This window comes from Brevibacterium aurantiacum, from assembly GCF_900169065.1.
In the GTDB taxonomy this organism is placed as follows: Bacteria; Actinomycetota; Actinomycetes; order Actinomycetales; family Brevibacteriaceae; genus Brevibacterium; species Brevibacterium aurantiacum.
Genome location: NZ_FXZB01000008.1, coordinates 1 through 57,671, shown reverse-complemented (window position 1 = coordinate 57,671; position 57,671 = coordinate 1). Strand labels below are relative to the sequence as shown.

Below are 57,671 nucleotides of genomic sequence, written 5' to 3'. Positions count from 1 at the left end.
ACGGTGATGGTGGGCGAGCTGATGGAGGAGCTGGGCCTGAGGGCATTCGTCAAGACCACCGGCTCCCGCGGATATCATGTGCAGGTTCCGCTGATCGTCGATCACGACTTCGACGAGGTGCGCGACTTCGCGCGGAACTGCGCAAGGGCGCTCGTCGATCGGGATCCGGAGCTGCTGACGATCGAGGCGAGGAAGAACAAGCGCGGGAACCGGGTGCTTATCGACATCGCACGCAATGCCTACGCCCAGACGGCCGTACCGCCCTATGCTGTGAGGTCGCGTCCCGGAGCTCCGGTCGCCGCACCGATCACCTGGGACGAACTGTCGTCGACAGATCCCCGGGACTACACGATGACCTCGGTGCGCAATCGACTGGCCCAACGCGACGATCCGTGGGCCGGCATCGCCCGCCACCGACAGGGCATCGATCAGGCGATGGAGACGCTGGCCAAGCTCTGAGCGCTCGCCGCTGGGCCGCTGTCAGCACCGAGGTCGGCATTCAGATGTCGTCGTTGCCTCTGCCGCTGAGCACGGATTCGTTCTGTGTCGACGTGGGTTTGCGGCGTCGGTCGGCACCGGAGTCATCGACCTTGACGAGCAGCCAGTTGGCCGGATCTCCATTCAACTTCGTCTGCGTCAGCGCGAACGCGCCGCTGAGCTTCTCACCATGCAGGTCGACAACGAGGTGGCCGTCGTCGAGGCCCTGTGATGCGCTCACGCTGTCACCGTCGATCTCAGTGGCGTTGGCAAAGGTTCCGGTGTCCCAGACGATCACCGTTCCGGCACCGTAGCCCTCGCCGATGCGACCTTCGAAGTCCGCGTAGTCGAGGGGATGATCTTCGGTCCGATGGGCCAGGCGCTTCGTCGAGGGATCGAGCGAGGGGCCTTTCGGGACGGCCCAGGAGACCAGGACTCCGTCGATCTCGAGTCGGAAGTCGAAGTGCAGATTCGTCGCCTCGTGGCGTTGGATGACGAAGACCGGCTCTTCGGCCTTGCCTCTCTTCCCGGTTGTCGACGCATCGCCCGACGGTTCGGAAGCAGACGCATCACCCATGGGCTCGGAGGTGTTCGAGCTCCGTCGCTTGTCCCGGTATTCCCTGAGGTCGTGTTTGGCCATCGTGGGCCTCCTGATGAAGGACGACATATCCGTGCGGTTGAATGCATTGTCGCACGGGACCGGGCGCAGGTACAGGTCCGGATGCGAACACGGCTCGCCGGGCGAATCACCCGTGTCCGTCAATGCCTCAGCTGCCGACAGACTTCCGGCGGATGCCCCGGGCGAGAGCGATATCACGGCGTCTGGAGCGCCTGACAGGCACCGCCCGGGTTTCTCAGGCCCTAGACTGGACCGCTGCGAATTCTGACACAACGATCGATGGCAGCATGCGGCCCCACCTCGGGCAAGGGATGCAGTGGAGCCCGAAAGGCAGCAGACACATGGACGAGACAACCGAGCAACCCCGATCAACGCGGCAGGACTCACCACCGACGACGGCAGATCAAGCCTCCGATATGAGCACCGAAACGAGTCCGCGCAGCCGCATCGATTTCCCCGTGGCAGGGGCCAGCGTCGGGATCCTCGCCGCGTTCGTCGTTGTGGCGCTCATCATTCCGGACACGGTGTCGTCGTGGGTCGGCACCGCCTTCTCCATATGCGCGAACATCTTCGGCATGTATTGGCAGATCCTCCTGCTGGCGACGTTCCTCATCGCTCTCGTCCTCATCTTCACCCCATGGGCCAAGGCACGATTGGGCAACCAGGAACGTCCGGATTTCGGCCGCTTCAGCTGGATCGCGATGATCATGACGACGCTGCTGGCGGCCGGGGGAGTGTTCTGGGCAGCGGCCGAACCGATGTATCACTACGCCACAGCGCCGCCGTACTTCACCAATGACGGCCACAGCGGGTTCGACGCTGTGGCCGCCGCTCTGGCCACTAGTTTCATCGACTGGGGCTTCCTCGCCTGGGCGATTCTGGGATCACTGGGTGCCATCGTCATGATGCGTGCCGCAGAGAAGGGCATGCCCCTGCGTCCGCGCAGTCTCCTCTACCCGGTGCTGGGCAAGCGCGCCGCAACCGGTCCGCTTGCCGCCGTCGTCGACGTGGTGTGCGTCATCTCGGTGGCCGCAGGCACGATCGGCCCTGTCGGATTCTTAGGAATGCAGGTCACCTACGGGCTGAATTCTCTGTTCGGCATCCCCGACACCTATCCGGTTCAGCTGCTCGTGATCGCCGTGCTCACCGCAGTCGCCGGCGTCAGTGTATTCTCCGGCGTCAGTCGCGGGGTCCGATTCCTCAGCAGCGCCAATGTCTGGATGGCACTTGCGCTCATGGCTGCGGTCCTCGTGCTCGGCTCAGCCTGGTTCGTCGCCAAGAGCTACTTCAGCGGCTTCGGTCTGTATATGACTGACTTCTTCAGCATGACGCTCTATCGCGGCGACACGGAATGGCTCTCGGGCTGGACGGTGTTCTTCTTCGGGTGGTTCCTCGGCTATGCACCGCTGATGGCGATCTTCATCGCCCGCATCTCGAAGGGGCGCACCGTGAGGGACCTGCTCATCAGCACCACGATCCTCCCTCCCATTGCCACGACCATGTGGTTCACCGTGCTCGGCGGCACAGGCATCTACCTCGAACGGCAGTCGGCCGGATCCATCTCCGGCCCGCTGATGGATGGGGGACTGCCGGCCGCGGTCATGGCCATCAGCGACAAACTGCCGTTGTCGACGGTCATCGGCATCGGTTTCCTCATCCTGACGATGACCTTCGTGGCCACGACCACAGACTCGATGTCGTTTGCGATGTCGCAGTCGTGCATGACAAGCGGAGTGCCCTCACCGAAGCTGCGGGCGATTTGGGCGGTGCTCATCGGTGTCACGGCTGCCGTGCTCATCAGCTTGGGCGATGGCGGTGTCGACGCACTGCAGTCGGCGATCGTCATCACCGCTGTGCCGGTGGCCTTCGTCATGCTTCCGTCGCTGTTCGCTGCTCCGATCTACGTGAGGCAGATGGCGAAGGAGCAGAAGGTGGCCTGAGGCGGTGGGCCTCAGCTCTGAGGCTGTGCTCCGTGCTCGTCGAGCCAGATCCAGCCTTCAGGCAGCGGGGCCCAGGCGGCGACCTCGCGGCCGGTCTTGGAGCTGTCGGCGAGGACGACCACTGTCCGAGCGCGTTCGGAGATGAGCTCCTTGGTGCGAGCCTCGTCCAAGGTGGGCTCGCCCAAGCCTCTCTCCGCATCCACCGCGTCGGCACCCAGCAGCGCCAGGTCGACGTGGATGCGGCTCAGGGCATGATCGCTCAAGGCCCCTGTCGTCCCGTGTGACTTGGCCGAGACCCGGCCCCCGATCATGACCACTTCGGGTCCTGCCGGGTGGGCGAGGGCCAGAGCGACCTCGAGCCCGCGTGTGTAGACGGTGAGGTCGCCGCGCTCACGGATGCGTTGGGCGACCCGGACCGCGGTGGAACCCGCGTCGAGGAAGACCGTGCGCACACTCTGATCGCCGAGGTAGTCCATCGCGGCCGCGGCGATCTCATCCTTGGCCTCGGCGTTGGCTTCCATCCGCTGTCCCAGCGGCGGTTCGACGTAGCCGCTCGCGGTGGCACCGCCGATGGTGCGGATGATCTCACCGGTCTCCGACATCTCACGCAGATCCCGTCGGATCGTCGACTCCGAGGTCTCCAGCTCCGAGGCCAGACGCGCGATGGTCCACGATCCGGTCGTCAGCAGGGCGTGGATGTCGGCACGGCGCTTCTGCGTGCCCGTGCGAATCGCCATGTGTCGCTCCGTTTCTCTGCTGAGCCCATGCTGGGACCGACAGGTCGATTGGCCGCCTGCTCGGGTTGTCGGTTGGTCGGCTGACAGAATCCTACTTCGGCAGGTACTCCGCGCGGATGCCGTCGACGAACGGAGCGTAGCCGATCGCCGCGGTATAGGCCGAGCGCATCGTGCCCGCATCGGCGATGCCCTGACCTGCGATGTCGAAGGCCGTGCCGTGGTCGACCGAGGTCCGCAGGATCGGCAGCCCGACGGTCACCGAGATCGTGCCGTCGAAGTCGAAGGTCTTCGAGGCGATGTGCCCCTGGTCGTGGTACTGGGAGAGGATCCCGTCGTATCGACCAGTCAGACCCTGGTGGAAGACCGAGTCCGCTGGGATCGGACCGGTCACCTCGAGCCCCGAGTCGACGACGCGATCGACAGCGGGGCGCAGGATCTCGATCTCCTCGTCTCCGAAGGCCCCGTTCTCGCCACCGTGCGGGTTGAGCGCGGCGACGGCCAACCTCGGTGAGGCGACACCGTAGAGCTGCAGGGCACGGTGGGCACGTTCGATCGAGTCGACCTGGGTGTCGACGGTGAGGGCGTCGATGGCCTTGCGCAGCGACATGTGGCGGGTGGCGAAGAAGACCTGAAGCTTGTGCTCAGGCACTTTCGTGTTCTCGACGACGAACATCGTGTCCTGCTTGGTCACGCCGGTGAGTTCGCCGAGCATCTCCGTGTGGCCCAGATGTTTGGAGCCGGATTTCCACACGGCCTCCTTGTTGATGGGGCCGGTGACGATGCCGGCGATCTCACGATTCATCGCTGCCTTCGTGGCCACCTCGATGGCGGTCACGGCAGCTTGACCTGCGCGAGCGTCGACAACGCCCCAATCAGGCAGGTCGTCTCCGAGTACGCCGATGTCGAAGACGTCGATGACGCCCTGGCCGGCCGAAGGGACCGACCAGTCGGTGATCGCTCGCAGTTCGACATCGAGGCCGAGGACCTTCACGGCCCGCCTCATCACGGCCAGATCGGCCACGGCGACACCGTGCTGGTCGTTCCGGCCGGAGAATTCGGCGAGCACCGAGGCGGTGATCTCGGGGCCGATGCCCACCGGGTCGCCCACGGTCATGGCAAGTACGGGTGCGGTCATGTCGTTCTCCTCAATGTTGGGTTCTCGGATCGAGTGATGCGCGTGTGCGCAGAGATTCGAGACCTCATGCGCTCTTCTTTCCGGCGGCCTGGATGAGATGGTCGAGGCAGAGGACTCCGGTGCCGGCGTCGCCGATGAGTCCGCCCTTCGTCACGATCGGCAGTCCGGAGGCGGTCCCGCCGACGATGCGTCCGCCCACGGCCAGGGGAACGATCTCACGGTCGATCTCCATGCCGAGTGCTCCCAGTTCTGCCAGCACCGCAGCGGTGACGTCCCCGCCGGTGGTGTAGAGGCCGGTGACAGCGATCGAGGCCATCACCTCGGCGGTGATCTGGGCGAGCCTGCGGGGGATGGACTCGGACTGTTCGTCGGTGAGCTCGAGCAGATCGGCGGCATCGACGACGGTGGCGACGATGACGGCTCTCACCGCATCGGCCTGTGACTCGCCAGCCCGCGCCGAGGCGGCGGTGCGGACCCGCTCGAGTGTGGCCCGCACATCGGGCAGATCGTCGGCATCGAGTGCCGCCCGCACCACGGTGATCGTGGGGTCCTCGTTGAGTTTCGCCAGCTGGGTGCGAGTGATCTCGGTCGCCGATCCGGAGACCCCGAAGATCGCTCCGGTCTTTCGAGGCGGCAGGAGCACCCGGGCCAGTGCGAGGCTGCCCGGCCCCGGGTCGATGCACACCCAGTCGATCGTCTCCTCCCGGCCGATGTCGACGACCGCCCGGGCGACGAGGTCGATGTGCTCGTTGTTGAGCGCATCGGCGACGATGACATCCGCGCCTGCAGCGACCGCAGCGATGACGTCGGAGCGGATCGCATCGTGGCCGGCAAGCACTGTCGAGAGTTCGACGGTGTGGCACTGCAGATCGGTGTTCTCCTGCACGATGTCGGCGACCACGGAGGTTCGCATGGGGGAGCGGACGTCATTGCGCAGCTCGGTGTCTTCGAGCAGCCGGCCGTTGAGCAGCTGTCGACCGCCGACGGTGACCCGTCCCGAGGCGGGGAAGGCGGGAATGCACAGTCCCATCACTCGACCCGGCCCCGTACTGGAGGTCAGGTTCCGGCGGGCACGCAGAGCAGCCTCGGCGGTGGGTCCGACATTGCCTCGCAGGGTCGTGTCGATGCGGCAGGCAACGAGATCGATGTCGCTGGTGATGCCGATGAGCGATTCGGTGAGCTCAGCGGCCTTCTCCGGTGGCAGGTGCCGGGAGTCGGCATTGAGTACGACGGCGTCGTAGTCGTCGAGGAGGTCATCGAGGTTGACCTTCGCGGACTGGCTCGTCCCGGTCACGGTGATGGTCCGTAGCCCCGCCTCGGCGAAGAGGGCTCCGCAGGCGTTGCCGCCGGTGAGGTCGTCGGCGACGATGAGGATCCGTGGGCTGTCCTGGCTCATACGATCAAGTCGAGCACGAACAGCAGCGGAATGGAACCTGCCCACACGGCAGTGGTGATGCCCGACCAGCCCTTGATGGCATTCATGCCGTCGAGGCCGGTGAAGCGGGTGACGACCCAGAAGTACGAGTCGTTGAAGTAGGAGAAGACCATCGATCCGGCGGTGCAGGCCATCACGGCGACCAGCGGGCTCAGACCCAGTGGTGCGATGAGTGGGGCGGTGACCGAAGCCGCGGTGATCATTGCGACCGTGCCCGATCCCTGCGCGATGCGCACGAGGGAAGCGATGACGAAGGGGACGAGGAACGCGGGCAGGCTGATCGAAGCGATCGCCTCGGCCAGGGCGTCGCCGACTCCCGATTCGGTCAGCACCATGCCGAAGGCGCCACCGGCACCGGTGATGAGGAGGATGAGTCCCGCGGAGGCTGCGCCGTCGGCCAGCCAGTTCTGCACCTTGTTGCGTGGGGTCATGCGGGGCAGCAGGGTGTAGACGGCGAGGATGAGGCCGATCATGAGTGCGATGACGGGGTTGCCGAGGAACGCCAGCGGTGCGACCCAGGCCGAGGGCTCGTAGGTATCGCCGGAGAGTTCGCCCTGAGCGCTCTTGTCGATCGCCGTCGACACGGTGTTCCCGACAATGAGCAGCAGCGGAACGATGAGCGGGAGGAACCCGAGGAAGGCTCCCGGATTCTTCGTCGCACCTGTTTCGTTGTTGCCGGCTTCGGTGCTGCCGCCTGCGGCGGAGGTGGCTGTGTTCGTCGAGTCGTCTGATTTGCTTGCAGTGGTTGCGGCATCCGCATCTTCACCGGTCATTGTGGCAACGTTGCCGTGTTCAGTTCGGTCGCCTCCGCCCTCGACGGCATGTCCTCCCGCCGAGGCGGCCGTGACCGAGCCGTACACGTCGTGCTTGACGGCAGCGTTGAGGACGGGTTCGAGCTTCGGGCCGATCCAACGGGCGTAGATGACGACGACCGGCAGGAGAAGGACCGTGAAGATGACACCGGTGAGGATGACCGAGCCGATGTCGGCGCCGAGGATGCCCGTGGCAGCCAGTGGCCCCGGTGTCGGCGGCACCATGTGGTGGGTCAGCGTCATGCCGCAGCCCAGCGCCAGTGCGAGGGTGACATAGCCACCGCGCTTGACGCGGGCGATCGAGCGGGCCAGCGGGTTCATGATCACGTAGCCGGAGTCGCAGAAGACCGGGATGGACACGAGAGAGCCGACGGTGCCCATGGCCCAGGCCTCGCGCCCGTCGCCGAAGGCACGCAGGAAGGCACGGGCCAGTGAGTCCGCTGCGCCGGAGACTTCGAGGATCTTGCCGATCCCCACACCCAGGCCGATGACGATGCCGATGCTGGCAAGCGTGTTGCCGAAGCCGGTGGTGATGGCGTCGACGATCGAGAGCAGGTCCTGGCCGGCGACGATGCCGGTGACGACCGATGCCGCCAGAAGTGCGATGAAGGCGTCGAGGCGGGTCGCCAGGACGATGACGACGATCGTCGCGATCCCGGCGATGAGCGCCAGAATGAGTTGCAGATCCATAAGATCCTCCGCAGTGAGGCCGACTCAGTCAACGAGCCGGGGTTGAACCGGTCCGACTCGCGGTGAGCCGGTTTGAAGACATGCGACTGTCTGTGCGCCGCATACGAAGTTGAACAGCATGAGCAAGTATTGCCCATAATTGCGTAACTATGCAATGTACAGCTCGCGAGGTGAGGCGGCTCGTTGGCCCGGCGTGGCTGATGGGCCCCGCCGGTGAATCGACATTCGCGGCTCATCGATCCGCCAACGGTCGGTAACCGGTGGTCGCCCCAGGCTCGTTCTTCGACCACCGTTGACCGACCGTTGGCCGTGACCGCCCGCAATTGCAGAGGTCGCTGTACATCCGACTGTCGCAAGGCCCTCCGGTTCTCCGTGACGGGGCCGGGTCGAAGCCCGTTGTTATATACCCTCAAGGGGTATACGGTGACGGTATGGGAGCACAGCACGAGCATGAGAATCACACCGGTTACTCCGACGTCGACGAGCATATGAACCACGATGCTCATCGCAGTCACGCTGACCGTGAACTGCGCAACGTGCACCCGGGGCATGATGACCACGCCGCACACTCGGGCCACGACGACCACGCGGGTCATTCGGGCCACGGCGACCACGTCGCTCAATTCCGCCGCCTCTTCTGGGTCATGCTCATCTTCGCGATCCCGGTCATCGCCTTCAGCCCGATGTTCGGCCACCTCGTCGGCTACGAAGTTCCCGAGATCGGCATCCTCGGCTGGCTGCGGTGGCTCTCGCCGATACTCGGCACCATCATGTACTTCTGGGGCGGCAAGCCGTTCCTGACCGGCGGTCTGAGCGAGTTGAAGGACCGCAATCCGGGCATGATGCTCCTCATCGCCCTGGCCATCACCGTCGCCTTCCTCTCCTCCTGGGGATCCTCACTCGGAGTCCTCGACGCCGAACTCGACTTCTGGTGGGAGCTGGCACTCCTCGTCGTCATCATGCTCGCCGGGCACTGGCTGGAGATGCGGTCCCTGGCACAGACCACCTCGGCACTGGACAGCCTGGCGGCGCTGCTGCCCGATCAGGCAGAGACGATCGTCGACGGTGAAGCTGTGATGGTCGACCCCGCCGACCTCAAGCTCGGCGACACTGTCATCGTCCGCCCCGGTGCGGCTGTCCCTGCTGATGGCCGCGTCATCGACGGTTCGGCCAGCATGGATGAGTCCATGGTCACGGGGGAATCGACGACCGTTCGTCGCGGGGTCGGCGATACCGTGGTGGCAGGCACCGTCGCCACCGACTCCGGGCTGCGCCTCGAAATCACTGCCACCGGCGATGACACTGCGCTGGCTGGCATCCAGAAGCTGGTCTCCGAGGCACAGAACTCGACATCGCGAGCACAGCGCATCGCCGATAGGGCCTCGGCCTGGCTGTTCTGGTTCGCACTCGGCGCCGCCGTCATCACCGCGATCGTCTGGACTCTGGTGGGAATGCCGGACTCGGCGGTCGTGCGCACGATCACCGTCCTCGTCATCGCCTGTCCCCACGCTTTGGGCCTGGCCATCCCGCTCGTCGTATCCATTGCCACCGAGCGTGCGGCCCGCGGCGGTGTCCTCATCAAGGACCGGCTGGCGCTGGAGACGATGCGCACAGTCGATTCCGTGCTCTTCGACAAGACCGGCACCCTGACCAAGGGCGAACCGAGCGTCACGGCGGTTGAGGTCACGACTGAGAACAGCACAGAGGATGAGATCCTCGCACTCGCCGCAGCCGCCGAGTCAGGCAGTGAGCATCCTCTGGCCCGAGCCATTGTCCGCGCCGCAGAAGACCGTGGACTCGAGATCCCGGCGGCAACGAACTTCTCCTCGTCACCAGCGGTCGGAGTCAATGCTGAGGTCAACGGCGCGGAGGTGGCCGTGGGTGGGCCCTATCTGCTCAGCAAGCACGGCGTGAAGGAAGCTCGGATCGCCGCGCAGTGGAGCAGCGAGGGTGCCATCATCCTCCACGTCCTTCGTGGTGGAAGCGTCATCGGTGCGCTGAGGCTGGCCGATGAGATCCGCCCCGAATCCCGCGAAGCCGTCGATGCGCTGCACAGGCGTGGTGCACAGGTGGTCATGATCACCGGTGACGCCGAGGCGGTTGCGCAGTCCGTGGCCGCCGAGCTCGGCATCGATCGAGTATTTGCCGGAGTCCACCCTGCCGACAAGGCTGCGAAGGTCGCCGAGCTGCAGGGAGAAGGTCGCAAGGTTGCGATGGTCGGCGACGGAGTCAACGATGCGCCGGCCTTGGCCGCCGCAGATGTCGGCATCGCCATCGGTGCCGGAACCGATGTGGCCATCGGCTCGGCTGGAGTCATCCTGGCCTCGGATGACCCGAGGTCCGTGCTCTCAGTCATCGAACTCTCCCGAGCGACGTTCAGGAAGATGAAGCAGAACCTGTGGTGGGCCGCCGGCTACAACATCATCTCGGTCCCACTCGCCGCCGGCGTCCTGGCACCCATCGGGTTCGTGCTGCCGATGAGCGTCGGGGCGATCCTCATGTCGATCTCCACGATCGTGGTCGCACTCAACGCTCAGCTGCTGCGGCGGTTGGACCTGCGACCGGAGGCATCGGCGTCAGCCGCACAGTGAGCGAACTGTTCGGCCGGCGCGACGGTTCGCGACTCGAATTCGGGGGCGACTCCAGCTTGGGGAAGACGCCATCTCGGGGGAGAGGCCCGTCGCGAAAAAGGCCTTGGCAGGAACCGTAGTTCCTGCCAAGGCCTCTGTCTGAGCGGTGGGATTACCGCGTTAGGGTCTGATCTGTCGTGCTGGTTCCGATTCCCAGGGTCACCTGCGTTCCCCATGGATCGGAGAGGCGGACCGAGCGACCGTCGTCGGCGAAGTCCATCTTCCGTGCTTTCAGGCGAGCGACGAGCGCGTCGAGGTCCTCGCGGCCCGGCACGGTGATGGCGACATCGCCGAGGCCGAGGCTTGCTGCGCGTGGTCCGGCACCGCGGCTGTTCCAGGTGTTCATCGCAACGTGGTGGTGGTATGCACCGGCCGAGGCGAAGAGGACGCCTGGCATCGAGGCCAGCGTCGGTTCGAAGCCGAGTGCGTCGACGTAGAACTTGCGTGCGGTGGGCACGTCGCCGACCTGCAGGTGGACGTGGCCGATGATGCCCGGCAGGGTGTTGGCCTGTGACAGTGTCTGCTCGTCGAGGTGCTCGGCGAGGAAGGCGTTCGGGTCGAGGTAGATCGTGTCCATGCGGACCTCACCATCGGCAGAGTGCTTCCACTCCGAGCGGTCGCGGTCGACGTAGAGTTCGATGCCGTTGCCTTCTGGGTCGGTGAAGTAGAAGGCCTCGCTGACGAGGTGGTCGCTCGAACCGACGAACTGGCTGTTTGTGTTCTGCGCAGCATGGGCGACAGTTGCGGCCAGGGACGCCTGGTTCTCGAACAGGAAGGCAGTGTGGAAGAGACCCGCCTGGGTGCGGTCGACGCCGGGCAGGTTGGGTGTGGCGACGAGCTTGACCAGGGGGGTGGTGCCGCGGCCGAGTACACGGTGGATCTCGTTGCCGCGCTCCACCTCTTCGAGAGGTTCCATCGCGAGGGCGTTGGAGTAGTAGGTCGACATCTTCTCGAGATCGCCTACGCGCAGGGTGACGGCGTCCATTCCGGTGGCTGCGCTGAGCAGGGTGTCGTTGACGACAGGCGACGCGGTAGCGGATGCTGTGGTGTTCTCGGTGACGGTCATGTCGCCCTCCTGGGTGAGCAATGCTTGCGATCTAAGTAGTTTAACGTTCAACTACCACTGTACAGAGGTATAACCGAGAGCACAAGGCGAATATTCCCGGCCATCAGTTCAGACGCTCGAGCGTTACAGCGGCACTGCGTGATATGACAGAACGAACGGCTGACTGCGGATGCCGAAGACCTCCGTGGCCGACTTCAAGGGAGATGATGGCATGAATGGCGCCGAGAGCCTGCTGGAGACACTGGGTCACAACGGAATCGAGGTCTGCTTCGCCAACCCTGGCACCTCGGAGATGCACTTCGTCGCAGCCTTGGATCGACAGCCCCACGTCCGTGGCGTGCTCGGTCTTTTCGAGGGCGTCGTCACCGGGGCTGCGGACGGCTACTCGAGGATGCTCGACAAACCCGCGGCCACCCTGCTGCATCTGGGGCCAGGGGCCGCCAACGGTCTCTCCAGTCTTCACAACGCTCTGCGTGCCCGGGCTTCGATGGTCAACATCATCGGCGACCATGCCGGCTACCACCGCAGCCTCGACGCACCGCTGACCTCTGACATCGAAGGTGCCGTGCGGCCCTTCAGCAACTGGGTGCGCACCTCGCCCTCGGCGAACTCGATCGCCAAGGACGCCGCCGACGCCATCGGGTACAGCCTCTCCGGGCAGATCAGCTCGCTCATCCTCCCCGCCGACACCGCATGGAACACCGCCGATGAGTACACCCAACCCGTGAACGCGGTCGCGTCTACTCCGATAGCCATCGATCCCGCCGAGGTTGCCGCCAGTGCCGCACGACTGCGGGCCTCCGGTCGGAGAACGGCCATCCTCCTCGGCGGGCGTGCCCTGCGTTCGGCTCAGCTGGAGACGGCGGCTCAGATCGCCGAGGCCACCGGTGCCACACTGCTGGCTGAAACCTTTGCCGCCCGGACTGAACGTGGGGCCGGGCGCCCCGCGGTGACGAAGATTCCCTACCCTGTCGAGCCGTCGGTGGAGCTGCTGAAGGACTTCGATGCTCTCATCCTCATTGATGCGAAGCCGCCTGTGGCTTTCTTCGCCTACCCCGACAAGCCAAGCGTGCTCACTGCCCCTGGCACCACTTTCTTCACCCTCAGCCCCATCGGCGCCGATTCCTCAGAGGCTCTCGAAGCCCTGCGCGAATGCGTGGGTGTGGGTCCAAGCAGCCGTGGGTCGGGCTCGTCCGATATTGCGCATTCGGCCGACCTCGAACTCGTCCGATCCACTCACCGGGCCGAATTCGCCCCGGCGCAGATGCCCAGCGGAACCATCACCGTGGGCAAACTCGCCGCCTGGCTCTCGGGCGCGATCCCAGAGAATGCGATCGTCCTCGACGAATCCATCACCACGGGACGAGACTTCTACGATCAGACCGCTGGATCGCATCCGCATGACTACCTCGGCGGCACCGGTGGGTCCATCGGCTGGGCACTTCCCGTCGGCGTCGGCGCTGCGATCTCCAGTCCTGACAGGAAGGTCATCGTCTTGGAGTCCGACGGTTCGGGCATGTACAACCCGCAGGCGCTGTGGACCTATGCACGGGAGCAGCTCGACGTCGTCGTTCTCATCTTTGCCAATCGGAAGTATCAGATTCTGCGCAATGAGATGTCCAACGTCGGCGTCCCCGACTTCGGGCCAAAGGCCGAATCACTGCTCGACATCGGCAACCCCGCCATCGACTGGGTCTCCCTCTCCCACGGCATGGGGGTGCCGGCAAGTCGGGTCGAGACCATCGAGGAGCTCGACCGCGACTTCCGTGCAGGCCTGGCCGATTCGGGACCACGGCTCATCGAGGTCCTCGTCTGATTCTGCACGCGGCAGGCTGAGCCGGTCAGCTGAAAGTGTCTCCTGATCGAGACTCATCAATGGCTTCGTGTGAGCCATCCGGGTGCCGATAGAGCTTGACGCCTTCGTGCAGTGCAGTTGACTGCATGCGGGCTTCCGAGCTGTCTTCGGTGTATCCGACCTTCTCTCCCTGACCGATATTCACGCTGGTGAATCGTTTGGCCAGGCGGCTGATCGGGTTGGTGGAATTGTGTGATCTCTTCACTTCTGCGGTCATGATGATTCGCCCCACTTCATCGCAGATCCAATGGACTGATTATAGCTCTGGCGGGTGAGAAAGCGCCGAGGAATCTAATCAGAACGAGCTGGCCGATGCCGGTGAATGAAGCGATAGCCGATGAGATCCGCGAGGGGCACCCGAATGCAGGGAACCGGCCGTATATCGATAGGGTGGAGCCATGAAGTCCGCTCCTCAGCTCGCATCGGCGTTGACCGTGGCGCTTGCCCTCTCACTCAGCGGGTGCAGCACCGATGATTCCGATACTGGTGACATCGAAGCGGGCCAGAGTGCCGAGGTGCCCGGCAGTGATTTCGACACCACCGATGCGCTCGGTGACTTCTTGAGCGAGACCATCGACGAGGTTCATGTGCACCGAGAGTCCGAGAGCAATCCGGACTTCGACCACGATAGAGACGCCGACCGTCTGCACGTCGAATTCCCCTCTGCAGGGATGTTGCACACCGACCAGAAGGCCACTGCCGATGCGGTTCAAGGTGCGGGCAGCGCCGAGTTCGACTATGACGTGCTCATGGTCACCGGCACCACCGACACTGGCACTTGGTCATACATGTTCAGCACCGACACCGTGGATGAGCTGACAGCAGGGGACTCGGTCGTCGAAGCCGACACCGTGTGGGACTCAGCAGATCAGGACTTCGATTCGGTACATCGCTGAGGCAGGCCACGCAGGTCTGACGCTGCTTGGGCTCCACCTCAGTTGAGGTGAAGCCCAAGCAGTACATCGTTAGGCGGATCAGGCTCGCGGGTCGACGATGATCTTCACATGATGCTCATTATTGTTGATGAGTTCGTCGAAGCCTCCGGAGACCAGTTCATCAAGCCCGATGCGTTTGGTGATGAACGGAGCAAGGTCGATCTTTCCGCTGCGCACGAGTTCGATCGTGGACGGGTGGTCACCGGAGTAGCCGATAGTCCCTCTCAGATCGATCTCTTTGAGCACAAGCTTCGGCATATCGACTTCTGGCTTGTGGCCCCAGATGGAGACGTTGACGATCACCGCTCCCGGGCGAACTGCGTCGAGCAGCATGTCGAGGACGACTGGTACCGATGAGCACTCGAAGCCGAGGTCTGCGCCTTGACCGTTTGTGCGTTCACGGACCTTCTCGGCTACGTCGCCTTCTCGTGGATCCAGGACTTCGTCGGCAACTCCGGTCGACAGCGCCATCTTCTTCCGCGCCTCGGAGAGCTCGGAGATGTAGACGGTGAGACCTTCCGCCTTGAGCACGGCAGCGGTGAGCAGTCCGATGGGGCCCGCTCCGCCGACGATGGCGACCTGACCAGGCTTCGCGCCGGATCGGACGACCGCATGGTGGGCCACGGAGAGCGGTTCGATGAGGGCAGCCTGATCGAGTGGGATGTCACCGATCGGATGGACCCACCGCCGCTGAACGACGATCTTTTCGGACAGACCACCGCCGCCACCACCGAGCCCGATGAAGTTCATGTCCTTCGACAGCTGATAGTCCTGCCCGATGCTCGTATCGACATCGTCGCCGATGATGAGGGGCTCGACGACGATATTCTGGCCCACTTCAAGATCAGTCACACCCTCGCCGAGGCTGGTGATCGTTCCTGAGAATTCGTGTCCCATGGTCACCGGTGCGGATTCGCCGGAGATCGGATGTGGGTGTCCTTCGGGCGGGACGAAGATCGGACCCTCGAGGAATTCGTGCAGGTCGGTTCCGCAGATTCCGCACCAGGCTACGTCAATTGCGACAGTTCCGGGCTTCAGCTCAGGCTCGGGAATGTCTTCGATGCGGATGTCATTGCGATCATGGAATCGTGCTGCCTTCATATGAGTCGGCCCTTTCGTCATTGAGAGCGAAGCCGGTCTGACCATCAGCAGAGATCATCGGTGACTTGCGAGGGCCGTGGCTCCTAGCCGAGACTCTACTTCGCGACATCCGAACTGTATTGCCGCCTTATCGTCTCGTGAGAATCTTTGCGCTCGGGCGGCAGTCGGAGTCTCTCCTGCCACCAGAACCGAACCGAGGGCACGTTCGGCAAGGCTCCACTGCGATGCACAAGTGGCCCTAGTAGCGCCGCTCATCGCTAACGACAGCTATGTCTGCGACCTCAGAGCGCAGCTGCTCAAGGAGCCGATCGCCTTCTTCCCAATAGTGCTGCTCGTTCTCAGCTGAGTCCCACTCGAAACTTGTACCGTGTGAATCCCTGAAGTGTGCGTTCCAGAACCTCATCAACTCCCTCAGCCCGGATGAAAGTCCATCGGACAGGTCGTAGTCACTGGGGTCCATTGCATATTGGTCGGTGCCGCTTTCCCATAGCGGATGCTTCCGCCCATGATCGGGAAAGTACCTGATCTCGCGCAGTTTCCTGCCCACCGCTACTTCTCCACCACTACACCATCGGGGTCGGCGAAGACCATGGCGCCGGGGCGAATCGTGGCGCCGCCGATCTCGAGGGTGACGTCGAGTTCTCCCTCGCCGGTTTTGGCACTCTTGCGCGGGTTGCTGGCCAGGGCCTTGATGCCCAAGCCCATGGACGACAGCGCCACTCGGTCGCGGACGGCTCCATTGATGACGACTCCGGCCCAACCGTTGCTCACAGCGAGCTCGGCGATCATGTCACCCATCAGGGCAGTGGCGATCGAGCCGCCGCCGTCGATGATGAGTACGGCACCATCGCTGGGCTGGGACAGCGTCGACTTCGCCAGTGCGTTGTCCTGGTAGCAGCGAACGGTTCGGGCCGGACCGGAGAATGAGTCCTTGGCGCCGAAGTCACCGAAGTTCAGGGCAATAGATTCCAGCTCTGGTCCGCGTTCGTCCCAGAGATCGGCGGTCGAGACTGTCATGGTGGTGTCCTCCAGGTAGGTGAGTCACGCAAGCGGATTGTTTGAGAAGACGTTCGTCGTTGGCTCCAGACTATGCGAATGCTCCGGCCCGAGCATAGAGTCCAGGCACTCCACCCGAATGGATGAAGACCACGTGATCGTCGGTCCCGAACCGTCCCTGCCGGACCAGGTCGATGAGACCTGCCGCGGCCTTCCCTGTGTAGACCGGGTCAAGGAGAATTCCCTCGGTCTGGGCAAAGAGCCGCACGGCTTCGACCATCTCTGGGGACGGCAGGGCGTACCCGGTACCGAAGTAGTCGCCGAGGCCGAGACTGCGTTCGCGGGGGACTGATGGAAGTTCAAGGAATGAGGCCACCTCGTCGACGAGGCCCACGATCTTCGGCTCCTGCTCCTCCTGCGAGCGGCTGACGTTGATGCCGACCACCGGAATCTGACTGCCGGCACTGTGCAGGCCGACGATGAGTCCGGCCTGCATCCCAGCAGACCCACTCGGGGTCACGATCGACGAAACGTCCAGGCCCACCTCGGCGAACTGGGTGAGCAGCTCCTGCGCACAATCGACATAGCCCAGGGCACCGGTGACGTTCGAGCCACCGACTGAGATGACATACGGATTGCGCCCCTGAGCCTTGAGCTCGCCAGCCAACTCGTGGGCGCGAGCAATGAGGTCACTGCCGTTGGGATGGACTTCAACCGAGTCCGCGCCGAGGAGGTCGAAGAGCAGGAAATTGCCCGTGTGCTCCGGAGGATTCCCGCCAGCGTCTGCTGGGATCGGCGCACCATCGGAACCGAGGTCTTCTTCGAGGACCAGGTGGCACTCGAGCCCTTCACGCCTGGCGGCAGAGAGGGTGAGTCGACAGTGGTTGGACTGCACTCCGCCTGCGGTGACGAGGGTGTCGGCACCCTGGGCCAGGGCATCAGCGATGAGGAACTCGAGTTTGCGGGTCTTGTTCCCGCCTTGGGTCAGTCCCAGCTGGTCATCACGCTTGATCCAGATCTGCGGCCCGCCCAACTGCCTGCTCAGACGCTCGAGATGGTCAAGCGCGGTGGGTCCGTTGGTGTACCGGCGGCGGGGCAGTGTGTTGAGGTCAGCCATGGTTCCCGAGTCTACTTGCCACCGGCCTTGTGAAGGCTCAGAGAGACGGGTGGGTGGCGTCCTTGAACTGGACATGGTGAACAGCCGGATGCAGGCCATGTGTGGCGCCCTCATTGTTGACGCTGAAGGTCAGCAATTCTTTGGTGACCTTGTTCTGGTAGACCACGGAGGATGATTCCCCGGCCCCGTCGGCGGCGATGCGATCCCACTGCGTCGCAAACACGTCACCATGCTCAGACAGTGCTTTGACCACGCCGGGCGTGGCATACTCGTTGACTTCCTCCTCGGAGCCGACACCCCACGCCTTCACAAGCGCATCCGCGTAGCCGGAGGCATTCGTCGGATGACCATCACTGTGCGCGCCGACGGCAACACTGACCTCAGAGCTCGACCCGGAATCTGCTGGGGAGTGCGTTGCAGCCAGCGCGGATGCGCCGGTCATCCCGACTCCGGCGATTCCGGCGAATCCTGCGATGGCCAATGCTGCTGCGTGCTTGCGAATGGTGGTGGTCATGGCGTCCTTGCCTCCTGCTGGTGACCGACAGTGCTGGTGCCTGTCAGAGATAGTCATCGATCACGATGATTATCGTCATCGCAGGTGAGCGACGAACAACGGTCCCTGAGAAAACGCTCAGTGACTGTTGCAGTTCTGCGAACTTCACGTTGCGATGAGATCGCAGCTTTGAGATATTCACATGGATCTTTGTGGAAAAGGCGATTCAGGACTTCGACAAGGAGGCTTTCAAGGACGATGTCGAAATCGGATCGTGATCAAGATTTTTCGGTCGAAGCCACCTCGGCGGGGGAGACCTCCGATTCATCGGTCGTATCGTCATCGGATTTGTCCATCCAGTCCTTCCCGTCCAGGACGCGGGCAACCATCATGGAACTGGCCTGGTCGCCGACCGCGTTGACGGTGGTGGCCGGGGGATCGATGACGGTGCCGATGATCTGGATGATGGGCAGGGCTGCGGCGGGGAACCCGTAGAGGGTGATGATCATCAGCTCGCCGATGAACCCACCCGAGGGGATTCCGGCCATGACCATCCCGGCCAGCAGTGCCACGGCGATGCCGATGAGAATGTTGCCCGGGGTGAAGAAGTCGCGGCCGAAGACGGCGAAGAGGAAGGCGATCTTGAGGATCGCGGACAGGCTCGAGCCCTCCATGTGGATCGTCGCCCCGATCGGAATGATCGTCTCCCGTATATCGCGGGGCACGCCGATGCGCTTGCCGGCTCGGAGATTGGCCGGGATCGCCGCCACCGAGGAGGACGTGCCCAAGGAGATCGCAGTCGGTTCGATGATGTTCGACCAGAACGCAAAGATCCCGCGCCGGCCGCCGGCGAGGAAGGCATAGAGGGTGAAGGCGACGACGAAGTAGACGATGGCCACGGGGTAGTAGACGAGAAAGGCGCGGACGTAGTCACCGACCAGCTGTGCTCCGAGCTCACCGATCAGAGCTGCGAAGTAGGCGCCCAGGCCGATCGGGGCGTAGTACATGATGATCGAGGTGAACTTGAGGAAGACCTCGGAACCGGAGCGGAGGAACTGGGCGAAGGGTTTGCCGACTGCGCCGATCTTGGAGGTGGCGATGCCGACGATGACGGCGAAGACGATGAGGGCGAGCATGTGCTCGGCGGAGAGGATCTTCGAGAAGTCGTCAACGACGAAGGTCGACACGAGCTGATCGCCGAGCGACCCGACCTCTTCGACGTCCTCCGGCTGTGTCATCTCGACCTTGACGCCCTCGGTGGCGTTGGTGATCCACAGGGCCGCGATCATGACGATGGAGGAGACGATGCCGGTGATGGCGAAGATGCCGAGCATGCAGCCCAGGATCTTGCCCAGTCGCGTGGCCGAGGACATGCCCGCCACCGCCGAGGAGATGGAGAAGAAGACGAGTGGGACGACGAGGGTGAACATCATGTTGATGAACAGGGTGCCGAAGGGTTTGATGACCGCGGCCCTCTCGCCGAAGATCAGCCCGATGATTGCGCCGATGACGACGCCGGTGAGGATGAATAGCGGGAAGCGGTAGCTGGCCAGGATGCTGCGAAGTCTCGACGAGGATCTGGGCGAGGCGGGCGGCTGAAGCTCGGAGTCGGCGGGGGTCGACATCTGTCCTGCCTTTCAACACGAGGGACATGGGAAGTGCCACGACATGAGGGTGGCTACGCAGATCCTAGTCCGCCCGAGAACAGGAAGTGCGCTTGTCTCAGCGGCGGTTCGACCACCAGGACGGATGAGCCAGAACGGGGGTTTCACCGAATCGATCCCCCTGTTAGCGTGGCGGCACAAGCGGAATGCTTCTGTCGTTCCCGCAGATCCTGTCCCGGGGCGACGAGGCATTCGCACAATCCGAGGAAGGAGAATGATGACTGTAATCTCACCATCGACAACCAAGGATCTCTACCCCACTCGATCCGGCGAGAAAACCGAAATTCTCGACCGCAGGGGTCCGATCGCATTCGGTTCGGCCGAACAGGGCCCCCTCGACGCGGCGACGCTGCAGCATTACGACGACAAGGGGTATCTCACCATCGACGAGCTCATCACCCCGAATGAGCTCGAGACGTTCCGGGCCGAGCTGCACCGTTTGGCCAACGATCCGACGATCAAGGACGACGACGCGACCATTGTCGAGGCGAAGTCCAACGAGGTCAGGTCGATCTTCGACATCCACCGCAGCAACGAGATCTTCCGCAAGATCGCCAATGATCCGCGGGTCATCGCCCGCGCTGAACAGCTGTTGGGGTCCGAGGTCTATATCCACCAGAGCCGCATCAACTACAAGCCCGGTTTCGTCGGCAAGGAATTCTCCTGGCATTCAGACTTCGAAACCTGGCACGCCGAGGATGGTATGCCCGAGCCGCGTGCCGTGAGCCTGTCGTTGTCGCTGACCGACAATTACTCGTTCAACGGGCCGCTGATGATCATGCCCGGATCGCATCAGCGCTACATCAGCTGCGTCGGCGGCACACCGGAGGACAACTACAAGAAGTCGCTGGTGATGCAGGGTGCGGGCACCCCTGATCCGCAGACGCTGAGCGACTTCGCCGATGAGTACGGCATCGACGTCCTCGAGGGGCCCGCCGGCGGTGCGGTCATGTTCGACTCCAACTGCATGCACGCCTCGAACGGCAATGTCACACCGTATTCGCGGTCGAACATCTTCATCGTCTACAACTCGGTGGAGAACACGTGCGTCGAACCCTTCGCCGCACCGAAGCCGCGGCCCGAGTTCGCCGGCAGCACGGACTTCACTCCCGCCGGTTCCTGAGGTCCCTGGACCGCCTGATGGAGCAGGCATGCTCAGAAGCCCGGCACCTGGTCGTTCAGGTGCCGGGCTTCATCCTTGCGTGGCGGGTCAGCCGTCTGAGTCGGACTCGGGAGTCATCTTCGTTTCGTCGACCGCCTCGTGCGAGCCGTCCGGGTGACGATAGAGCGTCACACCTTCGTCCTCGGCAGCGGCCTGAGCATCCTCTTCGACATTGTCCTGGACGTATCCGGGAGTCGATCCGTACGAGACGTCGGGTCCGCTGGCCCTCGAGGCCGCCTCATCGAGTCTGCTGTTGATCTCATCGGCCTTCGTCTGCAGGTTCTGATCATCGTTCATGTCCCAACACCTCGCATTGCGCAGATCGTACTTGGTTCTCATGCTACTCCGGGAGGCTCCGGCTCAGTAGGGGACTGATGCTGTCGCCGTCGCTACCGGGCGATTGTGTCCGAAATGGTTGACGAAAATCACGCCGTTGCCGTATCGCTGGGGCGATTGAGCGCGCATGATGGTGATACCAGGTTCGAGCACTGATTTCCGAGGGGAGGTGCAGCCATGTCTGAGAATCACCAGCCAGAGAACGGGCAGGACGAGTCCTCAACCTCCCCCGCCGAGGCGACCGAAGGTTCCGCTGAAAGGTCAGAATCCGCGCAGAGCCGACACGATCACGACGACAAGATGGTCGACGAATGGGAAGACGAATCATTCCCCGCCAGTGACCCGCCAGGACACTACTGACCGGGTTCACACTTGAAATGACGAGCGCTGTCGCAGAGGATCGGAAGTTCGATCCTCTGCGACAGCGCGCCTTGTCATCTCCGGCGTTGACTGCCGAGGGCCGGCGGCAGCGAGACGCCGAGCTCGGGAGTCAGTCAACGGTGCCACGCCGTTCTTATGGCAGAATCGGCTCCGTAGACCATTACGCCCGCAGTGAAGCCGGCGACGAGCGACGAACACCTTCTGAAGAGGACAAATATGCAGACCTGTGACGTGGATTCGCCGAGGCCGTCTCTCTTGGGACAGCGGACTGTATCGAGAGCTGTCGGCGCTGGGATGTTCGCGCTGGTGATTGGACTTTCGGGCTGCTCAGGTTCCGAATCCGCCGTTGGTGGGTCATCTGGTGACAGCACTGAAGACAGCGCCCAGAGCAATTCCTCGGCGGCCGGGACAATGTCTCCGGACGACCAGATCGCATATGGATGCCAGTTGGCCGACAAGGTGAAGACCGACTTTCCAGACAGCCAGGCATGGACAGATTCTCCCCCAGAACTCGGCGAGGATCGGGTTCTTTCTGAGCTGATGTCCATTGGCAGTCTGTTCGGTGGGGCTGCACCGATGGGTGATCCCGTAGACCAAGAAGTGCAAGATCTGGGCCGTGAGCTCGTCGGTGCCGTGAATACGCTGCAGAGGGACCAATTCGGGCCCCTCGTTGATTCGACGATCTCTGTCTGCGGAGACTTTCTGTCGACGAGCTACGAAGGTCAGCCGTCTGCCGCGGACACCTCCGAAACGGGACAGACGGTCTACGGGTGCCGAATTGTCGAGCAGACGCTTGAACAGTATCCCGATGCGGCGGCGTGGGAGTCCGAGGAACCGAAGTTCGGCGACGACCCTGTGTGGAATGAGGTGGCGGCTGCAGGAGGCCTGTTCGGCAGTGGGGGAGGCGGTACGAGCGAACCGGTCGACGCTGAGCTGGAGAAGATTGGTTACGAGCTCATCAGTGACGGGGCGACGATGGACACCGACGGTCTCTCCACGTCGCTCGACCAGGCACGCGAAAGCTGTTCCAACTTCGACGCGTGACCGCTCGAGGTACGAATAGGGCCACCACCGGCGACTACGAGGAGAGACCTGGATGAATGCAGTGCCCGGGAAGCCGACCGGCACGCCCCCAAACGAAATCACGCCTCCGGAACTGGCGTACCTGGCGACCATCGACGTTGAAGTGGAGGCACCGATCATGATCGGCAATACGGTCGACGGGCTGCGCAAAATCGTCCCGATCCGCGGCGGCCGAGTCACCGGACCAGAACTCAACGGCACAGTCCTCGACGCCGGTGCCGACTTCCAGCAGTACCCGATCGACACCGTTGCCTACCTCGCGGCAGACTATGTGCTGAAAACCGATGACGGGCACCATGTTCTCGTGGAGAACCGTGCGCTGCGCACCGGCAGCACCAGCGACCTGAACAAACTGATGAACGGTGAACACGTCGATCCCGAGAGAATCTACTTTCGGTGCGTACCCCGCCTGAGTGCTGACCGGTCCGGTCCCTATGCCTGGATGAGCGAGGTCCTGTTCATTGGCTCCGGAGTTCGCAGCCCCAACGGTGTGAGGATCGATATCTCCCAGGTGCTGTAACGCTCAATCCTCCTCTGAGGTCCACACCTCACACCGCAGCGCCTTCCCGAATCTCCGGCTTCCGGTTCGCCTCGACGTCGACTCCGCGCATACCCAGCAGCACGACCGCCGCCAGGAGGAGGACAACACCGACGAAGACGTAGATCGCCTGCGGACTCCACCCACCGTCGAGCATCGCACCCGTGGCTGTCGGGGCGATGATCGCGCCGAAGCGACCGATGCCGATTCCCCAGCCCACGCCGGTCGAGCGCAGGGAAGACGAGTAGGACTGCGGAGTGAGGGCGTAGAGGCCGGCGATGCAGCCGTTGCTGAACATTCCCACCAGCACACCGACGACGATGACCAGCACGATCCACTGCGCGGTGAAGATGAAGACGGCCATGAGGATCGCGGCCAGCACGGAGAAGCTCATCAGCACCGAGCGGGTTGACCAGCGTGAGGTGAACAGTCCGAAGGCCACGGATCCGATGGCTCCTCCCAAGGTCAGTCCGACGGTGACGATCATCGACAAGGTGTCGGTGAGCCCGGATTCGTTCATGAGGCGTGGGGTCCAGGAGTTGACGAAGTAGAAGCCGAACATGACGATGAAGAACGTTGCCCAGACGACGAAGGTGACACGGCGATTGCGACGGTTGAATAGTGCCAGTACACCGGAATCGTCCGCCTTGTTCTCCTGCTCCGCGGTCGTGGCATTCAGATCAACAGGCTCGGTGTGGCCCAGCCGGCGGGCGATCAGCGTCAGCTTCTTCACCGCGTTCTCCGGTCGCCGGTTGTAGAGATAGGACGGCGATCCGGGGACCAGCAAGAGGACGAGCACCAGAGACAGCGTGGCCAGGCATCCACCGAGGATGAAGACCGAACGCCATCCGGAGGTGGCGATGAGTGAGACCATCACCGATCCGCCGAGCGCCGCACCGATTCCGTAGCCGGCGGTGTAGATGCTGATGACCAGGCCACGACGCTTGCGTGAGGCGTATTCGGCGCAGATGACATTGGTGCCCACGAGGATGCCGCCGATGCCCAGGCCCGTGACGATGCGCCAGATGCCCAGTTCCGTCGCCGAGGTGGCGGTGGCGGAGAGGAAGAGACCGCAGATATTGACGATGAGAGCAATGATCGTCATGTTCCGTCGTCCGATCCGGTCGGCGACCGGTCCCAGGGTCAGGGCACCGATCGCCATCCCGAGCAGCGCGGCGCTCATCACGAGACCGAGAGCCGTTCCGGACAGGGAGAACTCCTCACTGACCTGGTTCGAGGTAAACGAGATGGCCAGGACGTCGTAACCGTCGAGGGCGTTGAGGAAGGTGCAGATGCCGACGATCAGCCACTGATAGGTCGACATTCGAGAGGTGTTGAGTCGTTCGCGCAGGTCCACCGCGTACTCCGATTCTGTGGTGAGATAAGCATCCGCATCGTTGCAAGATGCCTATGAAGATAGGTAAAACGTGATGATGGGCACATTATCAGCGCCGAGATGCTCGGGCAATGGTCGTCCGTGCCTCCGCGCCAGCGAGCGATGTCAATAATCAAGTTACCTATGGACATAGGTAAATGCCTATGCGTATAGTGATTTCACGAACCCACCGCAGTGTTCATGAAAGGAATCACCACGTGGAGGCATCGACCGCAACCAACGTCTTGGACGACTTCTCGCTGGAGATGACCGGCAAAGACGTCCCCGGCCTCCAGCAGGCCGCCCACGCGATTCCCCAGGGAACACGCGTCAACATCACGTTCCTCGGCAATGAGAACCTCGAGATGCGCCTCGAGGCGGCGAAGGAAGTGCTCGAACTCGGGTTCGTCCCCGTGCCCCACATCTCGGCTCGCAGACTGAAGTCTGAGACCGAGCTGCGCGAGTTCCTCGACGCTCTCCAGCAGGCCGGAGCCAGTGACCGTGTCTTCGTCGTCGGGGGAGACCCCGCGACCCCTGAAGGTCCCTACCCCGATTCGCTCTCGGTCATTCGCACAGGCATCCTGCAGGAATACGGTGTGGCCGAGGTGGGGATCGCCGGCTACCCCGAGGGCCATCCCGACATCAGCACCCAAACCCTGTGGGAGCACATGTCGGCCAAAAGCGCATCGCTGACGGAACAGGGGCTGGGCCAAGTCGTGCTCACCCAGTTCGCCTTCGACGCCGAGGCAGTCGTGGCGTGGGTCCACGAGGTGCGTGGCCACGGCGTCGAGGCCGACATCCGCATCGGCACGCCAGGGCCCGCAGGCATCAAGCGACTCCTGGGCTATGCTCGCCGCTTCGGAGTGGGCACCAGTGCGGGAATCGCGAAGAAGTACGGGTTCTCACTGACGAACCTCCTCGGCACAGCCGGACCGGACAGATTCCTCACCGATCTGTCCTCATATGAGTCCATCACCTCGGCGACATCAGGGGTGAAGACCCACTTCTACACCTTCGGCGGACTCGCGGCCACAGCCGAATGGGTCCAGGACTTCACCACACAGGCATAACAGCGATACCCGACGACCCAGCAAGTCGCCACTCCACAGCAGCACCCACACAGCGACAAGAACAGAGAGGTTCATCGACCATGACCGACAATCTCCAGCAGATCCTCGATTCGACCAATGCCGTCGACCACCTGCGCAATTCGCAGATCGGCTCCTACATCTACCCGGTCGTCCCCGCCGACTTCACCAACTGGATCAAGGAACAGAAGGCCTGGCGCGAAACTGCAGTCCTCTGCGACCAGTCACACCACATGGACAACGTGTTCCTCAAGGGCTCCGATGCCATCAACCTGATCTCTGACACCGCGATCAACTCCGTGGCCAAGTTCGCCGTGAACAAGGCCAAACAGTACGTGCCCACCACCGAATCCGGCCACGTCATCGGCGACGGCATCCTCTTCCATGAGGCCGAGGACGAGTACGTGTACGTGGGGCGCTCGCCGGCATCGAACTGGCTGCTCTACCACGGTGAGACCGGCGGCTATGCGAACCTCGACATCGAGGTCGATCGCCGGTCCCCATCGCGGCCATACGGCCACGCCGTCAGCCGCCGCTACTACCGCTTCCAGATCCAGGGCCCCAATGCCTGGGCGATCATCGAGAAGCTCAATGGTGGCGAACTGGAGAAGCTGCGCTTCTTCAACATGTCGACCATGACCATCGCCGGCAAACAGGTCCGCACCCTGCGCCACGGCATGGCCGGTGCCCCCGGCCTCGAGATCTGGGGACCTTACCAGGACCATGATGAGATCAGGGATGCCATCGTCGAGGCGGGCGCCGAGTTCGGTCTCCTGCCCGTCGGTGCGCGAGCCTACCCATCGAACACCCTGGAGTCGGGTTGGATCCCCTCGCCGCTGCCGGCCATCTACTCCGGTGAGGCCGAGCGTGGATACCGCGAATGGCTCGGCGCTGACAGCTATGAAGCGACCGGCACACTGGCCGGGTCGTTCGTCTCCGACAACATCGAGGACTACTACCTGACCCCGTGGGAGCTCGGCTACGGGTCGTTCGTGAAGTTCGACCACGACTTCATCGGCCGCAGCGCGCTGGAGGCCATGGATCCGGCAGCGCAGCGCAAGAAGGTGACGCTGGCCTGGGACGCCGACGACTTGGGTGAAGTGTTGGCCTCCCCGCTCAACGTCGATGGACCGAATTACAAGTACTTCGATCTGCCCTTGGCCAACTACGGTTCGGCGAACTATGACTCGGTCATCGACGCCGATGGCAATGTCGTCGGGTTCTCGATGTTCACCGGCTATTCGGCCAATGAGCGCCGAGGTCTGTCCTTGGCCACGGTCAATCCCGACGTTCCCGAGGGTGCTGAGCTCAAGGTCGTCTGGGGCGAGCCCGACGGTGGTACCTCGAAGGCATCGGTCGAGCCCCATGAGCAGACCGAGGTCGGCGTCGTCGTCAGCCCCGTTCCGTATTCGACCGTTGCACGTCAGACCTACCGTGGCGGGTGGCGCACCGGCCAAGACGCCTGAGAGTTGTAGTCTGAAGGGGCCCGGGCAGAGCGCCCGGGCGCCTCGCTGATTCACAGAATAGGAACCACGATGAGTCTCCGAAGTGCACTCCTGGCTCTGCTGCGCATCGGCCCGATGTCCGGCTACGAGCTGCAGAAGCAGTTCTCCCAGTCCGTCGGCCACGTCTGGCATGCCCCGGATTCGCAGATCTATCCGGAACTGCGGAAAATGGCGACGGAAGAGCTCATCGTCGCCGAGGAGCAGACCCGTGGATCCGCCGGAATGCGCCGCGTCTACCATGTCACCGAGGCGGGGGAGCGTGCCTTCACCGACTGGATGAACGGCCCACTGAAGTACCAACGCACACGAGATGCCGCCCACCTGCGAGCCGCCTATCTGGAATCAGCCGACCAGGCGGCTGTCTACGCATTCCTCAATGAACATATCGCTCACTGGAAGAGTGAGCTGCAGGTCTGGGAGGACGAGATCGCTACGATCGAGGCACTCGAATCCCCGATGCTCAATCGCCGTCTGGCGGTCACCGCCGATGCGGACCGTGAAGTCACCATCGCCTACAAGAAGTTCGCCTACGAAGGTTTGGCCGCTCGTGCCCGCAGTGAGATCGAATGGGCGCAGCGGGGGCTGAAGCTCAGCAAAAGACTCGAGCGCACTGCCGCAGGGAGTTCGCACTAGGGCGAGATCGAAGCCGCTCACAGAGTTGCAGCGAGGAAGGTCTTCCTTCGCTCCCGGTCCAGGAGCCGCTGGTCGAGCGTCGTCAGGATTCGCAGGAACAGACCACCGGCGATGAGGCCGCCGACGAGGTCGGTGATCCAGTGCCACCCGAGGAGGAATGACACCACGACGGAATTCATGGCGATCGCTGCCACGACCCAGCTGAGTCCGTGCACGACTCTTTGGGAGGCGCCGCTGTAATGGGCGATCAGGTAGACAGCTGCCCCGTAGATGAGGATCGCTTCGGAGGAATGCCCAGAGGGGTAGCTGATTCCACGATCACCCAAGTCGAGCAGACCACCTTGGAAGAACCTCGGATCGTGCAAGGTCGTCGACGGCCGTGCCAGGAGAACTTTCAGACCCCCGACGCCGATGTAGAACGCTGCTTCCGTTGCCAGCGCGAATCCGATCGGACGCCAGGATCGGCGTCGATACGCGAGGGTGATCGCCACGGCCGCCAGCACAGGCAGACAGACTGCTTGCCCGGCGATGCGATCCAACACGTTCTGTGCGAACCACACCAGATCGGGATTGAAGAGATAGAGCCAACGCCGATTGAGTTGGTAGTCCAGTACTCGTACCGGCCCGGCGGCGAGGACGGTCAGCACGATGAAACCCAGCGTCAAGACCCAAATTGAGGTCGCCTGATCCAGCCACCCCTTGCTCTGAGCCCGCAGTCTGTCACGATCGGAGGGAATGCCAACCGGATCATCAGACGCCGTATGTGAATCGACAACCATCATGGGAAAGTCTAGTCCGTCGCAAGTGCTGCTGTTGACACTGCTGTAGTTCGGGAACTGCCTCAGCCCTGTCATGTTGCAGATCGAAGACGTCGCCCATTCCAAGGAAGTTCATGAGGCGTTCAGTGCAGATCCCGTGCACGGTGACGAATCAGCGCCCTGGGGCGACCAGCAGAACCATTGGCCCAGTGACAATGATCACGTAGCATCAAGTATGGACGTCGTCGACTTTGTTCCTGAACACAATCAATTCGTCTACACCTTCGGCGGCTGCCGGCCGGCAGCCGCGATCAAGCCCGGTACCACCCTGCGACTGTGGTCCGAGGACGCATTCAACCATGCAATCACCTCAGCCACCGACATTCCAAGCACGGTGCTCGATCCGCGGCGTCTCAATCCACAGACCGGCCCTTTCTATGTCGAAGGGGCCGAACCTGGGGACACGCTGGCTCTCCACATCGTCGACCTGACCCCGGCTCGTGGTTGGGGTGCTTCCGCCATGATTCCCTTCTTCGGCGGGCTGACCGCCACTGACAGGACGAGCCTGCTCCACGATCATCTTCCCGAAGGCGTCTGGATCTATGAAATCGACTCCACCGCGCAGACCGTGGGATTCCAGACATGCACGGGCGATTTCGAAGTCGCCCTGCCGATCGAACCCATGCTCGGAACCGTTGGGGTGGCCCCGGCCGGCGGAGAGGTGCATTCCTCTCTGACACCCGAACGCTTCGGCGGAAACATGGATACCCCGGAGATGAGAGTCGGGACGACTGCCTACTTCGGTGTGAACGTTGAAGGTGCCATGTTCTCCATCGGCGACGGACACTACCGGCAGGGCGAAGGTGAAGCCTGCGGTACTGCAGTGGAGGGAGCGATGAACTCGACGATCATCGTCGATCTCATCAAAGGCGGTGCTCCGGCGTGGCCGCGTCTGGAAGACGACGCTCATTGGATGGTCGTCGGATCCTCCCGACCGATGGAGGACTCGTGGAGGATCTCCCAAGTGCAGATGATCCAGTGGCTCGGCGAGCTCTACGGGCTGGACAGGATGGACGCCTATCAGCTGCTCACCCAGATCTCGCTGGTCCCCGTCGCCAATGTCGTCGACACCAATTACAGCGTGATGACGAAGATCGCGAAGTCCCTGCTGCCGGAGCGGAGCGCGTTCAACGGGATGCACGCGGACCTCCGCGATCGTGCTCGCTCTTTGGTCTGATCCCAGACAGCGAACTCAGAACCCGCGAACGTCGAAGAGAAAGGGTCTCACCATGGACTTGAAGATCAGCGGAAAGTCAGCAATGGTCACCGGAGGCACACGCGGTATCGGGCGTGCCATCGTTGAGGCTTTTCTGGCCGAGGGCGCAAACGTGGCCTTCTGCGCACGAAGCGCCTCAGAGGTCGCCGAGGCGGAAGAGTCTTTGGCTTCGAAGGGTAGGGCCCTCGGCACGGTCCTCGATGTTCGAGATGCCACGTCTCTGTCCGCATGGGTTGATGCCACAGTCGCAGAGTTCGGCACCATCGACATGGTTGTCAGCAGTGTCAGCGCCTTGGCGATTCCGGACACCGAGGAGAACTGGTACGAGTCGTTCAACGTCGACATGATGGGCACGGTCAACCTGTCCAAACTCGTCATTCCCCATTTGGAGATGAGCGATGTGGCGTCGCTGATCTCCATCTCGAGTGTCTCGGGGCGTGAGGCCGACTTCGCATCCGGGCCGTATGGCACGATGAAGACCGCGATCATCGGCTACATGGCCGGGTTGGCTCTCAGCCTGGCTGACAAGGGCATCAGGGTGAATACGGTGTCGCCGGGCAATACATATCACGAGGATGGAGTGTGGCCGGGAATCGAGACGAACGATCCTGAGTTGTTCTCGTTCGCGCTGGGTCTGAACCCCACAGGACGTATGGGAACACCAGCGGAGACAGCTGCCAGCGTCGTCTTCCTATCCAGTCCTCTGTCGAGCCGGACGTCTGGGGCGAACCTATTGATCGACGGAGCATTGACTCGCGGGATCCAGTTCTGAAATCAGTGTGATCGTTCAGTCGTCATCGGACTCGTCGCGTGGGGCTTGGGTTTCATCGTCCTTGCGATCCTCGGCGTCCTTCTGCTCCGGGTCATTTGCATGTACGACCTGCGAAGTGGGGGGGGGCCACCCCGGACCCTGCAGCGCAGTGTCCGCAGGGTCCGGGAGCAGCACAGCGGACTAGACCTGTTTGTCAGCGGTCGGTGACGTCGTGCATCGCCTCAGTCGGGACAACCAGGACCGGCCCTTCAGCGTTGTTGATGACACCGCGTGATATTGAACCCAGCAGAGCGCTCTTGACTGCGCCGCGACCGCGAGTGCCGATGGCCGTGAGAGCAGACGAACGCGTCTTGGCGGCGATCAGGGAGATCGGCTCACCAACGGCGACCTCGGCCGTGATGTCCACGGACGGGTGCAGCTCCTGGAGCCAGGAGAGTTCGGCCTCGATCGACTCCTCAAGTTCACTCCGGCGCGTTTTGGTGCTGGACTCGTCGACGTAGAGCTCAGGGTACCAATACACCCATTCATCAATCAGGGGCATGGCGGCGAAGATATGCAACTTGCCGCTGCGGTGTTCGGCCTGCTGTGCCGACGTGAGCAGGACCATGCGACTCTGCTCGGATCCATCGATCGCAGCGACGACAGGGGAGTCGGTCGTTCCGTGGGTGAAGCGCTCGGCGCCTTGGGCCTCGACCGGCTGATAGCCACTGGGCACCACGACGGTGGGGCAATGGGCATGGGCGGGCAGTGCCGCCGCGACCGATCCCAGAATCCGCCCGACGAAGCCTCCCCGACCGCGGGCTCCTACGACGACCAGCTTCGCCCGAGCCGAAAGTTCGACGAGGGCGCCGGTGGCGTCTCCCTGCGTGGTCACGAATTCTGCTTTTCCCGGGTATTCCCTGAGGGATTCGCGTGCCTCGCTAAGAGTCTTCTCGGCGAGTTCCCGTCTGAACTGGTCCTCGGGTTGGGCCGGAAGTGATGCCATGTTGGGATAGATCATCAGCGGGACGCTGAATGCGGTGACGACCGTGAGCCCGATACCGCGGCTCAAAGCCTCCACAGCTGCGAAGTGAAGTGCAGATTGTGCGTGTTCGGAGCCATCGAATCCGACCATGACATCGAGGTCTCGCTCTGCGGAATCGAAGGGTGTGGTGATTGGAGCCGTGCCAGCGCTGCTATTCATTGCAATCCTCTCATCGGAGTTTCCCTGATCACGACGAACGCGAAAGCCGTGTTGATGACGATCGAATTCGCTACTACAACCATAGCAACAATTCTACAGAACGTAGAATAACGTGTCGTCCCATCTTCCGCGGCGAGAATCCGGGCGAACTACCGGTCGAGGGGCGGCTCCGCGTCACTGGTCTGAGGAAGCACTCAACTGTATGGTCGGCCTCCACCTCTGACGTCTCAGGCAGGAAGTCCGATCGACATCAGCAGCTTGCCGCGGAGTCGGAGTTCGTATACTGCCTCGGTCATCTCACAACCCCAGCACCCGCACCGCGGTGTCCTTCATGATCAGCGGCACGGCTTCCTCCTTGATACCTAGTTCCTCGAAGTCCTTGATCCAACGCTCGGGAGTGATGAGCGGGAAGTCGGAGCCGAAGAGTGTCTTGGTCTTGAGCATGGAGCCGATGGCGCGGGTCAGCTGTGGTGGGAAGTACTTCGGCGACCACCCGGAGAGATCGATGAACACGTTGGACTTGTGCGTGGCGATCGAGATCGAGGCATCGGCCCACGGCACGGACGGGTGCGCGAGGATCATCGTCAGCGTGGGGAAGTCCGCTGCCACGTCGTCGAGGAGCATCGGGTCCGAGTACCGCAGTTTGATTCCGCGTCCGCCGGGGAGTCCTGCTCCGATTCCGGTCTGTCCGGTGTGGAAGAGCGTGACCAGTCCGTGTTCGGCGCAGGCTTCGTAGATCGGGTAGTAGGTGCGATCGCTGGGATCGAATCCCTGCAGGCTGGGGTGAAACTTCATGCCCCTGACTCCGTAGTTCGTCGCCAGATCGTGGACCCGGGCAATCGCCTCGGCGGTGTTGAGGGGATCGACGGAACCGAAGGGGATGAGGACGTCGTTGTGCTCGGCGGCCTTCTCCGCGATCATCTCCGACGAGACCGGAGGGTGATCTCCCAGCGCCGTTCTGGCGTCGACCGTGAAGATCACGGCCGCCATGTTCCGCTCCCGGTAGTAGGCGGCGAGGTCGTCGACCGTGGGCGTGCGGGGGACCGGTGCCTTGAAATACCCCGCCGAGGCGTCGAGGAGTTCGCGATCGAGCGAGGTGTGTTGGTGGGCATCGGCTTCGACATGTGTGTGCACGTCGATCGCGGTGATCTTCGAGAGGTCGATATTGGGTTGGTAGATCATGAGTGTCCTTCCGGAAACGGGATTGTCAGCATCGTAGCCGTGGGTGAGGGACGCTGTACCTCAGTGCCCAGGAACTGGCTCTAGGGAAGCTCCCCGTACTTGCGCTTGAGGGCGATGAGTTCAAGCAGCATCTCGTCGCGTTGCTTGGCGATGAGCACAGGATCCTTGCCCTCGAGCTCATCGTCGACCCCGGCGACCAGCTTGTCAGTCAACTCCTCGCCGAGGTGGACCTGCCCCAAGTCACGCATCCACACTTCCTGTGGTGGTCCCAGGTGCTCGAGCACGTGCCGCATCCCGCCCTGTCCGCCGGACAGTCCCTGCTGCACGAGGGGACCGAGAATCGCCCAGCGCAGACCGGGCCCATAGGAGATCGCCGTATCGATGTCCTCGACAGAGACCATGCCGCGGTCGACAAGCGAATACGCTTCCTGCCACAGGGCCGCCTGCAGGCGGTTCGTGACATGACCGGGCAGTTCGGCACGGACGAGGATCGGCTTCTTCCCGATCGACCGGTAGATCTCGAGCCCACGCTTGACCACCTCGGCGGGAGTCGCCGGTGTCGGCACGAGCTCGACGAGGGGAACCAGGTGAGCCGGGTTGAACGGGTGCCCGACGACGATCCGTTCGGGATGATTGGTCGCTTTGGTCGCCAGCTCGCTCGGCGCGAACCCGGAGGTCGACGATGCGATGATCGCGGAAGCGGGCACTGCGGAGTCGGTTTCGGCGAGCATGGACTGCTTGATGTCGAGACGCTCGGGACCGTTCTCCTGCACGAAATCAGCATCGCCGACCGACTCGGCCAATGATCCTGCGAAGTGCAGACGCTCCATCGCCGAGGTGATGTCACCTTCTCCGGTCACTTCGAGGTTTCCCTCGACTTGGGACCGCAATCGCGCTTCGGCACCGTCTGCTGGGTCGAAGGCCGTGACCGTGTGCCCGGCAGTGAGGAATCCCGTCGCCCACGCGGCCCCGATGACACCGGTACCGAGGATCGCGACCTTGAGAGTTGTACTCATGCCTCCACCTTCGCCTTTCGTGCCTGTGCATACTCCACGTACTCATCGAGCGACCACGGATCCTGCAAGGCCCCGGTGCTCGCCACTGACTCGGCGGTCGCACCCTGAACGATGCGTTTGACCGGGACCTCGAGCTTCTTGCCCGTGCGACCCAGTGGAATCCGTGTGACCGGCACGACCTCGTCCGGCGTATGCCTGGGGGACAGCCGTGACTTCAGCTCAGTCCTAATCCGATCCGACAGTCCGTCAGAGAATGACATCCCGTCCTCGGTTTGGACGAAAAGGACGAGCTCGCCCATCCCACCATCGGGATCCTCGAGGTGGATGACCAGGGCATCGGCTACCTCGGCGAAGGTGTCGAGCACCGAGTAGAAGTCCGCGGTGCCCAAGCGCACCCCGCCGCGGTTGAGGGTGGCGTCGGAGCGGCCGGTGACGACGACACCGCCGCCGGTGGTGAACTTCGCCCAGTCCCCGTGGCGCCAGATGCTGGGGTACTTGTCGAAGTACGCTGCCTCATACCGGGCGTCACCGTTCTCGCCCCAGAAGGTTACGGGCATGGACGGGGTGGGCTGGGTGATGACGAGTTCGCCCAGATCATCGACCACTTCGTTTCCGGAGGCGTCGAAGGCGGAAGCGGCGAAGCCGAGGGAGACTCCCGACATTTCGCCCGAGTACACCGGTGTCAGTGGGGAAGCCTGGAGGATGCCGGTACACACATCGGTACCGCCGCAGCCCACATTGAGCAGCACATCGTCACCGAACTGCTCGTACACCCATTCGTACCCCTCGGCGGGCAGTGGTGCACCGGCGGCGCCGAACTGGGAGACCGCGGACAGGTCGAATTCCTCGGTGGGGTTGAACCCAGCCTTGCGGGCAGACATGATCGCTCCAGGTGCCACACCCATGAGTGTGGCTTTGGTGTTCGCAGCGATGCGCCAGAGTTCCTTGGGATCCGGAAAGTTGGGGTTGCCGTCGATCATGACGATCGAGGACCCGACGACCAACCCGCCGATGAGAGCGTTCCACATCATCCACGCGGTCGTGGAGAACCAGCAGAACTGGCTGCCCGGTCCCAGATCGAAGTGCAGGCTGTGATTCTTCAGCGTCTCGAGGAGGATGCCGCCGTGGCTGTGCACGATGGCCTTCGGCCTGCCGGTGGTTCCGGAGGAGAAGAGGATGAATAGCGGGTGGTCGAAGGGTACCGGTTCGAACTCCAATTCCGCCGAGGGGGCCCCGCCGGCCGTACCCGCCGAGGTTGCCCCGAGCCCCGCATAGTCAACGACGTCGATCGCGTGGTCGAGGCCGGCACCGTTCGTGAACTGTTCGCGTGTGTCGTCATCGAGGGTGAAGTCCCCATAGTCGAGGGAGACGAGGTGGGTCAGTGTGGGGAGTGCTGCGAGGACCTCGGTGAGTTCGCCTGTGCGGTCGACGGCCTTGTTGCCGTACATGTAGCCGCTGATTGCCAGCAGCACGGTGGGTTCGACCTGGCTGAAGCGGTCGATGACGGATTGGGTGCCGAACTCTGGTGCGCAGCTGGCCCAGATCGCTCCGAGACTGGCCGCGGCAAGGAACGCGACGAGGGCCTCGGGCTGATTGGGCAGATAGCCGACGACTCGGTCACCCTTCTTCACTCCCAGGTCGATGAGACCGGCGCGGACTCGGGCGACCTCGCGGCGGAGCTCGGCGTAGGTGAGTGTGAAGTCCTCACGAGTCTGGGACACCGCGGTCACGGCCACCTCGTCGGCCTGTTCGGGCGCACCCAGGGAGTGCTCGGCGTAATTGAGCGTTGCTCCGGTGAACCAGCGAGCGTGCGGCATGACCCGTTCCTCGAGCACCGAGGTGTACGGGCTGTGGGACTTCACGTCAAAGTACTCCCAGACGGATTCCCAGAAGTCTTCGATATCGGTGATCGACCAGGCGTAGAGATCGTCCCAGCCATCAAACGAGTAGCCGAACTTGGCATTGACCCAGGTGAGGAAGGCACCGATGCTGCTGGTCTCGATGGCGTCGGTGGGAACGTCGCGGATGACTTTTGGCATGTCGGAGCTCCTCACTTGTTGACCTTGGGGCCGGAGCCGTCGAGGAAGGCGCGCATGAGGTCCTTGGCCTCGGTGCTCGACTGGGCGACGGAGGCCATGAGGGACTCCATCATGTAGCCCTCATCTCGCCCGGATTCGACGATGCGCGGCAGTGTCTGGGTGATCGCGTAGTTCGTCACCGGGGAATTCGAGGCGATCGAGGCCGCGAGTTCCTTGGCCTTGTCCAGGCCTTCGCCGACTGGTACACGGTAGTTGACGAGCCCGATCGCTTCGGCCTCGGCGGCATCGAACTTACGCCCGGTGAGCATCATGTCCTGCACACGGCTGAGTCCGATGAGTCGGGGGACGCGCACCGAAGCGCCGCCGCCGACGAAGAGACCGCGCTTGCCCTCGGGCAGGGCGAAGTAGGCGCTCTCTTCGGCCACGCGCAGGTGGGCGGCAGTGGCGAGTTCGAGTCCACCGCCGATGACCCCGCCCTGGAGGACAGCGACGACGGGGATTTCGGATTCGGTGATCATGCTCATCGTCTTGTGCCAACCGCGCGAATGGTGGAGGCCGGCCACGGCGTCGCGTTCGGCCATTTCGGACAGGTCGAGGCCGGCGCAGAAGTGATCGCCGACGGTTGTCAGCACGATCGCCGAGACCTCTGGCGGGGTGCGGAAGAACTCGCCCAGGGCGGCCACCGTGGCATCGTCAAGGGCGTTGCGTTTGGCCGGGCGATCGAGGGTGAGGATGCCGATGCTGCCTTCGGTGGTGAAGCGCAGAGCCTCGGAGATCTCGAGCGTGGTCGGCTGTGAGGAGACGTCCGTGAGGTGGGAAGCAGGGGAGTTGGTCATGCGTGGTCCTTCGATGGTGCGGTTGGTGCTGGCTTGCCGGTGGTTGAGGGAGAAGATTCTGTGGAGTGGGCGCCGAGGCCGCCGGTGGTGCGCAGAGAGACCTTGTGGACCTTCCCGGAGCCGGTGCGGGGGAGTTCGTCGACGAGGTCGAAGTACTTCGGCACCTTGTATTTGGCCAGGCGGGTGAGCAGGAACTCGCGCAGTTCTTCTCCGGTCAGGGGCGAAGCTGCAGAGTCGGCTCCGGCATCAGCGCCAGCCCCGGTCTCAGGTACAGTCACGATGACGAAGGCGTGGCCCACCTCGCCCCACCGTTCATCGGCGGCCGCGACGACAGCGGCCTCGGCCACGGCAGGGTGGTCGAAAAGGGCGGATTCCACCTCGGCGGGATAGACGTTCTCCCCGCCGGAGATGAACATGTCCTTGAGCCGGTCGACGATGAAGAGGAACCCCTCGGCGTCGAGATAGCCGATGTCGCCGGTGTGGAACCAACCGCCGGGCGAGAACGCCGCATCGGTCGCGGCCTGGTTGTTCCAGTAGCCGCTGGTGACATTGGGCCCGCGGACGACGATCTCGCCCTTGACTCCGGCTTCGCAGTCGTTGCCGGCCAGGTCACGGACGCGCACCTCGGTGAAGGGCACGGCCCGGCCTGCCGATCCTGCCTTGTCCAACGCGTTCGCAGCAGGCAGGAACGTGCATCCGGGGGAGGTTTCGGTGAGTCCGTAGCCCTGGCAGAACATGATGTCCTTGGCCTGGAATGCCTCGATGAGTGAGACGGGGATCGGTGCGCCACCGGAGTTGACGAATCGCAGAGAGGACAGGTCGGCGGTGTTCCACCTCGGTGATTGGAGCATGTCGGAGAACATGGTCGTCACCCCGGCCATCCACGTCAGACCTTCGTGCTCGATGGCGTCGAAGGCGCGGTTCACGTCCCACTTGGATTCGATGAGCATGTGCGCCCCGCGCAGGTAGCTGGTCATCACCTGCTGGTCGAGGCCGATGACGTGGAAGAGGGGAGCGGTGACCAGCGTGACGTCGTTGGCGGTGAGGTCCGAGTTGAGCAGAAGGTTGAAGGAATTCCACAGCAGATTCGCGTGTGAGAGCACCGCACCCTTGGGCCGCCCCGTCGTTCCGGACGTGAAGAGCAGAAACGCCGGTTCGTCACCGGTGACCTCAGCCGCAGGCACCACCGGCACGCTCGCCGAGGTGGCTGTGTCCTCCCAGCGCACCGGTTTCTGCGCGACGGCGTCGCTGAGTTGCTCGGCGGTCTCAGACATCTCGGGGGCGACGTACAGTCGGGCCACCTCGGCGAGGGTGAGCTGATAGTCCAGTTCGGCCGGGGCCAGCCGCCAGTTCAGCGGGATGAAGATCGCTCCCAGGCGCAGGCAGGCGAGGAGGACTTCAATGAGCGCTGGGTGGTTGGGGCCGAGGTAGGCCACCCGGTCGCCTCGGCCAATGCCACGTGAGTGGAGGTCGGCGGCCCGGGATAGTGTGCGTTCGTGCATCTGGACGTAGGAGTAGTCGATGCCGGCGAAGGTGATCGCAGTCTTCTCGCCGTAGTCGGTGGCCTGGCGTTCGGAGAGCCTGGCCAGGCTGGGGTGGGTGAAGGTCACTGAGTCGGTCCTTCCATTGCTGCTGGTGGGGTGTCGGTCGTCGGTGCAGTACCGGTGGCAGCCGGTGTCTCGGCGAAGCGCTGTTCGGACAAGGTCCGTGACTTCGTCTCACCGAGTCGCCAGATGCAGAGGATGCTGATGGCGGCCACGACGAGGAGAACGATGGACAGCGGAATGGTCGACGGTGATCCGGTGGAGCTCATGATCGCGGCGAAGAGGACGGGCGAGATGCCCGCGCCGATGCCGGCGATCTGATAGCCGAGTGAGGCACCGGTGTAGCGGTGCTCGGTGTCGAAGAGCTCCGAGTAGAGACCGGCCAGCGGGCCGTAGATCATCGGGTGGATGATGCCTTGGCCGACGACCATGCCGATGGTGATGATGATGCCGTTCTTCGTCTCCAGCAGGGGGAAGAGGGCGAAGCCCCAGACGGCGATGAACACGGCCCCGGCGATGACGAGGGGCCTGCGTCCGATCGTGTCGGAGAGGCGGGACCAGCCGATGATGCCGAAGATCGCGAAGAAGGAGGAGAAGGACAGAGCGTTGAGAACCGTCTGCCGTTCGATGCCGATCTGCACGCCGTAGGCGATGGAATAGGTGGTGAGCAGTCCCTGGAACATGAAGGCGGACAGGCCCACGCCCACTGCGAGCAGCAGTGTCAGCGGCTGCTTGCGCAGAGTGGCGAGGATCGGGATGCCAGCCTTGGGCGTGCGCTTCTTCGCTGCGAGGAACTCTGGTGACTCATCGACAGCGGAGCGGACGATGACGCCGATGACCAGCAGGAGGACCGAGGCGAGGAACGGCAGTCGCCAACCCCAGGCGATGAAGGCGTCGGGGCCCATGGCTGCGAGGGTACCGGCGATGACGAGCGCGGAGACGAGCTGGCCGGTGGGTGCCCCGGCGCTGGTGAAGCTGGCCCAGAAGCCGCGGTTGGACGTGGAGTGTTCGGCGGACATGAGCATGGCCCCGCCCCATTCGCCGCCGATGGCCACGCCTTGGATGACGCGGATGAGGATGAGAAGGACGGGGGCGATGAGCCCCGCCTGGTCGTAGGTGGGCAGCAAGCCGATTGCGGTCGACGCGATGCCGATGGTGAACATGCTGACGATGAGCATGCGCTTGCGGCCCAGCTTGTCGCCGAAGTGGCCGAAGATGATGCCGCCCAGGGGCCGGGCCAGGTAGCCGGTGGCGAAGGTAGCCAGGCTGGCCAGGGTGCCGATGGCCGGGGTGAGGTTGGAGAAGAAGACGTCCTTGAAGACGAGTGCTGCGCAGACGGAGTAGACGAAGAAGTCGTAGTACTCGATGACACTGCCCAGGTACGCCGAGGCGGCTGCTCGTTTGAGCATCGGTGTCGATTTGGTCTGTGTGGATTTCGCGGAAGCCATGTGATCCTCGCTGATTGTGTGGCTTGGCTGTGGGTGGCTCGTCGTTCTGTGCGGTGTCCTGTGCCGGGAAGGGGGCCGATCGCCGCTGACCGAACCGTTTCCAATACTATGCAATATTATGTTGTGACGTCAATGAAATGCGATTAATAGATGGTTCGGAGCGACGTAGAGACCGTAAAGTAGAGGCATGACGGTTCACCCGCAGTCACTCTTCTTCGCGCTCGCCGGCCTGCACATGCTTGATGACCCCAGGCCGCTGAGCGGGGCCTCGATCGTGTTCGTCATGGGCAGGCTGGGTGTGGGGGAGTCGGCGGCCAGGTCCGTGCTGCAGCGGATGGCGGCGAAGAACTTCATCGTGCGACACAAAGAGGGCCGCAAGACCTTCTACACGCTCTCCGATCGCGGACGGGCGATTCTGCGCGAGGGTCAGGAGAAGATGTTCGCCGGCTGGCAGCCCCAGGATTGGGACGGCCGATGGACCTTTGTGCGCATCCAGGTGCCCGAGTCGAAGAGGACACTGCGCCACCAGATGGCGTCGAGGCTGTCGTGGGCTGGTTTCGCTCAGGTGGATGGCGGCCCTTGGGTGGCTCCCGGGCCGCATGATGTTGCCACGATACTGGGGCCGGAGCAGTCGGTGATCTCTCCGATTGTCGTCTATGGCGAGCCTCAGCCCCCGACGTCCGAAGAGATGCTGGCAGGCGCTTTCGACCTGGCGGAGTTGGCCGCCGACTATGAGTCGTTCGGCGAGAAGTGGCGAGCTGTTGATCCGGATTCACTGTCGCCGGTTGACGCGCTGGTCAAGCGAGTCGAGCTCCACTTGGATTGGCTGGCTCTTGCGCGTACGGACCCGCAGCTGCCAGCGACGTTGTTGCCGAAGGGATGGCCGGGGGCCGCGCAGAGTATTTCGTTTCGAGAGCTTGATGCTGAGTTGGGCACTCGGGAAGTTCATGCAGTGTCGGGTTTTTTCGCGGGAGATCTGAATGAACTCTATTCATTTTTGTGACAAGAATCACGTGTTGAGGGAGTATTGAAGACTACGCACGTGACCGAATATTCATGAGAGGTGCTAGCGATAGTAACGGTTGTATAACCATCGGAGTAGTTGAGGTTCCTTGGAAAATATCTGTGTTTCCTGGAGGGTATTCTGATAGAAAATTGAACTTTCTAGTACCGAGGTAGCATGAGCCAGAACTTTGACCCCAACAGCCGTCCGTCGCAGAGCCCAGCCCAGGGGCAGTCCCAGGCTCCTCAGTATCAAGAGCCCGCCATGCAGGCCAACGGCCAACCGCAGTACAGCGGTGGCCCGCAGTACAGCGGTGCCGATGCGTACGGCGTCAACGGACAGCAGGCTGGTGGAAACTTCGCGCAGCCGCCAAAGAAGCGTCAGAAAAACGTGATGGGTATCGTAGCGTTTATAATCGCTATTGTCGGGTTCATCTTCGGATGCATCCCGGGCGCACTTATTATGGGATGGATTCTTCTTCCAATTGCGTTCCTTTTGGCAATCATTTCGTTTTTTCTTAAGGGCGGAAAAGGATTCTCCATTTCGGCATTGATTTTGTCGGTCGTTGGAACCATCGTGGCGATTCTTGTGTTCTTCTTTGTGGTTGCTTCCTCGGTCGACGATGCTTTCAGCGATGATGTGTCAGCGGAGGCCCCGGCTGAAGAAGTCGTGGACGAGGCCGGCGATGCAGAGGAAGCTGGAGCCGAAGAAGGTACCCGAGAGAACCCATACGCTGTCGGAACCAAGATCAGCAGCGAAAACTGGGACATGACGATTACGAACGTCACCTTGGATGCCACCGACGAAGTCCTTGCAGAGAGCGAGCTCAACGAGACGCCAGATTCCGGCAACCAGTACATGATGATCGACGTCGAAATGACATATACAGGCGACGCACCCGACGGGGAAATGCCGATGGCCACCTTTGAATACGTTTCAGCTGGCGGCAATACTTTTGATGGCCTCGACGACATGGTGGTAGCGCCGAACGCGCTCGACACGTTGGAGAACATGTACAACGGTGCATCGACTTCCGGGTCCATTGCCATCCAGATTCCATCAGAAGACGCCGAAGCCGGTGTGCTGGCAGTCAACCCTGACATGCTCGCTGACAAGGTCTATGTCGCAGTGAAATAGGAACCGCCGGAAGCGGTCTGCCGACGTTGACCTACCCTGCAATATGATTCCCCGTTGTGACGCCCCTCTGTCTTCGGTTCGTTGCACTTGACGTGCAACATTCGGTATGAGGAGGGGTTTCATCGGGGTCTACGGCATGTGCGCGCTCCAAACAGATGAGGCCTGAGTCACTGGCCGCATACCGGCCCTCTTCGCCCCTCACTCAATAGTGGCGTCGCGCATCGCCATGAGGTCCGCCCGCGCCAGTGATGTCAGCAACGCAGGATCACCCAGATCGAGCTCCTGGGCCTCCAGCGAGTAGGAGACGTTCTTGAGCATCGACTTAGCCCGTGCAGTCGGCTGTGTCGTGGCCCCAGCGGCCAACATCATCGTCTGAATCGTGCGCTGGCGAACCTCGGCGATGAACCACCGGTTGTTCTTTCCCGCGATCCAGCACAGAGCGGCGATCGCCGGCGGGTGGGCGAAGCCCCGGCGGAATGCTGCAGGGTTCGTCCGAGCTGTGAGATTCAGGATCCGCAGTACGGCAGTCGTCATCTCCGGATCTCGGAAATGGGCGTCGGCGAAGCGGGCCAGGTCGGCGGCCAGCGCCTGAACTTGAGGGAGCACCTTCGGGCTGATGCCGCCGGTGCTGAAGTCCTCGGCGGGCAGCGGCTCCTCATCGAGGGAGGCGAGGTTCTCCTCACCGCCTGCCCGCAGTCGAAGTTCTTCCCTCCAGAGTTTGGCGTCCTCCGCAGTGATCGCCCGAGGATCGAATCCTCGACCGGAGTTCGGATCGAGCCCCATTGTGCTGAGCTGTTCGATCAGCCCTTCTGGCAGTTCGACATCCGATGGCAGGCCCAGAAGGTCTGCGAGCCCAGAGGCGGGGGCCCCGGATGCGCTGGAACCCTCGGATACGCGGCGGCGATACTCGGGGAGAGCTTCATCAATCGCCTCGAGGGCCGAGGTTGTGAACTCCGGCGAGGTGCCTGAGCGCTCATTGGCGAATCGAACCACTGCGGCAAGGACTGTGGGCATGCTGAGCATGAACTCGTCATCTGCGAGGACCTTGCGCGGGTAGAGATCGCCCATGATCATATTGACAGCGGTCGCGCCCCATTTGAGTGGCTCGCCGGACCCGTGGGTGAGCTGAAAATCGAAGAGACGTTCAGCGTGCATCGCGGCATCGGATCGGATCTCCTGTGCCCAGGACGAAGCGAGGAAATCGGTGACCAGAGAGCCGATCTCGTCTTCCGTCCATTCGTGGGGTTCCTCAACCTCTCCGCCGTCAGGCAGGAGCCGCAGCATCCAGGCCAGGAGCAGTCGCACCGAGGGCCAGGTGTCGGTTTCCGTGGGTGGCATCATGTGGTCGCCGTGATCGACGAATTCCTCGATCTGGGCGCGCGCATTCGCCAGCGTCAGTTCGATGTGATCGGAGGGCATCTGCGGATTGTCCGCGGCCAGTCGCTGGATCGAATCGATGGTGTCGTCGATCGGATAGCAGTCCTCGAGGTAGGGGATGCCCAGCCGGGTCACTGCCACAGCCATCGTGACAGGCTGCCCTGAGAGCGAGAATTCGACGAACAGTGTCTCTTCGTGGCCGAGCTCGTGGCGCAGTGAAGCAGCGGCGACAGGTGACACTGAATCAAGGCTGCGCAGCCACTCCGGTAGTGACTGTGACCTGGAATCGACGGCACGGTGGATGCGTCGTCGCAACAATGGGTCGTCGAACATGGCGGCCCAGATGAGCAGGAGCGCGTCGGTCTCTGGCGCCGCTGATTCCATCATCGCCGAGGTGAGGGTAAGGAACTGCTCCGAGAGCGGGCTCGACTCGACTTTGGGAGGCATCGAGAATGGTGATGAACCATCGTCCTCGTCGACATTGGCGGCGTACCCCATGGAGCTCGCGGCCAGAAGCAGCGGGACAGGACTCGGATCGGCAAGGACAGCCGAGAGTTCGGCGAGAAGGTCGGGTTCGTCGCTCGGTGGCTCCGGTGGCTGTGAAGGCATGCTCCCACGCTATTGCATCAGAGGCTGACATGCATCGGATTCGATGAGCTCGCCGCGCATGTGATTGTTACTCTGAACGGGTGGTGGCCAAGAAATTCGATCGTACGCAGTTCTTCCGCACAACCTCGGGCTTCGACCGTGACGACCTGGAGAAGATGCTCTGGACTCTCTACTGGCGCGGCGACGCCCGGACGCGAGAACGGGTCGAGGAGCTCATCGACCCGTCTCAGGTGACCGTCACGGCCCCTGCGCCGCCATCGGCCGAAGTGGTTCGCAGGAACGTCAAGGAGTTCGCTGCTCTGGCTCGTGCCGGAGCATATCTTGCACGAGATCGTCGGGTCTCGCCCAAGGAGCGCACGCGGTGGCGGTTCACCTACAAGGACCACTTCGCACAATCGTTCGCGGCTCTGTCGGCCGGAACCGGTGAAGAGATTCGCCCTGCCGTCGAGGCGGTGAGCACACTCATCACTCTGGCCTGCGAAACCGAAGGGTTCGACTACTTCCGCTCCGAGGACCCGATCGAAGCATCGAAGGTCGTGATCTCAGAGATGGTCGACCAACTGTGGACTGGTATAGGCCGGGCTCTGGGCCCGGAGGAGCTGTGCCGACTCTCGGCCGTTCAGATCGTTCACTGGGAACGCAAATACGGGTGGACTCGTTTCGGATTCGGCCGAACGTCAGAAAAGGAATCGACGTTGGCCGAGGTGCTGCCTCGTCACCTGCTGACCCCTGACATGTGGAGCAGCTTCACCGAGCACTACATTCATGAACTCGACACGGTGGCGGGCAAGAAGTCACCGAGCTACGGCACGGTCTCCGCACGGACCGATGCCTTGGAGCCGCTCAACAAGTCACTCATCGAACGTCTGCACGCGTCAGGGGCAGATGATCGCATCGCTGCACTGCTGGACAATCGGGGTCTGACTGCGAACGGCAGAAAGAGAATGCGGGGCTATCAGCGGGCGCTCGATTCCAACTGAATCTGCCATCCGCAATGGTCTTCAGTCGCGTCGAATTCGCCCTGAGAAGGCTCGGCGAGCTTCTTTGACCAATCGTCGCCGTCAACCCGATCGCCCTTCTACGAACTCCACTGCTCAACGAAGAGAGTTCAGCATGCCGTTGCGCTGAGGTGCCGTTGCCCCCGCAATGTTCGTTATTGTCGAAGTCGGTAGATCGAGGCGGACCAGCAACAGGTTCGGATTCCTATCCAGGAGGAGGTGAGGCCCGTGTGTAGTTTGAGGCCCGTGTGTAGTTCTTGTATTGAGCCGATAGCATCACTTTATGGACCTAGCGCAAACTCAGGCAAGGATACGAGAATTCATGTCGGCGAGAGACTGGAACCAGTTCCATTCGGCCGAGAACTTGGCGAAGTCGATCAGCATTGAAGCTGGGGAGTTGCTGGAGTCGTTCCAGTGGAACTCGGAGTTCGACCACGAGTCCACGAAATTCGAGCTTGCAGACGTCTTGACCTATTGCCTGCTGCTCGCTGACAAGCTTGATGTGGATCCTCTCAACATTGTGGAGGAGAAGTTGGACATCACTGAGCAGAAGTATCCGGTTGAGAAGTCACGAGGGACATCGAAGAAGTATGACCAACTTTGATATCCACAAGGTCGATTTCAGTCTGGTCGAAATCGAGCTCGCCCGTCGCCTTGGTCACGAACTCGGCGGTTTCGGTAGCAATTGGCCAGTTGTCTACACCATCGCCGACAGCGACAACGTCTACGTTGGCGAGACCCTCAACGCCGTCAATCGGATGAACCAGCATAAGGCGAATCCTGAACGCCAGGATCTGACTACGCTCCGCGTGATCTATAACGAGCAATTCAACAAATCCGTATGTCTGGACCTTGAGTCCTACCTGATCCGGCTGATTTCTGGGGAAGGACGCTTCAGCCTGCTCAATCGCAATGTCGGGATCGTCGACTCGAACTATTACGACCGAGCTCACTACCGAGAGCAATTCGAGCTCATCTTCGAACGGCTCAAAGACGAAGGCTTGTTCGAGGCTGAACTCGAGGAGATTCAGAACTCTGATCTCTTTAAGCTCTCGCCCTTCAAAGCACTGACGCCGGACCAGGAAATTGCCGTTGGTCAGATCATGGAGGCGATTACCACGTCTCTCCACTCTGACCCGTCCAGCCTTGAGCTGATTGTCAAAGGTGACCCGGGTACCGGCAAGACTGTTGTTGCGATCTATATCCTCAAGATGCTGTCAGACATTCAGAGCTCCAGTGACTTGGAAGATCCTGTCAGCGACGAGCGATTCACCAAGTTCTACACCGAACGCAACAGAGACCTCCTCGGAGGCATCAAGGTCGCCTTAGTAGTTCCTCAGCAATCGCTTCGCGAGACGGTCGAACGAGTTTTCAGACGGACCCCTGGCCTGGAAAGGGTACAAGTGTTGACCCCCTTTGGCATCGCAGAGTCCCAGGATCGCTTTGACCTGACATTGGTCGATGAGTCACATCGGCTTGGAATGCGTTCCAACCAACCTGCAGCGATGCTCAACAAGAGATTCAGTGCGGCCAATGAACGGCTTTTCGGCAACGATGGTTTGCATCTTACTCAACTCGATTGGATCAAGGCGAAGTCAGACAAAGTCGTGCTGTTTGTCGATCCTTTTCAAACCGTCAAACCCGGCGACCTGCCCACATCCACAGTTCTTGAACTGGTTGAGTCCGCCAAGAAGCGGGAGAACTACATCGAAATCATCAGCCAGATCCGAGTGTTGGCCGGCGACAAGTACATCCCCTTCGTGAAGGAGTTGCTGCGAGGGCAAGCTGACGAATCGCCAGACTTCGGAGAGTACGAGTTCGAACTCTTCGACGACCTGGGTTCGATGATCAGCACTATCAAACAGAAGGATGAAGAGCACGGTCTGTCTCGGGCTATTGCTGGCTATGCCTGGCCCTGGAACAGCAAGGGTCCGAAGAATCGACACAAGATCGACATCGATGAAGATGGCGTCAAACTCCAGTGGAACGGTGTCGTCAAGGACTGGATCAACAGCCCGGGTTCCGTGAGCGAGGTCGGCTCAATCCACACAGTCCAGGGATATGACCTCAATTATGCCGGCGTGATCATCGGCCGGGATCTGCGGATGGATCCATCCGATGGGGCGGTGTACTTCGACTGATCCAACTACTACGACAAAAAGGGCAAGGAGAACAACAAGAAGCTCGGGATCACGTACACGGACGAAGACATCCTTCAATATGTACAGAACATCTACTCAGTGCTCATGACTCGCGGCATCCGTGGCACCTACTTGTACGTGTGCGACGAGACCTTGAGAGAGTACATGCGAAGCAAAATTCGAACGTGCTGATCAGGCTGTCTTCCACTGTCTGGCGAGGGCGAATTCAATCAGCGCCTGAACCCGCATTGCCATTGCAGTTTGCGAGGGCCAGATCACCTCAACCCCAACTGGCTCCACCGCAGGCTCAATCTCCTTCACCACCAGTGAATATCCTTCGTAGCTCGAGGTGTTGTTCAACCGCTGCACCAGAACTCCATACCCCAGCCCTCGCCCGACCAGCGTCCTCACCACCTCGTAGCTCGTCGTCCTGTGCCGGATTGTCGGCCGCAGGCCGCGACCATGGAACATGCTAAGGGTGTGCTGACTCGATGGGGGAGAGTCGAGGAGAATCATGTCGCGATCAACCAAGTCCTCCAGGCGAACCGTGTCCCGTGAGGCGAACGGATCGTCGGCTGCCAAGATGACGTGTGCTGGCTGCGCGAAGAGCTGAGCATGGTTTGGTGTTCCCGGGATGAGCGTCTCGTAGACGAAAGCGACGTCGATCTCACCCGACTCCAGTTTCCCGGCCAGCTTGTCCTGCGTCGTCTCGACGATCTCCAGGCTCACCCGTGGGTGCTGCTCACCGAACTCGGCGAGGAGGACCGGCAGGATCATCGGAGCCAGGGTCGGGTAGCACCCGATCGTGATCGGTCCGGCGAGTTCGTCGTCCGTGGTCTTGAGGTCACGTTCCAGCTCATTCGCCTCGTTGATGAGGTTCCTCGCCTGTGCTGCGACCTGTTTGCCCGCTGCGGTGAGGACCAGCCCCTGAGCCTTCTTCCGGATGCACAGCTGAGAACCCATCTGGTGCTCGAGCGCCGTGATCGAGTCAGAGATCGCCGAGGACGACACGTGCAGCTCGGCCGCGGCGGCAGAGATCGTGCCCAATCGGGCCGCAGTAATGAGATACGAGAGTTGGCGTAGAGAGAAGTTCGGGACCTGGTCAATGTACATATTCGCTTTTCCGGACTAGTTGTCAGATTAATTCCGCTTTTCCTTTGATCGTACCCGTTGCAGACTGGACTGTGAACGCGATCACATCATCGAACGATCGCATCGACAGGACAATCTCGAGGATGAGGGGAGACGACGATGACTTCTCAACTGCACGCGGACACCCACCAAGGGGCCGCCTCGGCGCCGGTCGCCGATTGGGTGACGATTCCGGAACTCTACGACGATCCGTTCCCGATCTACGAACGACTCCGCGCCGAAGGCGGCGTCCACTGGGTGCCCGCAGTCAACCGCTACCTCATCACCAGCTACGACGCCGTCAGCGCCACCGAACACGATCAGGAGATCTTCTCCGCAGATGAAGAGGGCTCCCTGCAGATACGCGCCATGGGCCACTCGATGCTCCGCCGCGACGACCCCGAACATTACGAACAGCGTCGAGCCTGGCAGCCGGTTCTCAAACCTGGCTATGTCAAACGCGTGTGGACGAGCATGTACCGCGAGGTCGCCGAGGACCTTCTGGGCAAGCTCATCGACAAAGGCCCTGGCGCCGACCTCATCTGGGATTTCGCCGCACCTTATGCCGCAGAGACCCTGCGTCGCATGCTGGGCCTCTACAACGCCGAGCAATCCGACCTCCAGCGCTGGTCGCAGACGATGATCGACGCCACCGGCAACTATGCCGATGATCCGGACGTCTGGGCGAAGGGGAAGCGGTCCTTCGATGAGGTCGATGCGGCACTTGACGAGATGCTCGAATACCACCTGACACACCGCGATGACTCGCTCATCTCTAGGCTCCTGTCCATGCCCGGCGAAGCGATGCCGATCGAACAGATCCGCGCGAACATCAAGATGACCATCGGCGGGGGACTCAACGAACCCCGTGACGCCCTGGGTGTGGCAGCCTTGGCCATGTTCGACCACCCCGAACAGCGCACCGCCGCCATCGCCAACCCCGGCCTGTGGCCGACCGTGTTCGAGGAGACCATCCGCTGGATCGCCCCCATCGGCATGTACTCCCGCCAGACCACCCAGGACACCGTGCTCGCCGGCACCCACCTGCCCGCCGGCGCGAAGCTGGGCATCTGCGTGCTCTCGGCCAACCGGGACGAAACCATCTGGGACCGGGCCGATCAGTTCGACATCCACCGCGAGGCCAAACCCCACCTGGCCTTCAGCAAGGGCGTCCACGTGTGCCTGGGCAACTGGGCCGCCCGTGCCGAAATCGCCGAGGTGGCCCTGCCACTGCTTTTCAACAGCCTCGACGGTCTCGCCATCGATGAGACCCGGGAAACCCGCGTAGGCGGCTGGGTCTTCCGCGGAATGCTCAACCTCCCCGTCACCTGGTCCAAGGCCAGCGCCACACCCAATTACGGGGTCGCGGTCAGTGGGGGAGCCGCCTCGGCGGGAGATGCCCCATCCTCCGAGGGCACAGGACCGAAAGTTGCGGTCATCGGTGCCGGACCGGCCGGCTGCTTCAGCGCGAAGGAGATTCTGCGCCAGGTGCCCGGGTCCACCGCCGACGTCTACGACCGGTTGCCCGTGCCCTACGGACTGCTGCGCTACGGCGTCGCCGCCGACCACCAGGGCACCAAATCCGTCGCCGCACAATTCGACCGCCTCTTCGCCGATACCCGGGCGAGGTTCATCGGCAACACCGATCTGGGCAGCGACGTGACCATGGACGAACTCAAAGCCAACTACGACGCAGTGGTCCTCGCAAGCGGTCTCAACCACGACCGTCTCCTCGACATCCCCGGAACCAAGCTCAACCACGTCTACCGAGCCGGCACCATCACCCGACTGCTCAACGGCCACCCCGACGAAGCGGAGACAGGTGCTTCCGAAGTAGCGCCGATGGTGCTCGGATCGCGAGTGGCCGTCGTCGGGCAGGGCAACGTCGCCATCGACATCCTCCGCCTGCTCACCTGCCGGTCGGAGACGCTGGAGGGCAGCGACATCGATGACCTCATCCACGGATCCCTGCGCAGCGACATCGCCCGCATCGACATCATCGGCCGCTCCGAACCGAGTGCTGCGAAGTTCGACCCCGTCATGATCCGTGAGCTCGCCCGCGTGCCGGGGCTGACCCATGTGCTCCACGGGGTCGACCTTGACGCGGTTCCCGTCGGCAAGGACGCGAAGCTCGACGCGCTGCGCGGTCTGCTCGACCCGGAGAGTCGGGTGGGTGCTGCCTCGGATCAGGGCGATGCCTCGGCGAAGGAGATCGAGCTGCACTGGTGGTTCGCGAGCAGCCCGGAGCATATCACCGGGTCTTCTGTCGGCGGTGCTTCGTCGTCGGAATCGGCCGGTGCTGTCGGCGGCCTCGACTTCACTCACGACGGTGAGGCGGTCCACCTCGACGTGGACTCGGTCATCACCGCCATCGGCTTCGTCCGCGACCCGATGTCGGTCGCGAAGCAGGGCATCTGCCCGGTCTCACCCATCCCCGCAGACGGGAAGATCAGCGACGGCCTCTTCGCCATCGGCTGGCTCAAGGGCAACGGCCGCGGCACCATCCCTGACCAGCGCACTGACGCTCGCACGTTGGCCGCGACGATTGCTGCCGAGGTGGCCGCCGGGTCGATCTCGACCGGTGCGGCAGGCATCGACCCGCATGAGAACGCCACCGACTTCAACGGGTGGCGTCGGATCGACCTCAAGGAGCGCCTCGGCGCTGGTGCCGGACGATGCCGCGCGAAGATCAGGACTCGCTCGGAGCTGCTGGACGCCGCACGGGACGCCAGTCTCGACGAGCAGATCACGGTCGCCTCGGGGAGTGCTGCGAAGGAACTGGCGCCGGGAGTGCCGGTGACCATCCTCTTCGGCACGGAATCAGGCAACGCAGAACTCGTCGCAGAGGAACTCGGCAAGTTCCTGGGGGAGCGTTCGGACCTGGAGATCTCCGACCTGGCAACGATATCTCCGGGGGACCTGGACCCGGAGCGGTTCTACCTGCTCGTGAGTTCGACGTATGGGGACGGTGACGTTCCGAGCTCGGCCACACGATTCCACGGCGAGCTGAAAGAGACGGACGTCGACCTCGGGGGAGTGAGGTTCGCCGTGTTCGGGATGGGCGATGCCAGTTACACGAAGACGTACTCGCGCGGCAGCGAGCTCCTCACCGAAGCGCTCGAGGCTCGCGGCGCCACCCGGGTGGGCGAATACGGTCGCCACGACGCCGGAGGACCCGTGCCCGCATCGGAGGCCGCCAGCGAATGGGCTCAAGGGGTGCTGACGAACCTGACCACGGAGCTCTCACCTGCCTGACCGACTGCACTGACATCAACTCATCACGACTGAACAAGGACGTTCTCATGACTGCCACACACGAAATGACGCCGCCGACGCAGAAGAGGAATCAGCGGAGGGTCGCGTTCGCCTCTCTTATCGGGACGACGATCGAATGGTACGACTACTTCACGTACTCGACCGCGGCCGCGCTTGTCTTCGCACAGCTGTACTTCGCACTTGCCGGGGAAGGCGTCGGACAGCTGCTCGCGTTCGCGACGATCGGCATCTCCTTCCTGTTCCGACCGGTCGGGGCGTTCCTGTCAGGTCACTTCGGCGACAAACTGGGGCGGCGTTTCATCCTCGTCGTCACGCTGGTGACGATGGGAGTGGCCACGGCGCTCATCGGCCTCATCCCCACGTACGAGACGATCGGTGTGACCGCGCCAGTTCTCCTCATTCTGCTGCGTATCCTCCAGGGGCTCTCGGCTGGTGGCGAATGGGGCGGTGCGGCACTGCTCGCCGTCGAACATGCTGACTCGGATAAGCGCGGGCGGGCCGGATCGTATCCGCAGCTGGGAGTGCCGCTGGGCATGCTGCTGTCCTCAGGCGTCATCGCGCTGATGACCGGTGTCATCTCGCCAGGAGAAGCGTTCGTGGAGTGGGGCTGGAGGGTTCCGTTCCTGCTCTCGGTCGTGCTGATCGGCGTCGGCTACTGGGTGCGCCGGTCGGTGGAGGACACCCCCGTGTTCAAGGAGATCCAGGTCGAGTCCGCGAAACGCAAGGCCCCGATCCTGGTGCTATTCAAGAGGCATCTGCCGTTGGTGATCGTCGCTGCCCTGATCTTTGCCGGCAACAACGCCAGCGGGTACATGACCACCGGCGGCTTCGTCACGAAGTACGCGACGACCGATGGAGTGGGATTCTCACAGACCGATGTGCTGCTGGCGATCACCTTCGGATCGTTCGTGTGGCTGGTGTCGACGGCTGTCTCGGGCTATTTGGCCGACCGGATCGGGCGGGTTCGCACCTACGTGTGTGGCTTCGTCATTCTCATTGCCACGGCGTTCCCACTGTTCTGGCTCATCGACACAGGTTCGCTCGGCTTGATGTATCTGGCACTGGGCATCTTCTCGATCGGTCTGGGGCTGTCGTACGGTCCGCAGGCGGCGCTCTACGTGGAGCTGTTCCCGGCCTCGATCCGGTTCAGCGGTGTCGCGATCTCCTATGCGCTAGGTGCCGTGATCGGCGGGGCGTTCGCACCGACGATTGCGCAGGCTCTGCTGCAGGCGACGGGTACGACGGCGTCGGTGTCGATCTACCTCGTAGGGATGTCCGTGATCTCGCTGGTCGCTGTGTCCCTGGTGAAGGATCGGAAGGGGATTGATCTGTCCGTGGGGAATGAGGCGGAGCAGACTCGTGGGGTTTGGCGGGGTGGGCGTCGGTAAGTTCTCCCTGGATACTCTAGCTTTGCACACACCTGAAACTCTGACTGTTGCTAATAAAATTGTCGAGCGCGATTCGCGCCGTTGCGGATCTCGTCTGCCAGCGCGGTGATCTCCTTATTGACCTGTTCTGGAGACCCTGTGAGGTCGATTGATCGAAGGACAAGTCTCTTCCCAGCATTTGTCACTGTCACGGTTCGACGTTCGCTGTCGCCCTGACGCCGGCAATAGATCAGCATGCCTTCGGGCAAGCCAATTGCGGTCGTGTAGGCGAGTAGCTGGTAATAGTCGTTGCTTCTGCCGCGGGCGTTCTCAGCCAATTTGTATTTAATATCGCCTACGTACCGAGCTCGACCTGCGCTGTCGCGAAATTCGAGGTCCGGTCTCATTGTGACCTGTTGCCCTGCATCTAGGTGGACTATCGGTTCGTCCACGACATCAACTTTGCCACGGAGTGTTCTGCGTAGACGTTCGGTCAGAAACCGCTGGAACAGGTCGTTCATATCGACCATGAACGACGACGCGGACGTCGAACCGCCTGCATCTGTGAGGGTGAGATTGGAAAGTATGAGGCGGGCTAATCCGAGCATTGGCTCATAGTGCTGATTCAATCGTGTGAAGTAGATGGAATCGACCATTTTTGCATTCACAGGTGAGTCGGACACTCCTTCTAGCGCCACGAGCTGTCGCATCAGTCGTTGCCGTTCGCCTGGATCCACCCTTGGCACGCGTAATGCAAGCCGTAAAGCTGCCCGAGTCACTCGATTCTCGACTATGTCCTCTGAAAAATCATCGAAGGTGCACGAGACGGGAGTCAGGACTCCTGCACGTTTGAACTGCTGGGACACATCGAGCCGACCTCGTAATGCGACCAGTGGCTCTTGTCGAGATTCGTAGGCTCTGAGGATTCCTCGCCCGAGAGTGGTCTCGACAGTCCTCGCAAAGAACGCAACCACTGACGGTAATAAGTCGGAAGTGCTGTCATAGGAAAAAGCTTCCTTCCTCCAGGCGTTCGGCGGCAGGCCGGGCTCTAAGAGAAGAAAGAGGTTCTCAGGATTGATCTTCGGGCGGATCAGGAGTTCCACTCCGTCTACCACAAGAGACCCGACATACGACGACGCAGTAACCTTCCACCTACCGTCGAGAGCAGGCACCACTTCGACATAACCAGTACTCTGGAGGCTCGCTGCCTGCTCGCGGCTCAGCTTCAAGTTGATTGAGCCGTATTCTGAAAGAATCGGCACGGTCTTCAGTCCTCTCGCTCGTCGCTGTCCTGAGTCTCGTCGATGGACTCCTCCGCCAGATACTTAAATCTGTTCCAGACTTTCGGGAATCGGAAGTACTCGATTTGAGTTGCATCACCGAAGAATTGGTCCTCAATGAAAGGCTCAATATCGTACTGCCAGATGCGGCGTACTGCCTCCTGATCAAGGGCGTGCTTCATGAAGTGGCTGGGCCCAAGTTGCAGGTGTGGGCCTCCTAGCGCGCGTTCTAACTCATCGTTTACCTGAGCAACGAGCTCACCTACCCAGGCTGGCTCACCCTCGCGTCTGAGCCAGCGGTCAAGGAGGTCCCTCATCGGTCCCTGGTTCGGAAAAAATGGAACAAAGTGGAACCGGCGGCGAAGAGCCGCATCGATTAGCGCGACAGATCGATCTGCGGTGTTCATCGTGCCGATGAACCAAATGTCCTTGGAGAGTTCGAACGGATCATCCGGCCGGTAGAGAGTGCGAACTGGAGTGTCCCTGTACTCAAGGAGGAATAGCAGCTCGCCGAGAACCTTGGGAAGATTGGCCCTGTTGATCTCATCGATGATCATCAGATGGCGCCGACCAGGTGCTTCATTTGAGCGGGCCGCAAGTTCCGCGAGCGGTCCCTTCTGTAAACGGTAAATCATCGTTCCGTTGGCATCTGTATCTGGGCGATAACCCTCGAAGAAGTCCTCGTACGAGGTCGATGGGTGGAACTGAACGATAGGTCGTCGCTCAGTATCGTTAACTAGTGTTTCAGCCAACTTGCGCGCGAAGTAGGTTTTTCCAGTTCCAGGTGGGCCATAGAACACGACCTGCTTCTTGTCCTCCAGGAGAGCTACAACATCGGCGACGAACTCACGATCGACTAGGAGCTCATCAGCTAGCTCATCTAGCGGGTCAACGTCAGGTTCAGTGACTGGTTCAACATCGCGTTCTGCAAGCCAGTAGAGGAAGACTCCGGCGGCCAACGGATCTCCAGGAAAATAGCGATCAAGATATGACCTTAGCGAATCGTTGGATTCGACTTGGCTCTGTCCTCGAGAGTCCGAATTTGGGGTAGGAAGATCTAATAGCTTAAGCATCTTCAATTTTCCCTTCGGGCCACCGTAGGGATAGACCGTAATGAACTGCTCAGGATGGGTGATCGCGAGAAGTTTCATTATGACTGATTCACCGAGCCCCCTGACGCGTAACACACTGTCCTCAAGGACCCTGTCGATGCGTTTCGCTGGTGGTTCATCACCCCAACATATGTATGAGAACGTTTCGATGATCCGACGATGTTCGGCGTCGTCTGCGTCACGAATGCTTGTGTTGAGTGTGGACATTGGGCCGGTGCTGCCGTAGCGTCCAGAATTCCAAATTCGACGTATATCTGTTGGGTCTGCGATCGCAAGTTCGTCGGGGTCTAGAAGCTTGGCGAAATCACGACGGTCAGCTTTGTCCTGTTCGTGCCCTGGAGTTGGGTAGCCAGTCGAGGAGACAAATTCTGCTACTTTATCGGTCAATTCGTGATCGATTTCGGCAGTCTCAACTTCGCCATTCAATTTGGCCATGAGGGGTGCCAATTCGTTCGCTGCTTTCAGGATCTCAGTCGGCAAATGCAGTGAAGCGAATTTGGTCCTGTCGAACCATCGGGCGTAAATGACTTCACCGGTGCCGCCACCGTAAAAGCCTACATCCTGGCCGTTGCGTGATGCGCCGCCTGCAAGGACTTCGTAGCCTGGTACCGGAAGGCTGTCGATCGTAGCTAGTGCCCTGTCGGTAGCCTGCGATTCTGCATCCGGATATGGTCTTAGACCAATCGCGACTCCACGACCGTTAAGCCATATACGAACTGCCAATCCATAGGCGCCGGGAACTCGCCAATCGACCCAGAAATCTCCACGCGGCCATGTTTCATCCCACTTCAGAGCGGGCTTTCGTGCCTTCAGGGTGCGACCGGTCGCTTCGGAAACGACTGACTCTAGAGACGATCCGATGTGCTGGGCGACGCCCACTAGTGCTCTTGCATTGACCAAGTAGAGCGCGGGGTCATCACTTTCTTTCTTTGCTCCCTCACGTAGTGCGGCGCGGTCGCAGAGAACCTCGTCAATAATCACGGGACGTTCATCAGCCCACCATCCCGCGACCTGTTCGAAACGAAGTGGGTCGCCATCAAGATTCATCGCGAATTGGTAGAGATCTGCATACCGATCGCCTTGGTCTTCGTAGTCGGAGATTCCGGTGCAGTACTCGACGTATTCTGTCGATTTGGGCCAGGCTACAGGCCAGCGCTTAGGGCCTTCCAATCCCCAGTAATACGACGCGACGAACGGAGCTCGCTTAGAGCTGGGGTGCGAACCAACTCGAATTGTCTGGAGATGATCGGCGAGGAGTCGGATCTTTCGCATAGCGTCGTTGAGGTCGGCAGGTATCGACAGGACATTGAGCAGTACGGTGACCGCTTCGTCTGGATCGGGAGACATCTTATTGATTTGGTTGACCGTCATCTGTCCTGCTGCTCCAGCGAAGCCAGAATCGAAGCTACGCACCCACCGATCAGTCCCTGCCTGGAACGCGCTGAGATCACGAGAGCGACGCAGAGATTCTAGAAACGGCTGGGCCTCGGTAGCATGCGGAGCAATTCGTCGGTCGCGCCACGACTCTTCGTCACCTCTGACTTCTGTGTTGAAGCGCGCGACGTGAGCTTGGTGCCAGCGGAGTCGGAAATCGCGCTCGCGGACTTCGAAGTCTTCGCGATCAGTCAGGGTGAGTCCCATAGAGTGGTGGCATTCCCACCAGGGACTTCACCCCCAAAAATGTGAAGAACCATCGTGGGATCCCGCTAGTAGTTCCGCCAAGAACCTCACGAAAGGCATCCCACGATGGCTGACCCCAATTCTGCCGTGTCGACCCTGATCAACCAAGTCCTGACCGACCCTGACCTCGCCCACTCCGACGTGTTTAGGCAAATGCTCCAAGCTGGCCTCCAGGACCTCATCGAAGCCGAAGCCACCGCCACGATCGGTGCCGCCCGCTACGAACGCAGCGAAGACCGTTCAACACGCCGTAACGGGTCGCGGAAGAAGACCCTGGCAACTCCCTCGGGAGAAGTCGACCTGGCGATCCCGAAGCTACGGAAAGGCTCGTTCTTCCCGTCCCTGCTCAATCCCCGTCGGCGGGTCGATAAGGCCCTCTACGCCGTCATCTGCCAGGCCTGGATCGACGGAGTCTCGACGAGGAAGGTCGATGACCTTGTGCGTGCTTTGGGCAACGAGTCCGGGATCTCTCGGTCGACGGTGTCGCGGATCTGTGCCGACATCGACGAGGCAGTGGCCGAGTTCCTGGCCCGTCGACTCGATCACACGTGGTTTCCCTACCTCTTCGTCGACGCCACCTATGTCGATGTCCGCCACCGGGGTCGTGTCGTGTCTCAGGCCGTGGCTGTGGTCACGGGTGTCTCATCACAGGGCAGGCGGGAGATCCTGACCATGAGTGTCGGAGATGCCGAGTCCACGGACT

47 protein-coding genes and 2 pseudogenes (1 of these 49 running past the window's edge) are annotated in these 57,671 nt (G+C 62.0%); 22 read left to right on the top strand and 27 right to left on the bottom strand.

Annotated features, from left to right (window positions below; genetic code table 11):
• Nucleotides 1–459: the 3' portion of a non-homologous end-joining DNA ligase gene (ligD, locus tag BAUR9175_RS06945; protein WP_029417597.1), read on the top strand. Its footprint begins 444 nt before the window's first position; 459 of the gene's 903 nt are visible here — the last part of the coding sequence; its start codon lies beyond the left edge, outside the window; the stop codon is at nucleotides 457–459.
• 40 nt (nucleotides 460–499) lie between these two features.
• On the opposite strand, the gene BAUR9175_RS06940 is transcribed toward ligD, so the two are convergent.
• Nucleotides 500–1,117 carry a DNA polymerase ligase N-terminal domain-containing protein gene (locus tag BAUR9175_RS06940; RefSeq protein ID WP_009884760.1) on the bottom strand — a complete coding sequence of 206 codons (618 nt, stop codon included), beginning with the start codon at nucleotides 1,115–1,117 and terminating at the stop codon, nucleotides 500–502.
• Between the two features lie 395 nt (nucleotides 1,118–1,512).
• On the opposite strand from BAUR9175_RS06940, the gene BAUR9175_RS06935 reads away from it, so the two are divergent.
• Nucleotides 1,513–3,036, top strand: a complete 1,524-nt coding sequence (locus BAUR9175_RS06935; protein WP_101583338.1) for a BCCT family transporter — start codon at nucleotides 1,513–1,515, stop codon at nucleotides 3,034–3,036.
• 11 nt (nucleotides 3,037–3,047) lie between these two features.
• Here the strand turns inward: BAUR9175_RS06935 and BAUR9175_RS06930 are convergent, their stop codons facing one another.
• The 4 genes from BAUR9175_RS06930 to BAUR9175_RS06915 form a co-directional block, all read right to left on the bottom strand.
• A complete protein-coding gene (locus BAUR9175_RS06930) occupies nucleotides 3,048–3,773 on the bottom strand; it encodes a DeoR/GlpR family DNA-binding transcription regulator (protein WP_009884762.1) in 726 nt (241 codons plus the stop codon).
• 91 nt (nucleotides 3,774–3,864) lie between these two features.
• Nucleotides 3,865–4,908, bottom strand: a complete 1,044-nt coding sequence (gene pdxA, locus BAUR9175_RS06925; protein WP_009884763.1) for a 4-hydroxythreonine-4-phosphate dehydrogenase PdxA — start codon at nucleotides 4,906–4,908, stop codon at nucleotides 3,865–3,867.
• A 64-nt stretch (nucleotides 4,909–4,972) separates the two neighbouring features.
• On the bottom strand, nucleotides 4,973–6,304 hold the full coding sequence (locus tag BAUR9175_RS06920; RefSeq protein ID WP_009884764.1) for a four-carbon acid sugar kinase family protein: 1,332 nt from the start codon (nucleotides 6,302–6,304) through the stop codon (nucleotides 4,973–4,975).
• The gene (locus tag BAUR9175_RS06915) at nucleotides 6,301–7,845 is read right to left on the bottom strand and encodes a GntP family permease (RefSeq protein ID WP_009884765.1); all 1,545 of its coding nucleotides are present in this window, start codon (nucleotides 7,843–7,845) and stop codon (nucleotides 6,301–6,303) included. Before BAUR9175_RS06915 ends, BAUR9175_RS06920 begins: the two co-directional genes overlap by 4 nt.
• A gap of 431 nt (nucleotides 7,846–8,276) precedes the next feature.
• Between BAUR9175_RS06915 and BAUR9175_RS06910 the strand changes: the two genes are divergently transcribed.
• Nucleotides 8,277–10,436, top strand: coding sequence for a heavy metal translocating P-type ATPase (locus tag BAUR9175_RS06910; protein ID WP_101583337.1), 2,160 nt, complete (start codon nucleotides 8,277–8,279; stop codon nucleotides 10,434–10,436).
• A 151-nt stretch (nucleotides 10,437–10,587) separates the two neighbouring features.
• Here BAUR9175_RS06910 and BAUR9175_RS06905 read toward each other — a convergent pair whose 3' ends face one another.
• A complete protein-coding gene (locus BAUR9175_RS06905) occupies nucleotides 10,588–11,541 on the bottom strand; it encodes a VOC family protein (protein ID WP_101556654.1) in 954 nt (317 codons plus the stop codon).
• A 169-nt stretch (nucleotides 11,542–11,710) separates the two neighbouring features.
• On the opposite strand from BAUR9175_RS06905, the gene BAUR9175_RS06900 reads away from it, so the two are divergent.
• Nucleotides 11,711–13,357, top strand: a complete 1,647-nt coding sequence (locus tag BAUR9175_RS06900; protein WP_226838829.1) for an acetolactate synthase large subunit — start codon at nucleotides 11,711–11,713, stop codon at nucleotides 13,355–13,357.
• Nucleotides 13,358–13,382: 25 nt separating this feature from the next.
• Here BAUR9175_RS06900 and BAUR9175_RS06895 read toward each other — a convergent pair whose 3' ends face one another.
• On the bottom strand, nucleotides 13,383–13,613 hold the full coding sequence (locus BAUR9175_RS06895) for a hypothetical protein (RefSeq protein ID WP_101556655.1): 231 nt from the start codon (nucleotides 13,611–13,613) through the stop codon (nucleotides 13,383–13,385).
• A 181-nt stretch (nucleotides 13,614–13,794) separates the two neighbouring features.
• On the opposite strand from BAUR9175_RS06895, the gene BAUR9175_RS06890 reads away from it, so the two are divergent.
• Nucleotides 13,795–14,292, top strand: coding sequence for a hypothetical protein (locus tag BAUR9175_RS06890; protein ID WP_101583335.1), 498 nt, complete (start codon nucleotides 13,795–13,797; stop codon nucleotides 14,290–14,292).
• A 78-nt stretch (nucleotides 14,293–14,370) separates the two neighbouring features.
• Here the strand turns inward: BAUR9175_RS06890 and BAUR9175_RS06885 are convergent, their stop codons facing one another.
• The 6 genes from BAUR9175_RS06885 to BAUR9175_RS06860 form a co-directional block, all read right to left on the bottom strand.
• A complete protein-coding gene (locus tag BAUR9175_RS06885) occupies nucleotides 14,371–15,432 on the bottom strand; it encodes a 2,3-butanediol dehydrogenase (RefSeq protein WP_096158537.1) in 1,062 nt (353 codons plus the stop codon).
• Between the two features lie 238 nt (nucleotides 15,433–15,670).
• Nucleotides 15,671–15,979 (bottom strand): immunity protein CdiI family protein, encoded by a 309-nt coding sequence (locus tag BAUR9175_RS20045; RefSeq protein WP_096158538.1) that lies wholly within the window; start codon nucleotides 15,977–15,979, stop codon nucleotides 15,671–15,673.
• 2 nt (nucleotides 15,980–15,981) lie between these two features.
• A complete protein-coding gene (rraA, locus tag BAUR9175_RS06875; protein WP_096159559.1) occupies nucleotides 15,982–16,449 on the bottom strand; it encodes a ribonuclease E activity regulator RraA in 468 nt (155 codons plus the stop codon).
• Nucleotides 16,450–16,519: 70 nt separating this feature from the next.
• The gene (locus BAUR9175_RS06870) at nucleotides 16,520–17,545 is read right to left on the bottom strand and encodes a D-cysteine desulfhydrase family protein (protein ID WP_101583333.1); all 1,026 of its coding nucleotides are present in this window, start codon (nucleotides 17,543–17,545) and stop codon (nucleotides 16,520–16,522) included.
• Nucleotides 17,546–17,582: 37 nt separating this feature from the next.
• Nucleotides 17,583–18,059: a hypothetical protein gene (locus tag BAUR9175_RS06865; protein ID WP_101583331.1), complete on the bottom strand. Its 477-nt coding sequence runs from the start codon at nucleotides 18,057–18,059 to the stop codon at nucleotides 17,583–17,585.
• Nucleotides 18,060–18,316: 257 nt separating this feature from the next.
• Complete coding sequence (locus BAUR9175_RS06860; protein WP_180959214.1) at nucleotides 18,317–19,663, bottom strand: dicarboxylate/amino acid:cation symporter; 1,347 nt, start codon at nucleotides 19,661–19,663, stop codon at nucleotides 18,317–18,319.
• A gap of 253 nt (nucleotides 19,664–19,916) precedes the next feature.
• Between BAUR9175_RS06860 and thpD the strand changes: the two genes are divergently transcribed.
• Entirely contained in the window at nucleotides 19,917–20,825 is a 909-nt protein-coding gene (thpD, locus tag BAUR9175_RS06855; RefSeq protein WP_371860654.1) for an ectoine hydroxylase, read from the top strand.
• Between the two features lie 87 nt (nucleotides 20,826–20,912).
• On the opposite strand, the gene BAUR9175_RS06850 is transcribed toward thpD, so the two are convergent.
• Complete coding sequence (locus BAUR9175_RS06850; protein ID WP_009884778.1) at nucleotides 20,913–21,161, bottom strand: hypothetical protein; 249 nt, start codon at nucleotides 21,159–21,161, stop codon at nucleotides 20,913–20,915.
• 216 nt (nucleotides 21,162–21,377) lie between these two features.
• Here BAUR9175_RS06850 and BAUR9175_RS06845 point away from each other — a divergent pair, with 216 nt between their 5' ends.
• The 3 genes from BAUR9175_RS06845 to BAUR9175_RS06835 all read left to right on the top strand — a co-directional run bounded on the left by BAUR9175_RS06845 (nucleotide 21,378) and on the right by BAUR9175_RS06835 (nucleotide 23,184).
• Complete coding sequence (locus BAUR9175_RS06845; protein ID WP_009884779.1) at nucleotides 21,378–21,560, top strand: hypothetical protein; 183 nt, start codon at nucleotides 21,378–21,380, stop codon at nucleotides 21,558–21,560.
• 468 nt (nucleotides 21,561–22,028) lie between these two features.
• A complete protein-coding gene (locus BAUR9175_RS06840; protein WP_133067130.1) occupies nucleotides 22,029–22,625 on the top strand; it encodes a hypothetical protein in 597 nt (198 codons plus the stop codon).
• Nucleotides 22,626–22,677: 52 nt separating this feature from the next.
• Nucleotides 22,678–23,184 (top strand): DUF3237 domain-containing protein, encoded by a 507-nt coding sequence (locus BAUR9175_RS06835; protein ID WP_009884781.1) that lies wholly within the window; start codon nucleotides 22,678–22,680, stop codon nucleotides 23,182–23,184.
• Nucleotides 23,185–23,212: 28 nt separating this feature from the next.
• Here the strand turns inward: BAUR9175_RS06835 and BAUR9175_RS06830 are convergent, their stop codons facing one another.
• Nucleotides 23,213–24,526, bottom strand: coding sequence for an MFS transporter (locus tag BAUR9175_RS06830; RefSeq protein WP_257944289.1), 1,314 nt, complete (start codon nucleotides 24,524–24,526; stop codon nucleotides 23,213–23,215).
• 269 nt (nucleotides 24,527–24,795) lie between these two features.
• Between BAUR9175_RS06830 and BAUR9175_RS06825 the strand changes: the two genes are divergently transcribed.
• The 3 genes from BAUR9175_RS06825 to BAUR9175_RS06815 all read left to right on the top strand — a co-directional run bounded on the left by BAUR9175_RS06825 (nucleotide 24,796) and on the right by BAUR9175_RS06815 (nucleotide 27,803).
• A complete protein-coding gene (locus BAUR9175_RS06825; protein WP_009884783.1) occupies nucleotides 24,796–25,647 on the top strand; it encodes a methylenetetrahydrofolate reductase in 852 nt (283 codons plus the stop codon).
• Between the two features lie 80 nt (nucleotides 25,648–25,727).
• Entirely contained in the window at nucleotides 25,728–27,131 is a 1,404-nt protein-coding gene (ligM, locus tag BAUR9175_RS06820) for a vanillate/3-O-methylgallate O-demethylase (RefSeq protein ID WP_101583325.1), read from the top strand.
• A 69-nt stretch (nucleotides 27,132–27,200) separates the two neighbouring features.
• Nucleotides 27,201–27,803, top strand: coding sequence for a PadR family transcriptional regulator (locus tag BAUR9175_RS06815; protein ID WP_009884785.1), 603 nt, complete (start codon nucleotides 27,201–27,203; stop codon nucleotides 27,801–27,803).
• A 17-nt stretch (nucleotides 27,804–27,820) separates the two neighbouring features.
• On the opposite strand, the gene BAUR9175_RS06810 is transcribed toward BAUR9175_RS06815, so the two are convergent.
• Complete coding sequence (locus tag BAUR9175_RS06810) at nucleotides 27,821–28,468, bottom strand: phosphatase PAP2 family protein (RefSeq protein ID WP_226829742.1); 648 nt, start codon at nucleotides 28,466–28,468, stop codon at nucleotides 27,821–27,823.
• 187 nt (nucleotides 28,469–28,655) lie between these two features.
• Here BAUR9175_RS06810 and BAUR9175_RS06805 point away from each other — a divergent pair, with 187 nt between their 5' ends.
• Nucleotides 28,656–29,798, top strand: coding sequence for an acetamidase/formamidase family protein (locus BAUR9175_RS06805; RefSeq protein WP_009884787.1), 1,143 nt, complete (start codon nucleotides 28,656–28,658; stop codon nucleotides 29,796–29,798).
• A 52-nt stretch (nucleotides 29,799–29,850) separates the two neighbouring features.
• Nucleotides 29,851–30,609, top strand: a complete 759-nt coding sequence (locus BAUR9175_RS06800; protein ID WP_096158545.1) for an SDR family NAD(P)-dependent oxidoreductase — start codon at nucleotides 29,851–29,853, stop codon at nucleotides 30,607–30,609.
• Between the two features lie 193 nt (nucleotides 30,610–30,802).
• On the opposite strand, the gene BAUR9175_RS06795 is transcribed toward BAUR9175_RS06800, so the two are convergent.
• The 7 genes from BAUR9175_RS06795 to BAUR9175_RS06765 form a co-directional block, all read right to left on the bottom strand.
• Nucleotides 30,803–31,792, bottom strand: a complete 990-nt coding sequence (locus tag BAUR9175_RS06795; RefSeq protein ID WP_009884790.1) for a universal stress protein — start codon at nucleotides 31,790–31,792, stop codon at nucleotides 30,803–30,805.
• A gap of 297 nt (nucleotides 31,793–32,089) precedes the next feature.
• On the bottom strand, nucleotides 32,090–32,974 hold the full coding sequence (locus tag BAUR9175_RS06790) for a 4-hydroxyphenyl-beta-ketoacyl-CoA hydrolase (RefSeq protein ID WP_009884791.1): 885 nt from the start codon (nucleotides 32,972–32,974) through the stop codon (nucleotides 32,090–32,092).
• Between the two features lie 80 nt (nucleotides 32,975–33,054).
• Nucleotides 33,055–33,990 carry a 3-hydroxyacyl-CoA dehydrogenase NAD-binding domain-containing protein gene (locus BAUR9175_RS06785; protein ID WP_009884792.1) on the bottom strand — a complete coding sequence of 312 codons (936 nt, stop codon included), beginning with the start codon at nucleotides 33,988–33,990 and terminating at the stop codon, nucleotides 33,055–33,057.
• The gene (locus tag BAUR9175_RS06780) at nucleotides 33,987–36,029 is read right to left on the bottom strand and encodes an acetoacetate--CoA ligase (RefSeq protein ID WP_096158546.1); all 2,043 of its coding nucleotides are present in this window, start codon (nucleotides 36,027–36,029) and stop codon (nucleotides 33,987–33,989) included. Before BAUR9175_RS06780 ends, BAUR9175_RS06785 begins: the two co-directional genes overlap by 4 nt.
• Before the next feature lie 11 nt (nucleotides 36,030–36,040).
• Nucleotides 36,041–36,865 carry a crotonase/enoyl-CoA hydratase family protein gene (locus BAUR9175_RS06775; protein ID WP_009884794.1) on the bottom strand — a complete coding sequence of 275 codons (825 nt, stop codon included), beginning with the start codon at nucleotides 36,863–36,865 and terminating at the stop codon, nucleotides 36,041–36,043.
• Nucleotides 36,862–38,475, bottom strand: coding sequence for an acyl-CoA synthetase (locus BAUR9175_RS06770; protein WP_205676700.1), 1,614 nt, complete (start codon nucleotides 38,473–38,475; stop codon nucleotides 36,862–36,864). The genes BAUR9175_RS06775 and BAUR9175_RS06770 overlap by 4 nt, the downstream gene beginning before the upstream one ends.
• On the bottom strand, nucleotides 38,472–39,857 hold the full coding sequence (locus BAUR9175_RS06765) for an MFS transporter (RefSeq protein WP_009885445.1): 1,386 nt from the start codon (nucleotides 39,855–39,857) through the stop codon (nucleotides 38,472–38,474). Before BAUR9175_RS06765 ends, BAUR9175_RS06770 begins: the two co-directional genes overlap by 4 nt.
• Nucleotides 39,858–40,044: 187 nt before the next feature.
• On the opposite strand from BAUR9175_RS06765, the gene BAUR9175_RS06760 reads away from it, so the two are divergent.
• The gene (locus tag BAUR9175_RS06760; protein ID WP_069599852.1) at nucleotides 40,045–40,860 is read left to right on the top strand and encodes a PaaX family transcriptional regulator; all 816 of its coding nucleotides are present in this window, start codon (nucleotides 40,045–40,047) and stop codon (nucleotides 40,858–40,860) included.
• Nucleotides 40,861–41,037: 177 nt separating this feature from the next.
• Nucleotides 41,038–41,997, top strand: a complete 960-nt coding sequence (locus BAUR9175_RS06755) for a DUF4190 domain-containing protein (RefSeq protein ID WP_226833507.1) — start codon at nucleotides 41,038–41,040, stop codon at nucleotides 41,995–41,997.
• 198 nt (nucleotides 41,998–42,195) lie between these two features.
• Here BAUR9175_RS06755 and BAUR9175_RS06750 read toward each other — a convergent pair whose 3' ends face one another.
• Nucleotides 42,196–43,983: a hypothetical protein gene (locus BAUR9175_RS06750; RefSeq protein ID WP_096158548.1), complete on the bottom strand. Its 1,788-nt coding sequence runs from the start codon at nucleotides 43,981–43,983 to the stop codon at nucleotides 42,196–42,198.
• A gap of 83 nt (nucleotides 43,984–44,066) precedes the next feature.
• On the opposite strand from BAUR9175_RS06750, the gene BAUR9175_RS06745 reads away from it, so the two are divergent.
• The 3 genes and pseudogenes from BAUR9175_RS06745 (at nucleotide 44,067) to BAUR9175_RS06735 (ending at nucleotide 47,314) form a co-directional block, all read left to right on the top strand.
• Nucleotides 44,067–44,963 (top strand): hypothetical protein, encoded by an 897-nt coding sequence (locus tag BAUR9175_RS06745; protein ID WP_125187880.1) that lies wholly within the window; start codon nucleotides 44,067–44,069, stop codon nucleotides 44,961–44,963.
• 340 nt (nucleotides 44,964–45,303) lie between these two features.
• Nucleotides 45,304–45,585, top strand: a complete 282-nt coding sequence (locus tag BAUR9175_RS06740) for a nucleotide pyrophosphohydrolase (protein WP_226829740.1) — start codon at nucleotides 45,304–45,306, stop codon at nucleotides 45,583–45,585.
• Nucleotides 45,482–47,314 (top strand): annotated as a pseudogene (locus tag BAUR9175_RS06735) (DNA/RNA helicase domain-containing protein). The gene BAUR9175_RS06740 and the pseudogene BAUR9175_RS06735 overlap by 104 nt, the downstream one beginning before the upstream one ends.
• Here the strand turns inward: BAUR9175_RS06735 and BAUR9175_RS06730 are convergent.
• Nucleotides 47,315–48,235, bottom strand: coding sequence for a LysR family transcriptional regulator (locus tag BAUR9175_RS06730; protein WP_101583323.1), 921 nt, complete (start codon nucleotides 48,233–48,235; stop codon nucleotides 47,315–47,317). It lies immediately after the preceding pseudogene.
• Between the two features lie 138 nt (nucleotides 48,236–48,373).
• Here BAUR9175_RS06730 and BAUR9175_RS06725 point away from each other — a divergent pair, with 138 nt between their 5' ends.
• Both BAUR9175_RS06725 and BAUR9175_RS06720 read left to right on the top strand, forming a co-directional pair.
• Complete coding sequence (locus tag BAUR9175_RS06725) at nucleotides 48,374–51,508, top strand: cytochrome P450 (protein ID WP_101583322.1); 3,135 nt, start codon at nucleotides 48,374–48,376, stop codon at nucleotides 51,506–51,508.
• A gap of 47 nt (nucleotides 51,509–51,555) precedes the next feature.
• Nucleotides 51,556–52,917 (top strand): MFS transporter, encoded by a 1,362-nt coding sequence (locus tag BAUR9175_RS06720; protein ID WP_101583374.1) that lies wholly within the window; start codon nucleotides 51,556–51,558, stop codon nucleotides 52,915–52,917.
• Nucleotides 52,918–52,967: 50 nt separating this feature from the next.
• On the opposite strand, the gene BAUR9175_RS06715 is transcribed toward BAUR9175_RS06720, so the two are convergent.
• Nucleotides 52,968–54,158, bottom strand: a complete 1,191-nt coding sequence (locus BAUR9175_RS06715) for an McrC family protein (RefSeq protein ID WP_164513803.1) — start codon at nucleotides 54,156–54,158, stop codon at nucleotides 52,968–52,970.
• 5 nt (nucleotides 54,159–54,163) lie between these two features.
• Nucleotides 54,164–56,659: an McrB family protein gene (locus BAUR9175_RS06710; RefSeq protein ID WP_141322634.1), complete on the bottom strand. Its 2,496-nt coding sequence runs from the start codon at nucleotides 56,657–56,659 to the stop codon at nucleotides 54,164–54,166.
• Nucleotides 56,660–57,034: 375 nt separating this feature from the next.
• Here BAUR9175_RS06710 and BAUR9175_RS06705 point away from each other — a divergent pair.
• A pseudogene (locus BAUR9175_RS06705) lies at nucleotides 57,035–57,671 on the top strand (IS256-like element ISBli2 family transposase); the annotation flags it as partial.

Bases quoted from the DNA above. Each gene is read 5' to 3' on its own strand.
- BAUR9175_RS06790 (WP_009884791.1), bottom strand. From the start codon at position 32,974: ATGATCTACCAACCCAATATCGACCTCTCGAAGATCACCGCGATCGAC.
- BAUR9175_RS06730 (WP_101583323.1), bottom strand. From the start codon at position 48,235: ATGTACATTGACCAGGTCCCGAACTTCTCTCTACGCCAACTCTCGTAT.
- BAUR9175_RS06865 (WP_101583331.1), bottom strand. From the start codon at position 18,059: ATGACCACCACCATTCGCAAGCACGCAGCAGCATTGGCCATCGCAGGA.
- BAUR9175_RS06905 (WP_101556654.1), bottom strand. From the start codon at position 11,541: ATGACCGTCACCGAGAACACCACAGCATCCGCTACCGCGTCGCCTGTC.
- BAUR9175_RS06830 (WP_257944289.1), bottom strand. From the start codon at position 24,526: ATGTCGACCTATCAGTGGCTGATCGTCGGCATCTGCACCTTCCTCAAC.
- BAUR9175_RS06935 (WP_101583338.1), top strand. From the start codon at position 1,513: ATGAGCACCGAAACGAGTCCGCGCAGCCGCATCGATTTCCCCGTGGCA.
- thpD (WP_371860654.1), top strand. From the start codon at position 19,917: ATGATGACTGTAATCTCACCATCGACAACCAAGGATCTCTACCCCACT.
- BAUR9175_RS06780 (WP_096158546.1), bottom strand. From the start codon at position 36,029: ATGCCAAAAGTCATCCGCGACGTTCCCACCGACGCCATCGAGACCAGC.
- BAUR9175_RS06910 (WP_101583337.1), top strand. From the start codon at position 8,277: ATGGGAGCACAGCACGAGCATGAGAATCACACCGGTTACTCCGACGTC.
- BAUR9175_RS06755 (WP_226833507.1), top strand. From the start codon at position 41,038: ATGAGCCAGAACTTTGACCCCAACAGCCGTCCGTCGCAGAGCCCAGCC.
- BAUR9175_RS06870 (WP_101583333.1), bottom strand. From the start codon at position 17,545: ATGGCTGACCTCAACACACTGCCCCGCCGCCGGTACACCAACGGACCC.
- BAUR9175_RS06835 (WP_009884781.1), top strand. From the start codon at position 22,678: ATGAATGCAGTGCCCGGGAAGCCGACCGGCACGCCCCCAAACGAAATC.
- BAUR9175_RS06895 (WP_101556655.1), bottom strand. From the start codon at position 13,613: ATGACCGCAGAAGTGAAGAGATCACACAATTCCACCAACCCGATCAGC.
- BAUR9175_RS06785 (WP_009884792.1), bottom strand. From the start codon at position 33,990: ATGAGTACAACTCTCAAGGTCGCGATCCTCGGTACCGGTGTCATCGGG.
- BAUR9175_RS06760 (WP_069599852.1), top strand. From the start codon at position 40,045: ATGACGGTTCACCCGCAGTCACTCTTCTTCGCGCTCGCCGGCCTGCAC.
- pdxA (WP_009884763.1), bottom strand. From the start codon at position 4,908: ATGACCGCACCCGTACTTGCCATGACCGTGGGCGACCCGGTGGGCATC.
- BAUR9175_RS06750 (WP_096158548.1), bottom strand. From the start codon at position 43,983: ATGCCTTCACAGCCACCGGAGCCACCGAGCGACGAACCCGACCTTCTC.
- BAUR9175_RS06890 (WP_101583335.1), top strand. From the start codon at position 13,795: ATGAAGTCCGCTCCTCAGCTCGCATCGGCGTTGACCGTGGCGCTTGCC.
- BAUR9175_RS06850 (WP_009884778.1), bottom strand. From the start codon at position 21,161: ATGAACGATGATCAGAACCTGCAGACGAAGGCCGATGAGATCAACAGC.
- BAUR9175_RS06920 (WP_009884764.1), bottom strand. From the start codon at position 6,304: ATGAGCCAGGACAGCCCACGGATCCTCATCGTCGCCGACGACCTCACC.
- BAUR9175_RS06710 (WP_141322634.1), bottom strand. From the start codon at position 56,659: ATGACGGTCAACCAAATCAATAAGATGTCTCCCGATCCAGACGAAGCG.
- BAUR9175_RS06885 (WP_096158537.1), bottom strand. From the start codon at position 15,432: ATGAAGGCAGCACGATTCCATGATCGCAATGACATCCGCATCGAAGAC.
- BAUR9175_RS06805 (WP_009884787.1), top strand. From the start codon at position 28,656: ATGTTGCAGATCGAAGACGTCGCCCATTCCAAGGAAGTTCATGAGGCG.
- BAUR9175_RS06915 (WP_009884765.1), bottom strand. From the start codon at position 7,845: ATGGATCTGCAACTCATTCTGGCGCTCATCGCCGGGATCGCGACGATC.
- BAUR9175_RS06775 (WP_009884794.1), bottom strand. From the start codon at position 36,865: ATGACCAACTCCCCTGCTTCCCACCTCACGGACGTCTCCTCACAGCCG.
- BAUR9175_RS06845 (WP_009884779.1), top strand. From the start codon at position 21,378: ATGTCTGAGAATCACCAGCCAGAGAACGGGCAGGACGAGTCCTCAACC.
- BAUR9175_RS06930 (WP_009884762.1), bottom strand. From the start codon at position 3,773: ATGGCGATTCGCACGGGCACGCAGAAGCGCCGTGCCGACATCCACGCC.
- ligM (WP_101583325.1), top strand. From the start codon at position 25,728: ATGACCGACAATCTCCAGCAGATCCTCGATTCGACCAATGCCGTCGAC.
- BAUR9175_RS06720 (WP_101583374.1), top strand. From the start codon at position 51,556: ATGACTGCCACACACGAAATGACGCCGCCGACGCAGAAGAGGAATCAG.
- BAUR9175_RS06740 (WP_226829740.1), top strand. From the start codon at position 45,304: ATGTCGGCGAGAGACTGGAACCAGTTCCATTCGGCCGAGAACTTGGCG.
- BAUR9175_RS06800 (WP_096158545.1), top strand. From the start codon at position 29,851: ATGGACTTGAAGATCAGCGGAAAGTCAGCAATGGTCACCGGAGGCACA.
- BAUR9175_RS06900 (WP_226838829.1), top strand. From the start codon at position 11,711: ATGCCGAAGACCTCCGTGGCCGACTTCAAGGGAGATGATGGCATGAAT.
- BAUR9175_RS06940 (WP_009884760.1), bottom strand. From the start codon at position 1,117: ATGGCCAAACACGACCTCAGGGAATACCGGGACAAGCGACGGAGCTCG.
- BAUR9175_RS06725 (WP_101583322.1), top strand. From the start codon at position 48,374: ATGACTTCTCAACTGCACGCGGACACCCACCAAGGGGCCGCCTCGGCG.
- BAUR9175_RS06765 (WP_009885445.1), bottom strand. From the start codon at position 39,857: ATGGCTTCCGCGAAATCCACACAGACCAAATCGACACCGATGCTCAAA.
- rraA (WP_096159559.1), bottom strand. From the start codon at position 16,449: ATGACAGTCTCGACCGCCGATCTCTGGGACGAACGCGGACCAGAGCTG.
- BAUR9175_RS06795 (WP_009884790.1), bottom strand. From the start codon at position 31,792: ATGAATAGCAGCGCTGGCACGGCTCCAATCACCACACCCTTCGATTCC.
- BAUR9175_RS06860 (WP_180959214.1), bottom strand. From the start codon at position 19,663: ATGTCGACCCCCGCCGACTCCGAGCTTCAGCCGCCCGCCTCGCCCAGA.
- BAUR9175_RS06815 (WP_009884785.1), top strand. From the start codon at position 27,201: ATGAGTCTCCGAAGTGCACTCCTGGCTCTGCTGCGCATCGGCCCGATG.